This is a genomic window from Paenibacillus jilunlii, assembly GCF_900102965.1.
Lineage (GTDB): Bacteria > Bacillota > Bacilli > Paenibacillales > Paenibacillaceae > Paenibacillus_AQ > Paenibacillus_AQ jilunlii.
Genome location: NZ_FNGM01000002.1, coordinates 110,230 through 166,667, shown reverse-complemented (window position 1 = coordinate 166,667; position 56,438 = coordinate 110,230). Strand labels below are relative to the sequence as shown.

Annotated in this window: 53 protein-coding genes and 1 riboswitch (1 of these 54 running past the window's edge); of the genes, 36 read left to right on the top strand and 17 right to left on the bottom strand. The window is 54.2% G+C overall.

What is annotated here, in order from left to right:
- The first annotated feature begins 49 nt into the window (after window positions 1-49).
- From BLQ82_RS05560 to BLQ82_RS05540, 5 genes are all read left to right on the top strand, one after another.
- Complete coding sequence (locus tag BLQ82_RS05560; protein WP_020427222.1) at window positions 50-250, top strand: copper ion binding protein; 201 nt, start codon at window positions 50-52, stop codon at window positions 248-250.
- 112 nt (window positions 251-362) lie between these two features.
- A complete protein-coding gene (locus BLQ82_RS05555; protein ID WP_074647904.1) occupies window positions 363-2,816 on the top strand; it encodes a heavy metal translocating P-type ATPase in 2,454 nt (817 codons plus the stop codon).
- An 827-nt stretch (window positions 2,817-3,643) separates the two neighbouring features.
- Window positions 3,644-4,237: an RNA polymerase sigma factor gene (locus tag BLQ82_RS05550; RefSeq protein WP_341874825.1), complete on the top strand. Its 594-nt coding sequence runs from the start codon at window positions 3,644-3,646 to the stop codon at window positions 4,235-4,237.
- On the top strand, window positions 4,198-5,373 hold the full coding sequence (locus BLQ82_RS05545) for a hypothetical protein (RefSeq protein ID WP_062525061.1): 1,176 nt from the start codon (window positions 4,198-4,200) through the stop codon (window positions 5,371-5,373). The genes BLQ82_RS05550 and BLQ82_RS05545 overlap by 40 nt, the downstream gene beginning before the upstream one ends.
- Window positions 5,374-5,512: 139 nt before the next feature.
- Window positions 5,513-6,382 (top strand): hypothetical protein, encoded by an 870-nt coding sequence (locus BLQ82_RS05540; RefSeq protein ID WP_062525066.1) that lies wholly within the window; start codon window positions 5,513-5,515, stop codon window positions 6,380-6,382.
- Window positions 6,383-6,560: 178 nt separating this feature from the next.
- Here BLQ82_RS05540 and BLQ82_RS05535 read toward each other — a convergent pair whose 3' ends face one another.
- Window positions 6,561-7,514: a DMT family transporter gene (locus tag BLQ82_RS05535; protein WP_060862960.1), complete on the bottom strand. Its 954-nt coding sequence runs from the start codon at window positions 7,512-7,514 to the stop codon at window positions 6,561-6,563.
- Between the two features lie 200 nt (window positions 7,515-7,714).
- On the opposite strand from BLQ82_RS05535, the gene BLQ82_RS05530 reads away from it, so the two are divergent.
- The 6 genes from BLQ82_RS05530 (at window position 7,715) to BLQ82_RS05505 (ending at window position 13,507) form a co-directional block, all read left to right on the top strand.
- Complete coding sequence (locus BLQ82_RS05530; protein ID WP_062525067.1) at window positions 7,715-9,058, top strand: aminotransferase-like domain-containing protein; 1,344 nt, start codon at window positions 7,715-7,717, stop codon at window positions 9,056-9,058.
- 79 nt (window positions 9,059-9,137) lie between these two features.
- A complete protein-coding gene (nfsA, locus tag BLQ82_RS05525; RefSeq protein WP_062525070.1) occupies window positions 9,138-9,890 on the top strand; it encodes an oxygen-insensitive NADPH nitroreductase in 753 nt (250 codons plus the stop codon).
- Between the two features lie 211 nt (window positions 9,891-10,101).
- Window positions 10,102-11,016 (top strand): ABC transporter ATP-binding protein, encoded by a 915-nt coding sequence (locus tag BLQ82_RS05520; protein WP_062525071.1) that lies wholly within the window; start codon window positions 10,102-10,104, stop codon window positions 11,014-11,016.
- Window positions 11,013-11,750 carry an ABC transporter permease gene (locus BLQ82_RS05515; protein ID WP_062525073.1) on the top strand — a complete coding sequence of 246 codons (738 nt, stop codon included), beginning with the start codon at window positions 11,013-11,015 and terminating at the stop codon, window positions 11,748-11,750. Before BLQ82_RS05520 ends, BLQ82_RS05515 begins: the two co-directional genes overlap by 4 nt.
- Window positions 11,751-11,756: 6 nt before the next feature.
- Entirely contained in the window at window positions 11,757-12,908 is a 1,152-nt protein-coding gene (locus tag BLQ82_RS05510) for a sensor histidine kinase (RefSeq protein WP_062525076.1), read from the top strand.
- Window positions 12,905-13,507, top strand: coding sequence for a response regulator transcription factor (locus tag BLQ82_RS05505; RefSeq protein ID WP_062525079.1), 603 nt, complete (start codon window positions 12,905-12,907; stop codon window positions 13,505-13,507). The genes BLQ82_RS05510 and BLQ82_RS05505 overlap by 4 nt, the downstream gene beginning before the upstream one ends.
- A 500-nt stretch (window positions 13,508-14,007) precedes the next feature.
- On the opposite strand, the gene BLQ82_RS05500 is transcribed toward BLQ82_RS05505, so the two are convergent.
- The 4 genes from BLQ82_RS05500 to BLQ82_RS05485 all read right to left on the bottom strand — a co-directional run bounded on the left by BLQ82_RS05500 (window position 14,008) and on the right by BLQ82_RS05485 (window position 17,202).
- A complete protein-coding gene (locus tag BLQ82_RS05500; RefSeq protein ID WP_074647958.1) occupies window positions 14,008-14,847 on the bottom strand; it encodes an ABC transporter ATP-binding protein in 840 nt (279 codons plus the stop codon).
- A 201-nt stretch (window positions 14,848-15,048) separates the two neighbouring features.
- Window positions 15,049-15,810, bottom strand: a complete 762-nt coding sequence (locus BLQ82_RS05495; RefSeq protein WP_062525080.1) for an ABC transporter permease — start codon at window positions 15,808-15,810, stop codon at window positions 15,049-15,051.
- Window positions 15,807-16,100: a thiamine-binding protein gene (locus BLQ82_RS05490; RefSeq protein ID WP_062525083.1), complete on the bottom strand. Its 294-nt coding sequence runs from the start codon at window positions 16,098-16,100 to the stop codon at window positions 15,807-15,809. The genes BLQ82_RS05495 and BLQ82_RS05490 overlap by 4 nt, the downstream gene beginning before the upstream one ends.
- A 46-nt stretch (window positions 16,101-16,146) precedes the next feature.
- Window positions 16,147-17,202: an ABC transporter substrate-binding protein gene (locus BLQ82_RS05485; protein ID WP_062525085.1), complete on the bottom strand. Its 1,056-nt coding sequence runs from the start codon at window positions 17,200-17,202 to the stop codon at window positions 16,147-16,149.
- 126 nt (window positions 17,203-17,328) lie between these two features.
- Window positions 17,329-17,440, bottom strand: a riboswitch (TPP riboswitch).
- 182 nt (window positions 17,441-17,622) lie between these two features.
- On the opposite strand from BLQ82_RS05485, the gene BLQ82_RS05480 reads away from it, so the two are divergent.
- Together BLQ82_RS05480 and BLQ82_RS05475 are read left to right on the top strand one after the other, a co-directional pair.
- Window positions 17,623-18,687, top strand: a complete 1,065-nt coding sequence (locus BLQ82_RS05480; RefSeq protein ID WP_062525087.1) for a cobalamin-dependent protein — start codon at window positions 17,623-17,625, stop codon at window positions 18,685-18,687.
- 36 nt (window positions 18,688-18,723) lie between these two features.
- On the top strand, window positions 18,724-20,409 hold the full coding sequence (locus tag BLQ82_RS05475) for an ATP-binding protein (protein WP_074647900.1): 1,686 nt from the start codon (window positions 18,724-18,726) through the stop codon (window positions 20,407-20,409).
- 27 nt (window positions 20,410-20,436) lie between these two features.
- Here BLQ82_RS05475 and BLQ82_RS05470 read toward each other — a convergent pair whose 3' ends face one another.
- A complete protein-coding gene (locus BLQ82_RS05470; protein WP_062525091.1) occupies window positions 20,437-21,897 on the bottom strand; it encodes a hypothetical protein in 1,461 nt (486 codons plus the stop codon).
- Between the two features lie 262 nt (window positions 21,898-22,159).
- Between BLQ82_RS05470 and BLQ82_RS05465 the strand changes: the two genes are divergently transcribed.
- From BLQ82_RS05465 to BLQ82_RS05435, 7 genes are all read left to right on the top strand, one after another.
- Complete coding sequence (locus BLQ82_RS05465) at window positions 22,160-22,600, top strand: pyridoxamine 5'-phosphate oxidase family protein (RefSeq protein WP_082722733.1); 441 nt, start codon at window positions 22,160-22,162, stop codon at window positions 22,598-22,600.
- A gap of 972 nt (window positions 22,601-23,572) precedes the next feature.
- Window positions 23,573-24,247 carry a response regulator transcription factor gene (locus tag BLQ82_RS05460; RefSeq protein WP_039838979.1) on the top strand — a complete coding sequence of 225 codons (675 nt, stop codon included), beginning with the start codon at window positions 23,573-23,575 and terminating at the stop codon, window positions 24,245-24,247.
- The gene (locus BLQ82_RS05455; RefSeq protein WP_062525094.1) at window positions 24,244-25,674 is read left to right on the top strand and encodes a sensor histidine kinase; all 1,431 of its coding nucleotides are present in this window, start codon (window positions 24,244-24,246) and stop codon (window positions 25,672-25,674) included. The genes BLQ82_RS05460 and BLQ82_RS05455 overlap by 4 nt, the downstream gene beginning before the upstream one ends.
- A 59-nt stretch (window positions 25,675-25,733) precedes the next feature.
- Window positions 25,734-26,648 (top strand): ABC transporter ATP-binding protein, encoded by a 915-nt coding sequence (locus BLQ82_RS05450; protein WP_062525301.1) that lies wholly within the window; start codon window positions 25,734-25,736, stop codon window positions 26,646-26,648.
- Window positions 26,645-27,361: an ABC transporter permease gene (locus BLQ82_RS05445; RefSeq protein WP_062525096.1), complete on the top strand. Its 717-nt coding sequence runs from the start codon at window positions 26,645-26,647 to the stop codon at window positions 27,359-27,361. The genes BLQ82_RS05450 and BLQ82_RS05445 overlap by 4 nt, the downstream gene beginning before the upstream one ends.
- Before the next feature lie 2 nt (window positions 27,362-27,363).
- Window positions 27,364-28,104: an ABC transporter permease gene (locus tag BLQ82_RS05440; protein WP_062525098.1), complete on the top strand. Its 741-nt coding sequence runs from the start codon at window positions 27,364-27,366 to the stop codon at window positions 28,102-28,104.
- A 139-nt stretch (window positions 28,105-28,243) separates the two neighbouring features.
- Window positions 28,244-28,609: an ArsR/SmtB family transcription factor gene (locus BLQ82_RS05435; RefSeq protein ID WP_025705626.1), complete on the top strand. Its 366-nt coding sequence runs from the start codon at window positions 28,244-28,246 to the stop codon at window positions 28,607-28,609.
- An 89-nt stretch (window positions 28,610-28,698) separates the two neighbouring features.
- On the opposite strand, the gene BLQ82_RS05430 is transcribed toward BLQ82_RS05435, so the two are convergent.
- Window positions 28,699-29,754: a cation diffusion facilitator family transporter gene (locus tag BLQ82_RS05430; protein ID WP_082722734.1), complete on the bottom strand. Its 1,056-nt coding sequence runs from the start codon at window positions 29,752-29,754 to the stop codon at window positions 28,699-28,701.
- Window positions 29,755-30,670: 916 nt separating this feature from the next.
- Here BLQ82_RS05430 and BLQ82_RS05425 point away from each other — a divergent pair.
- Both BLQ82_RS05425 and BLQ82_RS05420 read left to right on the top strand, forming a co-directional pair.
- Window positions 30,671-32,995, top strand: a complete 2,325-nt coding sequence (locus tag BLQ82_RS05425) for a heavy metal translocating P-type ATPase (RefSeq protein ID WP_062525102.1) — start codon at window positions 30,671-30,673, stop codon at window positions 32,993-32,995.
- Window positions 32,996-33,214: 219 nt separating this feature from the next.
- Window positions 33,215-35,209: a methyl-accepting chemotaxis protein gene (locus BLQ82_RS05420; protein WP_244280704.1), complete on the top strand. Its 1,995-nt coding sequence runs from the start codon at window positions 33,215-33,217 to the stop codon at window positions 35,207-35,209.
- Window positions 35,210-35,291: 82 nt separating this feature from the next.
- Here the strand turns inward: BLQ82_RS05420 and BLQ82_RS05415 are convergent, their stop codons facing one another.
- From BLQ82_RS05415 to BLQ82_RS05405, 3 genes are all read right to left on the bottom strand, one after another.
- On the bottom strand, window positions 35,292-36,254 hold the full coding sequence (locus tag BLQ82_RS05415) for an L-lactate dehydrogenase (RefSeq protein WP_062525104.1): 963 nt from the start codon (window positions 36,252-36,254) through the stop codon (window positions 35,292-35,294).
- Window positions 36,255-36,534: 280 nt separating this feature from the next.
- Complete coding sequence (locus tag BLQ82_RS05410; RefSeq protein WP_062525106.1) at window positions 36,535-37,041, bottom strand: CcdC family protein; 507 nt, start codon at window positions 37,039-37,041, stop codon at window positions 36,535-36,537.
- Window positions 37,042-37,250: 209 nt separating this feature from the next.
- The gene (locus BLQ82_RS05405; protein ID WP_020426595.1) at window positions 37,251-37,511 is read right to left on the bottom strand and encodes a GlsB/YeaQ/YmgE family stress response membrane protein; all 261 of its coding nucleotides are present in this window, start codon (window positions 37,509-37,511) and stop codon (window positions 37,251-37,253) included.
- A gap of 273 nt (window positions 37,512-37,784) precedes the next feature.
- On the opposite strand from BLQ82_RS05405, the gene BLQ82_RS05400 reads away from it, so the two are divergent.
- Complete coding sequence (locus BLQ82_RS05400) at window positions 37,785-38,840, top strand: lactonase family protein (protein ID WP_062525108.1); 1,056 nt, start codon at window positions 37,785-37,787, stop codon at window positions 38,838-38,840.
- 528 nt (window positions 38,841-39,368) lie between these two features.
- On the opposite strand, the gene BLQ82_RS05395 is transcribed toward BLQ82_RS05400, so the two are convergent.
- Window positions 39,369-41,699, bottom strand: coding sequence for an alpha/beta hydrolase family protein (locus tag BLQ82_RS05395; RefSeq protein WP_082722735.1), 2,331 nt, complete (start codon window positions 41,697-41,699; stop codon window positions 39,369-39,371).
- A gap of 433 nt (window positions 41,700-42,132) precedes the next feature.
- Between BLQ82_RS05395 and BLQ82_RS05390 the strand changes: the two genes are divergently transcribed.
- The 4 genes from BLQ82_RS05390 (at window position 42,133) to BLQ82_RS05375 (ending at window position 45,625) form a co-directional block, all read left to right on the top strand.
- Complete coding sequence (locus tag BLQ82_RS05390; RefSeq protein ID WP_062525306.1) at window positions 42,133-43,245, top strand: sulfate ABC transporter substrate-binding protein; 1,113 nt, start codon at window positions 42,133-42,135, stop codon at window positions 43,243-43,245.
- Window positions 43,246-43,345: 100 nt separating this feature from the next.
- The gene (cysT, locus tag BLQ82_RS05385) at window positions 43,346-44,197 is read left to right on the top strand and encodes a sulfate ABC transporter permease subunit CysT (RefSeq protein ID WP_425281101.1); all 852 of its coding nucleotides are present in this window, start codon (window positions 43,346-43,348) and stop codon (window positions 44,195-44,197) included.
- A gap of 242 nt (window positions 44,198-44,439) precedes the next feature.
- Window positions 44,440-45,303: a sulfate ABC transporter permease subunit CysW gene (gene cysW / locus BLQ82_RS05380; RefSeq protein ID WP_062525114.1), complete on the top strand. Its 864-nt coding sequence runs from the start codon at window positions 44,440-44,442 to the stop codon at window positions 45,301-45,303.
- Between the two features lie 100 nt (window positions 45,304-45,403).
- On the top strand, window positions 45,404-45,625 hold the full coding sequence (locus BLQ82_RS05375; protein WP_062525116.1) for a YezD family protein: 222 nt from the start codon (window positions 45,404-45,406) through the stop codon (window positions 45,623-45,625).
- A gap of 226 nt (window positions 45,626-45,851) precedes the next feature.
- Here the strand turns inward: BLQ82_RS05375 and BLQ82_RS05370 are convergent, their stop codons facing one another.
- Complete coding sequence (locus tag BLQ82_RS05370) at window positions 45,852-46,160, bottom strand: hypothetical protein (protein ID WP_025707393.1); 309 nt, start codon at window positions 46,158-46,160, stop codon at window positions 45,852-45,854.
- 255 nt (window positions 46,161-46,415) lie between these two features.
- On the opposite strand from BLQ82_RS05370, the gene BLQ82_RS05365 reads away from it, so the two are divergent.
- From BLQ82_RS05365 to BLQ82_RS05355, 3 genes are all read left to right on the top strand, one after another.
- On the top strand, window positions 46,416-46,823 hold the full coding sequence (locus BLQ82_RS05365; RefSeq protein ID WP_062525309.1) for a GNAT family N-acetyltransferase: 408 nt from the start codon (window positions 46,416-46,418) through the stop codon (window positions 46,821-46,823).
- A 70-nt stretch (window positions 46,824-46,893) separates the two neighbouring features.
- A complete protein-coding gene (locus BLQ82_RS05360; RefSeq protein ID WP_062525117.1) occupies window positions 46,894-47,526 on the top strand; it encodes an NAD(P)-dependent oxidoreductase in 633 nt (210 codons plus the stop codon).
- A gap of 354 nt (window positions 47,527-47,880) precedes the next feature.
- On the top strand, window positions 47,881-49,794 hold the full coding sequence (locus BLQ82_RS05355; protein ID WP_074647897.1) for a bifunctional ADP-dependent NAD(P)H-hydrate dehydratase/NAD(P)H-hydrate epimerase: 1,914 nt from the start codon (window positions 47,881-47,883) through the stop codon (window positions 49,792-49,794).
- A 117-nt stretch (window positions 49,795-49,911) separates the two neighbouring features.
- Here BLQ82_RS05355 and BLQ82_RS05350 read toward each other — a convergent pair whose 3' ends face one another.
- Window positions 49,912-50,367, bottom strand: coding sequence for a hypothetical protein (locus BLQ82_RS05350; protein WP_062525121.1), 456 nt, complete (start codon window positions 50,365-50,367; stop codon window positions 49,912-49,914).
- Window positions 50,368-50,405: 38 nt separating this feature from the next.
- Window positions 50,406-51,305 carry an SDR family oxidoreductase gene (locus BLQ82_RS05345; RefSeq protein WP_062525123.1) on the bottom strand — a complete coding sequence of 300 codons (900 nt, stop codon included), beginning with the start codon at window positions 51,303-51,305 and terminating at the stop codon, window positions 50,406-50,408.
- 453 nt (window positions 51,306-51,758) lie between these two features.
- Here BLQ82_RS05345 and BLQ82_RS05340 point away from each other — a divergent pair, with 453 nt between their 5' ends.
- The 4 genes from BLQ82_RS05340 to sdaAA all read left to right on the top strand — a co-directional run bounded on the left by BLQ82_RS05340 (window position 51,759) and on the right by sdaAA (window position 54,458).
- Complete coding sequence (locus BLQ82_RS05340; RefSeq protein ID WP_062525311.1) at window positions 51,759-52,334, top strand: DUF4269 domain-containing protein; 576 nt, start codon at window positions 51,759-51,761, stop codon at window positions 52,332-52,334.
- Between the two features lie 23 nt (window positions 52,335-52,357).
- A complete protein-coding gene (locus BLQ82_RS05335; RefSeq protein WP_062525124.1) occupies window positions 52,358-52,777 on the top strand; it encodes a GNAT family N-acetyltransferase in 420 nt (139 codons plus the stop codon).
- Window positions 52,778-52,872: 95 nt separating this feature from the next.
- Window positions 52,873-53,583 (top strand): L-serine ammonia-lyase, iron-sulfur-dependent subunit beta, encoded by a 711-nt coding sequence (gene sdaAB, locus BLQ82_RS05330; protein WP_062525126.1) that lies wholly within the window; start codon window positions 52,873-52,875, stop codon window positions 53,581-53,583.
- Window positions 53,580-54,458, top strand: a complete 879-nt coding sequence (gene sdaAA / locus BLQ82_RS05325) for an L-serine ammonia-lyase, iron-sulfur-dependent, subunit alpha (RefSeq protein ID WP_062525128.1) — start codon at window positions 53,580-53,582, stop codon at window positions 54,456-54,458. The genes sdaAB and sdaAA overlap by 4 nt, the downstream gene beginning before the upstream one ends.
- Before the next feature lie 51 nt (window positions 54,459-54,509).
- On the opposite strand, the gene BLQ82_RS05320 is transcribed toward sdaAA, so the two are convergent.
- Window positions 54,510-54,812 carry a hypothetical protein gene (locus BLQ82_RS05320; RefSeq protein WP_062525129.1) on the bottom strand — a complete coding sequence of 101 codons (303 nt, stop codon included), beginning with the start codon at window positions 54,810-54,812 and terminating at the stop codon, window positions 54,510-54,512.
- A gap of 69 nt (window positions 54,813-54,881) precedes the next feature.
- Here BLQ82_RS05320 and BLQ82_RS05315 point away from each other — a divergent pair, with 69 nt between their 5' ends.
- On the top strand, window positions 54,882-55,073 hold the full coding sequence (locus BLQ82_RS05315) for a YwbE family protein (RefSeq protein WP_062525131.1): 192 nt from the start codon (window positions 54,882-54,884) through the stop codon (window positions 55,071-55,073).
- A 2-nt stretch (window positions 55,074-55,075) separates the two neighbouring features.
- Here the strand turns inward: BLQ82_RS05315 and BLQ82_RS31250 are convergent, their stop codons facing one another.
- Both BLQ82_RS31250 and BLQ82_RS05310 read right to left on the bottom strand, forming a co-directional pair.
- Entirely contained in the window at window positions 55,076-55,420 is a 345-nt protein-coding gene (locus BLQ82_RS31250; RefSeq protein ID WP_143013347.1) for a hypothetical protein, read from the bottom strand.
- Complete coding sequence (locus tag BLQ82_RS05310; RefSeq protein ID WP_244280703.1) at window positions 55,369-56,082, bottom strand: HNH endonuclease; 714 nt, start codon at window positions 56,080-56,082, stop codon at window positions 55,369-55,371. The genes BLQ82_RS31250 and BLQ82_RS05310 overlap by 52 nt, the downstream gene beginning before the upstream one ends.
- 203 nt (window positions 56,083-56,285) lie before the next feature.
- Here BLQ82_RS05310 and BLQ82_RS05305 point away from each other — a divergent pair, with 203 nt between their 5' ends.
- Window positions 56,286-56,438 carry the start of a hypothetical protein gene (locus tag BLQ82_RS05305; protein WP_074647954.1) on the top strand. 330 nt of this gene lie beyond the right edge of the window, so only the first 153 of its 483 coding nucleotides appear in the window; its start codon is at window positions 56,286-56,288; its stop codon lies off the right edge, out of view.

The following is a 56,438-nucleotide window of genomic DNA, read 5'->3' as shown; positions in this document are numbered from 1 at the left end:
AGACAGTTCAAGCAGTATTGCTTCATAAAACTTTTAGGAGGGTTCATAAATGTCTAATGTAACATTGAATGTAGAAGGAATGTCCTGCGGTCATTGTGTCAGTGCGGTTGAGAAGGCGGTAAGCGGTGTGGGTGCCGCAGCGAAGGTGGACCTGCAGGCCAAGACGGTAGCTGTGGATTATGATGAGAACAAAGTGAGCCTCAGCACGATCAAAGCGGCCATTGAAGATCAGGGCTACGACGTAGTCTAACTGGAACTGCGCATATAAGGGCTTGGAGCGGGGAATCCTTGTGATTTCAGAGGCGCCAATGCCCTTTCTTTTACAAAATATTATACCCCAAGGGGGTATGGAGGTGGAGGGTATGGAAAAGACAGCGGAAACCCCGCTGCAGCAGACTACTCTGCAGATTACAGGGATGACCTGTTCTGCTTGCGCGGCACGGATTGAAAAAGGGCTCTCCCGCATGGAGGGCGTGTCGAAGGCCAATGTAAATCTGGCGCTGGAGCAGGCGACCGTCGGCTATGACCCTGCTGTTGCAGGCGTGCCGCAGATCGAGGAGAAGATCCGTTCGCTGGGCTATGATACCCGCAAGGAATCGGCGGATTTTGATATTTCGGGTATGACCTGTGCGGCTTGTTCTGCAAGGATTGAGAAGGTGCTGGGGCGCACACCCGGCATTGCGGCAGTGAATGTGAATCTGGCGCTGGAAACGGCGCATGTGGAGTACGCGCCAGGGAGCATTGGCGTGTCCGAGATTATGGAGAAGGTCAGCAGTATCGGCTATAAGGCAACGCTGAAGCAGGACCGCAAGGAGCAAGCCGATCAGCGAGGGCAGGAGATCCGGCACAAACGGAACAAATGGATAATTTCAGCGATCCTCTCGTTTCCGCTGCTCTGGGCGATGGCGGGCCATTTCTCCTTTACGGAATGGATCTGGACGCCGGAGCTGCTGATGAACCCGTGGTTTCAGCTGGCACTGGCTACACCGGTGCAGTTCATTATCGGCTGGCAATTCTATGTCGGCGCCTATAAAGCGGTGAGAAACGGCAGCGCCAACATGGACGTCCTGGTGGTGCTTGGCACCTCAGCAGCCTATTTCTACAGTCTGTATCTGACCATAGACTCTTTGAGCATGAGTGGAATGAGTCATACAGTTGACATGTATTATGAGACCAGCGCCGTTCTGATTACACTGATTCTGGTCGGCAAATGGTCCGAAGCCCTAGCGAAAGGCCGTTCCTCCGATGCCATCCGCAGCCTGATGGGCTTGCAGGCCAAGACCGCGCTGGTCGTTCGTGATGGTGCCGAGCTCAGCATCCCGGTAGAGGAAGTCATTCCGGGCGACATCGTGCTGGTGAAGCCGGGAACGAAGGTCCCCGTCGATGGGGAGGTTGTCGAAGGGCTGTCCTCCGTGGATGAATCCATGCTGACCGGAGAGAGCATTCCGGTGGAGAAAAAACCGGGGGACTCTGTAATCGGGGGGACATTGAACAAAAACGGCATGCTGCGGATCAAAGCGCGCAAGGTAGGCCGGGATACCGCGCTTGCACAGATCATTAGAGTCGTTGAGGAGGCCCAGGGCTCCAAAGCGCCGATTCAGCGGATCGCCGATGTGATTTCCGGCATTTTTGTGCCGATTGTTGTGGGGATTGCCGCTGTGACCTTTGTGATCTGGTTCATCTGGGGCGCTCCCGGCCAGTTCGCCGAGGCGCTGGAGAATGCTATTGCCGTGCTGGTTATTGCCTGCCCATGCGCGCTCGGTCTGGCTACGCCGACCTCGATTATGGCCGGATCGGGGCGTGCGGCGGAGTTCGGCATTTTGTTCAAGGGCGGAGAGCATCTGGAAGCGGCGCAGGGGATTCAGGTGGTCGTGCTGGATAAAACAGGTACCGTTACGAGCGGCAAGCCGGTGCTGACGGATATTCTGACGACCACCGGCATTGCAGCGCATGGCAGAGAAACCGCCGAGAACAGCCTGCTGGCCCTTACGGCGGCTGCGGAGAAGCTCTCGGAGCATCCGCTGGCTGATGCGATTGTCGCTGGTGCTGCCGCCAGAGGCCTTGAACTGCCGGAAGCCGGGGAGTTCAAGGCTGTGCCGGGCCGCGGGATTACCGCAGTTGTCGGCGGACAGACCGTAAGCGTAGGCACCCGCAGGATGATGGAGGAAGGCGGCGCGGAGCCTGGACCATGGGCGCCCCTCATGACGAAGCTGGAAAAGGAAGGCAAGACTGCGATGCTTGTGTCCGTGGAAGGCGTGATCGCCGGGGTAGTAGCGGTTGCCGACACCATCAAGGAAACCTCGCGGGCAGCGGTAGCCAAGCTGCATGACATGGGCATTGAAGTGGTGATGATTACTGGAGACAACCAGATCACCGCCCAGGCCATTGCGGAGCAGGCCGGTATCCGTAAAGTGCTGGCCGAGGTGCTGCCGGAAGGCAAGGCTGCGGAGATCCGCAGGCTGCAGAGCAGCGGCGTCAAGGTAGCCATGGTCGGCGACGGCATCAACGATGCGCCTGCCCTGGCGATAGCAGATACCGGGATGGCCATCGGCACCGGTACCGACGTCGCGATGGAAGCGGCGGACATCACGCTGATGCGCGGCGATCTCATGAGCATCCCTGATGCGGTCATGATGAGCCGCAGAACGATGCGGAATATCAAGCAGAATCTGTTCTGGGCGCTTGCCTACAATACGATTGGCATCCCGATCGCCGCTCTGGGTTTCCTGGCCCCATGGCTGGCCGGGGCAGCCATGGCCTTCAGCTCTGTCTCTGTAGTCCTGAACGCGCTGCGGCTGCAGCGGGTGAAGCTGTAATTGGATTATGCACGCCAAGTCTCCTGTTTTACGGAGCTTGGCTTTTTTTATAGATTAGGAAATTATACAGTGTCAAAAAATGCGGATATCTTGGAAGCCTCAGAGGCTATAAGCGATGCTGGAGGATTGGGCTCCACCAGCGGACTGGGGATTCCTTAATTTTCCAAAAACCTTGTTTTTTCAACGGCTATGGACTCAGGAGCCGTTATATCGTTCGATGGAGCCTAGTGCTAGTTGGAAAAAGGGAACTTATTTCTCCCGGAAATCAACAATTATGAGATTTAAGTGGAAAAAAGGAACTTAATTAGGCTATATTACCTGATTAGGGGCGAAATGTGCTAAATTAGTTACCCTTTTTCCACTTAACCTGCGGAGAACAGGGTGTTCGAGCAAGTTAGTTATCTTGCACGGAACACAACAAAGTGTGTCTTAAGCAGGCAGAATGGGTGGACATCTTATACGATATACAACAATCTGTGTCCTAAGTACGCTAAACGGACAAAAATCTTGTAAATTGTACAACAATGTGGGCGCGGCTTCACCAAATGGACGAAAATCCTGCATGTTATACAACAATGCGGATTTCGTAACTTTCAGGACCTTTATTTACCCGCCAGGGTGATTTTGTTCAAATATAATTTATTTTGCTTTACGCTCTAAATACTTCTATTTCTCGCTAAACCGGGTACCAACCTTGTTAGGACAACGTAGCCGTTTTGTTCTGAATATCCATGCACTCCAGAGAATATGAAGGTTAGGCTCTATCCATGTCCCGATTTCAGGAGCTTACGTGTTATATCTGGTGAAGGGGTGGAAGGAGGGAATCCGTGAATTCCATAGAGAGCATTGAATCGAAAATCGCAAGGATACAAGCGGGCGAGGTCTACATATTTGCGGATATTATCGATACTTATCAGAACCGGATTTATAAGTATTGCCTGCGGTTGTTAAGCAACCGGGAAGAAGCCGAGGATGCGGTGCAGGATATCATGCTTAAGGTGTTCGAAAAGGTCAGGTATTATCAGCCCAAGGGAAGCTTCACCTCTTGGCTGTACAAAATTGCCTATAACCATTGTCTGAATCTGCTGCGCAGGCGCAAGCTGCAGCAGCAGGTCAGCCGCCTGTTTGGCCGGGAGGTTGCGGCAGAGAGCGCCGAACGGGCAGCAGAGGACACCATGTTCAGTGAACCGCTCGCCTCGGCACTTGAAATGCTAACGGTGGAAGAGCGGAATTTGCTGATTCTGCGTATTTTTGAGGACAAATCCTTTGAGGAAATCGGTGAGATTCTGGGCAAGAATATGGAAGCGGTCAAGAAAAAGTACGGGCGGATCAGGCACAAGCTGAAAGCATTCATGGAGTTATCAGAAAAGGAGGAAGGAGAATGCACAAAAGCCAGCACACTGCAGAAGAACAAAAACTGAGAAGCTACGATGCATCAAGTGATGTCAAAGCTATTGATGTCCGGCAACGGGTGATGAACATCATCACAGAGAAATATGGAAACGGCGCGGCTGATGCAGTTCCTCCGGACGCCCGGGACTTCCCCGAGATGATGCAGCGCGTGAATGAATCCCCGGCCAGCGCCGCCCACAAAAGACCGGCATCCTACGGGAAAATACTGGCAGCGTCCACCTCGCTGCTGGCCGTACTTATCTTGGGAGTCACATATTACTGGTATGCTGATATTCACAATCAGACGGCAGATATTCCTTATGCCGTGAAGGATTATGAAGAGATTGAAGACCCGGTTACCCAATTTCGCATTCAGCTGAAGGAGACGCCGGTGCAGCCGGGGGTAGTTCAGCCGGAAGAGGATGTGAAAACCCGGAAATATCAGGAGGCCGAAAAGTGGGTGGAACAGCAGCTGTTGCCGGGAGAAATGGGGATTTTTCTGGTCGGTAAGGATTTATCCGCTAATCCTTCAACCGGAAGTGCCGTAAATCCGCTCCATTATGACAGTTACTCTGACTTCAGAGCCAACCAGACGGAATTGGGGGCTCCGTTACTTCCCGAACCCACATATGTACCCAAAGGTTATGCATTCAGCGGTGGAGAGATTTTTCCTGAAACGGATATTGCCCTGCTGCTGGCCAATCCGTCCAAAACTACTTCCGGAGACAAGTCTAAAAGCGGAGTCGAGGCGTATTTCCGGCTAAAAGAAGAAATGTCAGTAATGAAGGCTAAAGAATTGGGAGAGGGCTATAAGCTGGTATGGAAGAGATTCCGTGCGGCCGGGTCGAGCTCGGTCAAAGTGTCATACACCAACACAGAAGGACAGAGCATCAATATCCAGGCCACGGCTCTTCATCGGCTGGGATTGGCCCAATTCAACCCAAATGATTTGGAGAAGTACGAGAATGTTGTGGTAGCAGGAAAAGAAATGATTTATTTGAAGCTGTTGGCGGAGGGCGACCAGGATTATACACAGCAATTGGTCTGGTTAGATTCGGTACAGGGTCAGGGTGCTTATTATTCCCTGTCCGACAGCAAGGACAGCTCTCTGTCCCAGCAGGAATTGATCAATGTGGCAGCCAGCATGCTAAAAAACAAAAAATAATGACGCATGATGTCCCGATTACAAGAGATGAATTGTTGTATATGTATGTAACGGGTACTAAAGAGGTATCTCTCGGCCGAGAAACAACTCGTTATCCTATTTTAGAACGGGCCTTACGCTCGGGAGGAGAGAAAAAACGATGAAATTTCACAAGCCAGTCATTGCCCTGGCCAGCCTAGGGCTGCTGTTAGGCTCCGCTTACGGTTCACACGCTGCAGCCGCCGCCAGCCAGTCCACAACGAAGTCTGCGGCCAAAGGTGCGACCGCTGTCCCTGTGGCAAGCACCAAGGAGACCACTAAGAAGATCCAGGCCCAGGTTGATGCGATTCAGCTTCAGAAGAAGAATCCCGGAGAAATATATTATGTGTATGTGAACGATAAAAAGGTTAATCCTGGCGGATTTTCTTATCGGGCATTCGCGTACGGCCTGCCTTTTAATAATTACCAGGAATATGTACAGAAGGCGCAAGTGCTCAAGACCCCTTTCCTGCAACTGGAGCAGGCGCCTGAAGACTTTCAATTCCAAACTGCGTACCTGGGTGTGTATACACCACAGACCTGGTCAATTGAAGGACAGAAGCTGAGCAAGCAGATTGTAGAGGAGGGCAAAGCTTCCGGCAAAACGGTATTTGTCAAAAAAATGACCGACAAACGCTGGAGTATCAACCTGACATACCAGGGCAGTCCCGGCTCGCAGCAGGCTGGGGCATTTCTGTCCATCACTGCCGAGCCTGCCGGGACACCGGACCCCAGTATAGAATACGTCCCATCCCTGGCCGAGCCGGAAAAGCTGTCGGTGGAGGGGCAGGACCTGACTTACAAGGCCGGAGATGCGCTTAAGTATAAGACAGCCAGCTCTCCGGTGATTAATAACAGCCCGGGCGAGCAGCGTCTGGAATGGATAGACTCGGGAACCAAGATAAGCTATACCATCATTGCCACTGGGGGGGAGATCACCAAGGAAGCTCTGGTATCACTCGCAGAGCAGATCATCACCGGGCAATCGTAACCCGCATTATCGAAAAAGAGTTGTTCCGCAGCCGGGAAGGATGCGGGACAACTCTTTTTTTGGAAACCAACGATTGAAACCCTTGAGCTGTTGAACAGGCATACTTCTGTCCGCCAGTTTCAGGACTTAGGCTTTTCTGCTCTGCATGAGCGTATGCACTCCATGATGGAGCAGCTTCTCACCTGCTTAAAGGCACCGCCTGATCAGCACCGGGTCTGGCTTTTGCCTTTTTCCGGCCCAGCAAGTTCGTGCCAATTACCCCTGCTATAATCAGGAACGATCCGATCCAGTGATACACTGTGATCTCTTCCCCGAGAAAGAGGGCTCCGGCTGCAATGGAGACGATGGTCGAGAGATTGGTGAACACACTCATAAGGGAAGCTTCGATTTTGGACAAGATATAGGTTGAGGTCAGGGTAGTAACAAGGGATGCTATGACCCCCAGGTATACAGCGGACAGGATAAAGGTGCCGCTCTTGAGCGGGCTTAGGAAATCGCCGAGAGTTCCGCTGGCCGTATGTCCGGTGAGCGAAATGATCAGGAAGGTGGCGAAGCCAATCCCCATCATCAGGTAGCTGAGCTCAGCGGGGCTGAAATGCCTGGAGAGCGAACGGGCCAGCACACTGTACCCGGCAAAAGCCAGACAGGTCATGAACAACAGCACAATCCCGGTCATATTGGACAGCTGAATGCTGCTCCCTTTCATAACGAAGATAAACACAACGCCGAATACAGACAGGAAAATACATAGCTTTTGCAGCAGAGTCGTCGTCTCCTTCAAGAAAATAGAGGCGATGATCATCGTCACGACCGGAGTAAACGAATACAGTATCCCTCCCTCGGCAGAGGTAGCGTGCTGGAGTCCAAATACCTGAAGGGTGAAGAACCCGAGCGGGTACATTGCAGCCAGCAGCAGCGCCCGGCCAATCGGCTTGCCGCGGTAGGAGACTTTGACCCAGCCGAGAGCGACCGGGACCGACATCACTGCAAACGAGGCGGCGAAGCGGTAGGTTAGTGTATCGAGCGGTCCGGCATGGCCGAGTGCCACTTTGGTGAACAAGAATGAGAATCCGATAATGAACGCATTGAGCACGGCAAAGGCATAAGCCAGCTTGAGTCCTTGTTGCTGCATAGGTACATCCCCCTTTGTGAACATGACAGGATCGTATAAACGTCTTATCTGTTATTTAAAATTAAAGGGAAATCCGCAGCCCAACAATACCTGTTTCCTGATACTGTACCGGTACAGTTTCGTGATTCCTGTATAATGATTGAACAAGAACAATGATAATATGAACACAATCCTGTGATGAAGGCGAGGGGAGGCGTGCTATGAGAAAGTATCATTCGGTCTTATCCGAGATGGAGAAGCGGATCAAGGAGGGACAGTACAGTCCGGGGCAAAAGCTGCCTTCCGTGCGCAGTGCCGCAGAACTCTACGGTTGCAGTGTCAGCACCATTCTGCGGGCTTACGCAGAGTTGGAGAGAACACACGCGATTTATTCGATTCCGCAGAGCGGCTATTACATGGTGGAAAAGACGGAAGAGCCGGGACCTGCCGGGAGCAGCGTGACGGTTGATTTTGCCTCAGCTTCGCCCGATCTGAACGTATTTCCGTATTTGGACTTCCAGCATTGCCTCAACAAAGCGATTGACCGGTACAAGTACCACCTGTTCACCTATGGTGATGCACTGGGACTGGATACGCTGCGGCATACGCTGGTGTCGCATCTGGCGGAGTACCAGGTGTTTGCCAAGGTGGAGCGGATCATCATCACTTCAGGCATCCAGCAGGCACTGGAGATTCTGGCCAGAATGCCATTTCCTAACGGCCGGACGGAGATCCTGGTTGAACAGCCGGGTTATGATATTTATCTCCGGTATCTGGAGGCGGAGGGACTGCCCGTGAGCGGGATCGCCCGTTCGGCAGCCGGGATTGACCTGCGGGAGCTGGAGACGTGGTTCGCAAGCGGCAGATTTAAATTTTTCTATACCATGCCCAGGTATCATAATCCGCTAGGAACCTCTTACAGCACGGAGGAGCGGAAAGCCATTGCCGGACTGGCCGGCAAATACGATGTGTATATCGTAGAGGATGATTACATGGCCGATCTGGGTGCCGAGCAGCGTTTTGACCCTATAGTTGCGTATGACCAGACTTCACATACCGTTTATCTGAAAAGCTTCTCCAAAATCATTTTTCCAGGTCTCAGGCTGGGTGCGGCCGTGGTGCCGGAACCGCTGCTGGAGACCTTCCGGGCGTATAAAGGATACACAGACACCTCATTGTTATCCCAGGCAGCGCTTGAGGTGTACATCAAGAACGGCATGTACGGGCACCATAGGCACAAAATAAAAGCTATGTACGCAGAAAGAATTCAAGCGGTATATGAGGCGCTTGCGCGGCACAATACGGAAGGCTTGATTGAGGTGTCTGCGGCCAGCTCGGGTGTTTACCTGCAATTCAAGCTGCCGGTAACCGTGAATCTGGAGCGTCTGGTCAAGCGGCTGGCGGAGCGGAAGATCAGCGTCGTGTCCGGCAATGGATTCTATATATCCGGTTACCGGAACCGGGAAAAGTTCATGCGCATCAGCATTTCCCGCGCCCGGCTGGATCAGATTGATGAGGGTGTCAGGGCCATTGTCCAGGAGGCGGCACGGGGAAGCGGGTGGTAGAGCGGGTTGTTCCTGTTGTCTGAACACTTTTTTGTGTTCATAATATGCCTATAACAGAAAAAAGAGAGGCGAACCTATTGTGAAACCGAATAACGAAACCCTTGAGCTGTTGAACCGCCACACCTCTGTCCGCCAGTTTCAGGACAAGCCCGTGAGTGAAGAGCAGCTGGCAGCTATTATCGGGGCAGGCCAGATGGCTTCCACTTCAAGCAATGTCCAGGCATATTCGGTCATTGCCGTGACAGAGCCGGATCTGAAAGCGCGGCTGTCCAAGCTGTCCGGCAATCAGGCCTATATTGAACAGTGCCCGGTGTTCCTGGTCTGGTGTGCCGATCTGTACCGGCTGCGGGAGATCAGCGGCCCGCACCTGCAGGGGGCAGCTTCCTATGAGGGGTCCACAGAAAATCTGATCGTGGCTACCGTCGATGTAGCGCTTGCCGCGCAGAATGCGGCGGTTGCGGCGGAATCGCTGGGTCTTGGCATCGTGTATATTGGCGGGGTGCGCAATAATATCGCGGAGCTGTCGGAGCTGCTGGGCCTGCCGGAGCTGGTCTACCCGGTCTTCGGCATGTGCCTCGGTTATCCCGCCGGAGTGAACGGCATCCGTCCGCGTCTTCCGCTTCAGGCTGTGCTTCATCATAACGGCTATCAGGCGGCTGCCTCGGTAGAGCAGGTTAAGGTCTATGATGAGATCACCCGGGATTACATGCGCCAGCGGACCGGGGGGCAGAAGGATACACCGTGGTCCGAGATGATGGCGGGGCGCCTTGCCCAGCCTTCACGCCTGCAGATGAAGGAGTTTTTGCTGCAAAAGGGATTTATGCAGAAATAAGGCCGGATGGGGTAAGCCTTTCTGTCAGCGCTTGGCGTTGGCAGGAAGGCTTTTTTGATGCGCGTAAAGGGGGATCGGCTGCAAAAGTCCAAAAACGAAATTCAGGTGACAATTGTCACCCGAAAAAAATGACAGTCCATACTGATGTCATCTTCCGTTCTTTAATACCATAGAAGTACAGCAAAAACATACGGTGACGGAGGAATCAGACATGAGCCATGTGATTGAAATGAACAGGGTCAGCAAGATCTTTAATGATAAAAAGGCCGTTGACGGCATCAGCTTTACCATCGGCAAAGGCTCCATTACAGCAGTTCTCGGGCCAAACGGCGCAGGCAAAACAACCATGCTGTCGATGCTGCTGGGGCTGCTTACGCCCACGGAAGGCACGGTGAAGGTATTCGGGCTTGCTCCAAAGGATGTGAAGGTGCGCGAACGCTGCGGGGCCATGCTGCAGGAGGTGAGCGTAATGGACAGGCTGAAGGTCCGCGAGATCATCGCTCTGATCCGCAGCTACTATCCGCAGCCGATGGATATGGAGTTTCTGGTCAGGGCGACAGGGCTCGCTCCGGCCGATCTGAACCGCTATGCCGAGAAGTTATCCGGCGGCCAGAAGCGCAGCCTGGCCTTTGCGCTGGCGCTGGCGGGAAATCCGCAGCTGCTGTTCCTGGACGAACCGACGGTTGGCCTGGATACCACGGCCCGGCGGCGCTTCTGGGACACGGTGCGGGAGCTGGCTGCCGGGGGAACAACCATATTGTTCACGACTCATTATCTACAGGAGGCTGAGGAGGTTGCGGACCGGATTCTATTGTTCAGCCAGGGGACACTCGTAGCGGATGGCAGCCCGGAAGACATCAAAGCGAGAATGGTCAAGCAGTCGCTGTCCTTCCTGCCGTCCGGAGATGCGGCAGCTCTGCGCGGACAGCTGCTTAAGCTGGCGCCCGTTATAGACTGCTATGACAAGGACGGCCGTATCCATGTGGTAACAGAAAATACGGACGAGGCGCTCCGGGCGATTTTTACAGGCGGACTTGCCGTGAGGAATGTGCGTATTCACCAGGGAAGCTTGGATGAGGCGTTCGAACAGTTGACCCACAACCACGAGGAGGATATGAAACGATGAGAATTGTTGCTATGCAGTGCAAAGCAGAAATGCTGCGGATATTCCGCAATCCCTATTATGTATTCTGGTCTTTATTAATGCCGATCCTGTTCTATTTCATCTTCACCAGAGTGGTGAATACAGGGGCGGATGATGTATCAGAGTGGCAGGCGCATTACCTGATGTCCATGGCCGCATTCAGTGTAATGGGGTCCGCTATCATGACGCTGGGCATCCGGCTGGTCCAGGAACGGACACAGGGCTGGAACACATTTATCCGCATTACTCCGCTGCCGTCTCCCGTCTATTTTGCCGGTAAAATGTTCGGCCAGACCCTTATGCATCTATTTTCGGTGATCTGCATTTTTGCCGCGGGATATCTGATTAACGGTGTATCGCTGACTGCCGGACAATGGGTGCTGAGCGGATTGTGGATTCTGGCCGGCTCGCTGCCTTTTCTCGCGCTTGGTACACTGGTGGGCTTCATGAAACGGGTCGATACGGCGAGCGGTGTCAGCAACGTGCTCTATATGGGGCTGGCGGTTGCCGGAGGCATGTGGATGCCGCTGGAGATTCTGCCAAAGGTAATGCAGCAGATCGGCCATTGGCTGCCTTCCTATAATTACGGGGAGGGGGCTTGGGAAATTGTTGGCGGGGGTTATCCGCAATGGAGCAATATCCTGATTTTACTCGGATACTTGGCTGCCTTTATGTTACTATCGGTCTATATCCGAAAAAAACAGGAAGCGGTGTAATCTACTATGGCGCGCAGGCAGTTCCGGTTGTTTCCGCAAAGATTCGGCTTTTTCCCTTATATGTGGCTCCTATACTTATTGTTTCCGGTCATCAATCTGCAAGAGGAGCATGGAATCAAGCTGGTGCTTGGCGCAGCGATGCTGGCCCTGTTCGCCGTGACCTACCGGCAGCTTTATTGGGCCACCGGCAGAGCTTTTACCCTGTGGCTGGCTGTGCAGATGCTGATTATTATAATTCTAAGTGCAGCCTATACGCCTTACGATCTGTTTATGGGCTTCTTTACCTCGAATTTCATCGGCTGGTACACAGGAGAGAAGCATTTTAAAATGGCTTATGCTGTATTCGCGGCCATGGTGCTTGTCCCGCTGATCACGGCTACTTGGGGAATGGCTGTAGGGGATTTGCTGTTCTTGTACCCGTTCATGATTATTATGCTGGTCTCCCCGTTTGGCATACGTTCACTGCACCGCAAAAGAATGCTGGAAAAGGAGCTGGACCAGGCCAACGAAGTCATCAAGGAGCTGGTTAAACGCGAGGAGCGGATGCGGATTGCCCGGGACCTGCACGATACGCTGGGGCACACGCTGTCGCTGATTACCCTCAAGAGCCAGCTGGTGGAAAAGCTTGCGGCCAAGGATACCGGCCGTACGCAGGCCGAAGCCAGGGAGATCCAGCGGATTTCACGTGCGGCGCTGCGCCAGGTCCGTGAGCTGGTGTCGGAGATGCGGGCCGTATCCGTAGCTGAAGAGCTGGCGGAAGTGGGGGAAATGCTGCGTACAGCGGATATAGCCATGGAAATCGAGGGCGATGCCCAGCTTGAGGGCGTATCAGACCTTACTCAGAATATTCTAAGTCTCTGCATCAAGGAGGCTGTGACCAACATTGTGAAGCATAGCGGGGCGGACCGGTGCCGCATTGCCCTTGCGATGACAGAGGGAGAGGTGCAGATTTCCATTGAGGATAACGGAGTTGGACTGCACCCGCAGGAGCAGGAAGGCCATGTGCGGGACGAAGGCAACGGGATGAAAGGGATGGCCGAGCGGCTGTCATTGATTGACGGTTCTTTGAAGCTGAGTTCAGGCGAAAAGAGGGGGACGGTCCTGACTGTTGCCATCCCGAGAGTCGTCAAGGAAAGAAAGGATGGAGTGACCGCATGATACGCATCGTGATTGCCGAGGATCAGCGTCTGCTGCGCGGGGCCATGGCTTCGCTGCTGGATCTGGAGGATGATATTGAAGTGGCAGGAGAGGCCGGAGACGGGGCAGAGGCGCTTGCTGTCATTGAACGGCTTCAACCGGATGTATGCCTGATGGACATAGAAATGCCCTATAAAAGCGGACTGGAGGTAGCGGAAACCTTGAAGGCTAAAGGCAGCCCCACCAAAATCATTATCCTGACCACCTTTGCCCGTCCGGGCTATTTGGAGCGCGGCGTGAAGGCCGGGATTCAAGGGTATCTGCTGAAGGACGAGCCGGTAGACAAGCTGGCGGATGCGATCCGCCGGGTGATGGACGGCCACCGGGAAGTGTCTCCCGAGCTTGTCTTCGGCAGCCTGCGGGAAGAAAACCCGCTGTCTGACCGGGAGCGGGAGATCCTGAAGCTGGCCGGCGGCGGCCAGAGTGCCGGGGAAATCGCAGCTGCACTGCACCTCTCCTATGGTACCGTCCGCAACTACATATCCGAGATTCTGAACAAACTGGAAGTGAAGAGCCGCATTGAAGCCGTGCGGCTGGCGGAGGAGAAGGGCTGGATCTAGGGGAGTGCGCAGTGGAAAGCCGGAAACCCGGAAAGTAAAGAAGCCGGACGCCAGGAAAGTTGGGAGTCAGAAAGTCGGAAAGTGTGGAACTCGGAAGGCAGTAAAGGTGGGAGTCGAAAGTCGGAAGTGTGAAGGCCCGAAATCGGCGGGGGAGTAGGAGAAAAGTGAATGTGGGAGAAGTTAGTTGGAATTTGTACACTTAAATAGCTGGAATTTGCGTGTTTTTAGGATTTAGTGGGATTTTCTCCACCTAATTCAGGCTATTAACCATCGAGTGGGCCTCAAGAGCCGAATTAGTTATACTATTTCCCACTAATGATCAGCTATGCTTGTTATATGCAGATTTAAGTATACTTTTTCCCACTAAATGCTAAACCGGCATAGAAAAACAGGCCCGGCTACCCCGATAATAAAGGGCAAGCGGGCCTGTTTATTGCAGCTGCGCCTAGACAGCTGGAATTTTAAAACTGCTCGAACCGCAAACTGCAATGGCAACAGGCTTACTTGGCAGCCTTGGCCTGCTCCTCGCGCATCCATTGTGACAACTGGCGCTTCAACTGGAGGAATTCGGGGGATTCCGTAATTTCCTCGCGGCGCGGACGCGGGAAGGGAACCTCGACGGTATGCAGGACGGAGCCGGGACGTCCGGAGAAGACGTAGATGCGGCTGGAGAGGAGCAGCGCCTCCTCGATATTGTGGGTAATGAACAGCACGGAGCGGCGGTTTTCCTCCCACAGCTCCAGCAGCCAGCGCTGCATTTCGCTGCGCGTCAGCGCATCCAACGCGCTGAACGGCTCGTCCAGCAGCATCAGCTCCTGCGGTGCAAGCAGCGCCCGCAGAAAGGCGGCCCGCTGCTGCATGCCGCCTGACAGCATATGCGGGTAGGCGCGTTCGAACCCGCCAAGGCCGACCTTGTCCAGCCAGTGGCGGGCGGCCGCCCGCGCTTCAGCCCGCGGCCCGCCCTTCAGCTCACCCGCGAGCAGGACGTTGTCTTCGATGGTCCGCCACGGGAACAGCGCGGGCTGCTGGGGCATATAGCTGATCTCGCCCCTCTGTCCGGTGACCGGCTTGCCGTTCATGCTTATGGTTCCGGCATCGGGCTGCTCCAGGCCGCCGATAATGTGGAACAGGGTGCTTTTGCCGCAGCCGGAGGGGCCGACGATGGAGACGAATTCCTGCGGCTCCACCTTGAGTGAGACATGATCCAGCACCAGGGTTTCACGGCGGCGGTGGAAGAAAGCTTTAGTTACGCTGTTCACTTCCAGCGCGGGCGGCACTCCGGCTATCCGAGCCGCCCCAGCCTGCTCAGCCTCAGTCCGTCCACCGCCGGGTCCGGCCATGCGAGTCGTACCAGCCTGCTCAGCATCGGCCTGCTCAGCCTCAGCCTGCCCCCCGCCGGTCCAGCCACGGCTGCCGTCAGGACTTGAGCCTACGGCTCCTTCGTGCTTGGCATCCGTAATACGAGTCATGATTGTCCACCCCTTTCCAGAGAGCCTAAATCGTTCAATCTTTAGCGTCTGTAACGTAATGCCCAGCCTGTATCAAGAGGTCTTGCGCGGCTTCCAGCGGACCAGCCACTTCTCCAGCAGTGCGATCAGGGCGAACAGCACCAGACTAAGAAGCACAATAATTACAATGGCGACGAACATCCGGTCTGTGCGGTAGGAGGCCTTCTGCAGCAGCATGTAGTAGCCGATGCCCTTGTCGGCGCCGATCCACTCCGCGACCACCGCGCCCATGACCGCGTAGGTTGCGGAGATTTTCAGGCCCGAGAACAGGGAGGGCAGGGAGCCGGGCAGCTCCAGCTTGGTGAAGATCTGCCATTTGTCGGCCCCGGCCATTTTCATATAATTCATCATGATCCGGTCGCTTTGGGCCAGCCCGCCCATGGCGGCGACGGCAACCGGGAAGAAGCAGACGAGTGTAATGAGGACGATTTTGGGCAGCAGCCCGAACCCGAACCAGACGATCAGCAGCGGCCCGAGGGCAATCGAAGGCACATTCTGGCTGAGAATCAGCAGCGGATACAGCGCTCTTTTCAGCCAGGGCACTAAATGCAGCAGCAGAGCTACAATAAGGCCTACCCCTGTGCCGACAGGGAAGCCGATCAGGGTCAGCCGCAGCGTAGCCGCCGTATGCGCCCATATGCCCGAAGCATTGCCCCGGGATTCACGGGCGATATCACCGGGGCTTGGCAGCATCCAGGAAGGCACATGAAACACGGAAACCGCCAATTGCCAGGCCCCCAGAAAAAAGATGACCGCCACAAGGGGCGGCCAGATTTGGTTCCAGTACGATCTCACGGCCGGTATTTTTCCGTCAGCTTGTCCATGCTGATTCCGGTAGGGTTATGGGCGATCTTGATCTGTGAGATGACGCTGGGGCTGCCGGATGCGATCAGTGCCTCATGCATTTGGCGCACCACTTCAAGCAGTTCGTTCAGTTCACCTTCCATTGTGGTTTCGAGCGGGTTCACCTGGTGTTTGACACCGGATTGCTGAATCACCTCAATGGCCTTGTCTACATAAGGAATGGAATCCTCGTTGTCCGGAGTTTTAGGGATGACTTGAATGCTGAGCAGGGTATTGGCCATGTCAATCAGATCCTTTCAGGTTTGGTATCGTAGGGTTTGCACACAATTACTGGCCTTGCGGCAAATAATCATTGGTGAACGCCGAAGCGGCATCCAGCGGTTTGTCCAGCAGCTTCAGGCCGTACATCCAGTCGGCGTAATTTTTCCAGACCTCTGCTTTTTGCTCTCCCCAACGGGCGGCATCGTCCTTATATTTCGGGCTCAGCCATTTCTGGCTGGCGAGGACCAGCTTGGGATCAAGATCCGGCACAGCCTTGGAGAGGATAGCAGCAGCTTCTTCCGGCTTGTCGATCGCATATTGATAGCCTTTGGTTGTAGCCGCAAGGAAAGCCTTCACCAGTTCCGGATGCTCGGCAATTTCCTTTTCGCTGGTGGTCAGAACCGGTGTGTAGTAATCCAGCTGCGGCGCGTAATCCTTCAGATACAGCATGTCAACCGGCTCGCCGCGCAGCTCGGCTTCGATACCGGTCCATGCATAGAAAATCCACGCAAAATCGATGTCGCGTTTCACGGCAGTGAAGAAATCGGCTTCTCCGATATTGACCAGCTTCACCTTTTTGACATCGCCGCCTTCAGGGTCCATGATCGCTTTCATGGCTGCTTCTTCAGCCGGAGAGCCCCAGCCGCCGTAGGTTTTGCCTTCGAAATCTTTGGGCGTCTTGATCTTGCGGTCTTTCGGAGCGGCAAACCCCGAGGTATTATGCTGGATGATTGCAGCGATCGAGACGAGCGGCACATCCTGCAGCCGGGCCAGTGTGAGCGCCTCCTGGGCACTGATGCCAAAAGCGGCTTCACCTGAGGTGACCATCGTGTCGGCTCCGGCTGCACCTGGCTGCACAATTTCTACATCGAGGCCTTCCTCCGCATAATATCCCAGCTCCTTGGCTGCATAGAGACCGGTATGGTTGGTATTCGGCGTCCAGTCCAGAGCGACCTTTATTTTGGTCAGCTCTTTTGGAGCGTCCGTTGCTGAGGCGGCGGTGCTGTCTCCGGATGGAGCAGCGCTATTCCCCCCGGAATTTGCTTTATTGCTGCCGCAGCCAGCCATGACGAGGACCAGCATGCAGCAGATGCAGAACATTAGTGTTTTTTTGACTCCCATTTCTTTCTTCTCTCCTTCCAGCTCTCCCCAGTCTTCCAAATTCTGATGATGTCCATACCAAAAAAAAGCGCCCCGGAGACCGGGACGCTGCAGTTGCGTTAGGTGACCGCTTAGGCCAAATGGGCTGAGTAGCGGGTAATGGATTCCTACGCTGGCATTATCCAGATCAGGTATAAGGGTCAGTATCTTTGCGGGATACACTCTCAGCCGGCCAATTCCAGCCCCCCTGGTACTATGAAGTTATGGGTATTGCTGTGTTCTTACGGTGTATTATAGCTGTCGCCTGCAGGGTTGTCCAGTAGCCATCTGCCAAAATGGCGGCAATCTGCCAACAACGTCCAGGCCCGCCGGGGTAACCTGGCCTTATGTTATAATACGGACAAGGCTCTACAATTCCGTTTCAGAAAAAGGAGTGACCCTATGTTGGCTGACCAGCAAAATGCCGGGGAACGGCTGAAGGTGCTAGCGGAGCAGTTGGCGGAAGAAGTCACTTTACGTCAGTATGAGCGGCAGCCCGAGCTGCGGCAAAGATTCGGCCCTTCGGGAATCGCAAGAACCAGGCAGGATTCTCTCTATCATTTCCGGTATCTGGCCCAAAGTGTGGCGCTGGATAGCCCGCTTTTGTTCATAAATTATATTATCTGGCTGAAGGTGCTGCTCGCCCAGTATAAGATTACGGCTGAGGATCTGCAGATTAATTTGGATCTGATGAAGGATGCTATTAGCTCTCAGGTGGAACCGCCGGAGAAAGAGCTGATTTTAAGCTATCTCGACATGGGGATTTACCACTCGCGCGGAGAGGATAGCCTGCCTACCTTTCTTCAGCCGGAAAAGCCCTATTTCCGCGAGGCAAAGGAGTACCTGGAGCTGCTTCTGGCCGGTGAACGCCGTAAGGCTTCGGAGTTCGTGCTGGGGCTGCATGAGGACGGTGTGCCTATCCGTGATCTTTATCTGCATCTTTTTCAGAACAGCCAGTATGAGATTGGCCGTCTATGGCAGCTTGGCCGCATCACTGTAGCCCAGGAGCATTACTGTACAGCTTGTACCCAGAGTATTATCTCCCAGCTCTACCCGCGTTGGATTCAGGCAGCACAGAAAAGCAAAAAAACGCTGGTAGCGGTCGGTGTGGGCGAGGAGCTGCATGAAATCGGACTGCGGATGCTCGCTGATTTTTTCGAAATGGAGGGCTGGAACACCTGCTATCTGGGCTCCAATATGCCCGCAGAGGGACTGATCCGCTATTTAAAAGAACAGCCTGCCGATCTCCTGGCCGTTTCGATTACCATGACTTATCATGTGTCGGAGGTTCAGCGTTTGATTGCCTCGATCCGCACGCATGCCGGGCTGGACCGCATGAAAATTCTAGTCGGCGGAATGCCGTTTAATATTGACCGAGCATTATGGAAAAAGGTTGGAGCCGACGGCTATGCCCCGGACGCCAATGGGGCGCTGGAAGTGGCGGCACAGCTGATTCCCCGGAACTAGCACCCAGAGAACTTACACAAAAGGCGGGATATAGAAATGGCCGACCACGAGCAGGAAGTCCGGAAACTGAGGGAAACAATTGAGCAGCTCTCGCATCAAGTGATCCAGGGACAGCATAGAGAAGAACAGACCCTCGCGGAATTCTCCGCGATGAATAATGAATTAATTACGATGCACCGGCTGCTTGCCAAGAACAGTGCGGGCCTTAAGGAGATGAAGGAGGAGGCGGAAGAGGCCAACCGCGCGAAAAGCCTGTTTCTGGCTACAATCAGCCATGAAATCCGCACGCCGATGAACGGCATTCTGGGAATGACCGAACTTCTGGAGGCTGAAGGGGCGACGGACGGGCAGCGGGCCCATCTGGAAGTCATCCGGGAATCCGCACAATACCTGCTGCAGATGATCAACAACCTGCTGGATATTTCGAAGATCGAAGCCAGCAGAATGGAACTGGAGAAAACACCGCTCAACCTGCGTGATCTGCTTGAGCATGTGGCCAGGCTGCTCTCCACGGCTGCCGCGAAGCGCGGGAATGTTCTGAAATGGCAGATTGCGGACAGAGTAGACCATACTCTAAGCGGGGATTCGTCGAAAATTCTTCAGGTCCTCATCAATCTGGTGGGAAATGGACTAAAGTTCACACAGAACGGCGAAGTGGAAATGATTGTAAGCCTGCTTCGAGAGGATGCGGCCCGGCAGCACCTGTGCTTCGAGGTCAGGGATGAGGGCATCGGCATCTCACTGCAGGATCAGGCTGCGCTGTTCCGGCCCTATTCACAGATCAGCAGCGAGTTGGCGATGGCAGGGGAAGGCACGGGGCTTGGCTTGTCTATATGCAAGTCCATGGTGGAGCTGATGGGCGGAACGATTACAGTGGACAGCGCCCCCGGCCGGGGCTCTACCTTCCGGTTTGAGATTGCGCTGGATAAAACGCTAAGTCTGAAGGAATCATCTCCCGAGGGTGAAGCGGTATTGCCGGAGCCCCGTTTCAGCACCCAGCCGGTGCTGGTTGCAGAAGACAACGGCCTCAACAGCACCCTCTTGCTGCTGCAGCTGAAGAAGCTGGGCATTATGGATGTGCGGCTGGTCAGCAGCGGCAAGGAGGCTATCGAAGCTTGGCAGCAGGGAGAGTACGGGCTTATTCTGATGGACAGCGGGCTTCCCGGCATGAATGGAGGGGAAGCGGTCCGTAGAATCCGCCAGCTGGAGTCTTCCGGGACAAGGCCCAGAATTCCCATCATCGGGGTGACCGGGGATGGATCGGAGGAGAGCCGGGCACAGTTTTTCCAGGCAGGTCTGGATGACTGGGCGGTTAAGCCATTGAACCTGGAGCGGCTGAGGCAGCTGCTGGACAGATGGTTCAGCCCCGAGGCTTACATCCCGGTGCTGGATGAGGATATGATTTCCGGTATCCGGGAAATGGACGGGGAAGAGGCGCCGCAGCTGCTCCAGGCGCTGGTGGAGATGTTCAAGAATGACACGCCGCTCCGGCTGGCGGCCCTGGAGGCAGCATTTGCTGCAAGGGACCTTCCTGAGATGGCGGCCGCGGCCCACGGACTCAAATCAGGCAGCCTGAGCATTGGAGCGCAGTACTTCGCCCATTTGTGCGCGGCGGTTGAGCGCCATGCCAGAGAGGGTGAATATGAACCGGCTGCACTGGTGCTGCCGAAGCTTGCCCCTGCATATGCGGAAGCGTGCCGGGAACTGGAGAGCCTGCTGTAGTTTTGGCGGGCTCTTTTTTTTGCACGTTTAGTCATGGCCCTGATATCTTTTTCTGCGGCGGCTGCGGATTCCGCTCCACAGCTGCTTCAGGCTCAGCCCGATACTGACGGCAATGCCCGTTAAGGCAACGAACAGCGCCAGATATTCAAATGGGGAGTACTCCAGCATTTTGCTCCATTCAATCTTGCCCTTAAGGTCTTCGATCACCTGGTTCATGCCATAAATACCGCTGACTACCGTGAACACCGTCAGGATCATCAGCAGCGTATCCCTTCGTTTGGCCTGAAATTTATCCTGGTATTGAAACAGGTCATTCAGGGTCATTTTGACCTCTTCGAACAGGGCATCATTGCCGTAAACCTTGCGGAGCTGGAAAAAAATCTCTCTCCCCTGGGACTGTGAGATCAGCTCCAGAAAATAAAATTTGGCCGAGAACTTGTTGATCAGAAAAATCAGCTTCTCAATTTCGTCGTAATCATGGTTAATGCGCAGACGGGAATGCATGTTAGCCAGTTTCAGCAGTACTATTTTGTGAAAAATACTCAGCAGCAGCCCGTAATAGTATTCCCCGTACATCTGGTTCACAAGCTGGGTGGCAAGCCCGGGTTCAGCCCGGCTCAGGCAGCAGAATGTCTGCTCATTCGTCATATAGTAGGTTTCCGGTCCCCAGCGGCTGTAGGAATGCTCACGGCAGTAATCCTCAATATAACCGGGATCGCTGGCGCTGATGTGGGGCTTGCCTTCCGGAGTCAGGCCGTCCAGCTGGGAAGCCCGGTAGCGCAGCGCCTCGCTGATCCCCCCTGTATCCTCCCGCCGGTCAAAACCATAAAAGGCCTGAACCAGCATTCGTTCATCCACAAAAAACGGCAGGGTTTCGAAATACGCCCCGTTGATTTCCGAAGGGTCCAGAAAAGGCTCCAGCCCGCGCGCCAGATGCCTGAACACAAAATCCTCTACTTGCTCAAAAGTTCTGTCATGGCAATGAATGGTGGTCTGTTTGTCCTGGTAGGAGACATCCTCCAGTGTGCGGAAGCGGTCAGCGAATTCCAGGGCAACACTGAAAGGGAGCATCTCTTCCTCTATACGGATTCTGATGGTCAGGAACCCGAGTTCGAAAGGACAGATGAACACATCTGTAGAGAGTACCTGAAAATGAACGGACTGAGCTGGCATATCCAGCCTGCAGGAGAGATTGTTGGCCCGGGAAAAACGGCGGAAGGAATCCCTGTCCTTCTCCCGCGGAAACAGCACATGGGCGGCAAACGGGAGGTAGCTGCGCTCCATTTTTTCATGGGACACGCAGTAGCCTTCGCCGTAATAAGCATCCTCCAACTCTTTGTTGCTAAGAAAAAACCGGGTGAAGCCATCCTGCGTCAATTGCCGGATTAGATTCATGTCCTCCCCCTCTTTAAGGGAGAAGGGGAAAATAAACTGCAGCAGCGCGGTATGTAGTGTTGGTTCGGCATCTGCCGGGTTAAGTTCAGGCATTATGGTTCCACCCTTACACACAGGATAATTACACGTTCTATATTACCCTAATTTCCAGGCTGCCACGCTAAGCAGGAACAGCAGGGCGGCAAAAGCGCCAAGCCCCGGGGTCCCTTTCTGTAATGGGTTTATGGCTGGACGCGGGATTCAATACCCTCAGTACGGGTACACTATTATAAGCAACGTGTTTATCATAAATCCAAACTGCGGGCGTGGATATATAAACTTATATCCGCATGATTAGAAAGGAGCTATGTCGTCAATGGATAACAGAGAGCTGGAGCAGACGATCATCAAGACGCTGGATGACAACAAGTTCGGGTCCTTCGGCACGATAGAAGCCGGCAATAAACCTAAGGTGCGTTATATGGCGGTATTTCATGAAGGACTTCAGATTTATTTGGCTACCAACCGCAAAACGCATAAGGTAGAGGAGCTGCGGGATAACCCGAATGCTTTTCTGCTGCTTGGATATGAACAGGGCGGCGGCAAGGATGTGCTGGAGATTGAAGCGACAGTTGCCGTGACCAAGGATGAAAGCCTCCGTTCCAAAGTATGGAACAAAGAACTGGAGAAGTGGTTCAAGGGTCCCGATGACCCCGACTATGTGATCCTTGAGCTGCAGCCGACACGGATAGAATATATGGGCAAGGACCAGCAGCATGGGGTCTGGCAAGGTTCGGCGGCGGTCTCCGGCAAGTAGGGGAAGCAAGGCAAGCAACCCCGGTTTTATGGCAGACGCCATCTTTGGGATACAGGTATAGCCATCTTTGAACCTAACGGTTCCGGGATGGCTTTTTTATCGTTTGGGAAATTATGAAATGCTAAAATATTAGAAATATTAGTATGATATAGGCAGTTCAAGAGGATTGGGTCCTCATCTGCACAATGAAGCGGACAGACCTGAGCGACCGAGCTAGGTTGCATGGTTTAGCGGGTGTGAACCATCGGATTATCCGGCGCTCCCGTTGATTTTGGAACGGCAGGAATCCCTGCGGTCTTAAGCTTTGAATTGTTATTCTCGCTGAAACGGGTACCTGAAAGCGATACTCTGTATCGCTGCTTCGGAAGCATAGGCTCCTAATAAGGACGGTACCCGTTTCTACTTGCTGGAATGGAATGGAATGGGGCCCCCTTGTCCGGTTGACTTACTTATTGGGCCATGGCTGGCTTACGGGAAATCATGATATACTTGCGCTGCAGTACTGACCACAACATGAGCCGGGGGCGGTCCATGAGCTGCATTGATGGCAGGAAAGCCTGCATCGTAAGCATAAGCTGTCTGGAATCCTACCGTCAGTAGCGGTATTAATTCAAGAAATCTGCAGCAAGGGATTGAAGTGGAATTAGTGAACTTAAATCGGCCCGAAAGCGTCCAAGAGAAGGTATTAGTTGGAATAAGTAGACTTATTTGAAGTGAATTCACCTGAAAGGCCAGGAATGGGCCGGATTAGGTTTACTTTTTCCAACTAGCGCTGGCAGACCGAACAGGTGGGGGGATTTTAAGTTCACTTTTTCCACTTGGGCTGAACCGCCTAGCTTAGAGGAATATGAAATTACTAGGTTAAATTATAAGATACAGATAAGATATCCGGCAGTCGAAAACTGGAGGCTCCCAAAGGACGCCGGAGCCATTTTTTGCTTTTTCCAGAATGAGAGAAAGGATTTGACATGTATGAGTGTTACCTTGCTGTATATTGAAGATGACCGGGAGATCGGAAGCGCCGTCTCCGCCGATCTGCGGGAGCGGGAATATGCTGTCCGCTGGCTGGAGAGCGGGGAGGGTGCTGTAGAGGCTGCGGCGGGCTGCCAGCTGGTCATTCTGGACGTCATGCTGCCCGGTCTCGATGGCTTCACGGTAGGCCAGCGGCTGAAGCGGGCGTATCCGAACCTGCCGGTCCTGATGCTGTCCGCGCGGACATCCATCGATGACAAGCTCCAGGGCCTGGAGTTCGCCGATGATTATCTGACCAAGCCTTTTCATCCGGATGAGCTGGCGGCGCGGATCGAAGTACTGTTAAGACGGACAGGAGCTGTCCTGTCCATCCCGTTGAAGCTGAAGCATCTGATGGTATACGAAGGGGACAACCGGATCATAGAGGCAGCCAGCGGCAAAGAAATTTTGCTTACCGGCAAGCAGTTTCAGATTTTCTCCTATTTGCTGCGCCATCTCGGCCAAATACTGACGAAGGAGCAGATCTATGAGGCGGTCTGGGGAGAAAGCTACATAGAAGGCGATAAGACGCTGATGGTGCATATCCGGTATCTGCGTGAGAAGCTTGAGCTTGATCCGGCTGCTCCGGAGATTATTGAGACGGTCCGGGGAATCGGCTACCGGGTGAGAGCATGAGACAACCGGGTTTTTTTCGCAAGCTGCACGCTTCACTCCTCTCACGTTACCTGCTGATTATTATGACAGCGCTGCTGTTCATTCCCGCTGTGCTGGTGATCATTCCACTGACGCTGAACATGGCGCAGGAAGATGTGCCGAAGGAATATGAGAAGTATCAAGACATTAAGGAACTGGAAAAAATCTGGCATAAGGAAGCGGCAGGTCTGCTTGGCAGCTCCCCTGAGAGAATCAATAACCGGCTAAAGGCGCTAAGCTCCGCCTACAGCCTGGCTGCGATGTTCTGGGTAGATGGAGAGGGGCGAACCCGGCTGTCGCTGGAGTCTGCTGATCCGCGGCTTTGGCAGCAGAACGAACGGCGCCCTATCCCCCCGGTGTGGACTGCTGCACAAGCGATTTCCTTCATGAAAAAGAGCATGGCGTATAATCCAAAGCCAATGAATATTGTCGCTTTTGTGGGAGACCGTGCTGAAGCCGGAGAAGGTTTTATGGTTATGCAAATTCCCGACGCCATCATAGAGCGGCATTATTTCGACGGTATGAGTTTAAGATTTACGCTGGTGATGTTTGTGCTTTTTACAGGCTTCATGGTTGTTTCGCTGCTGTTCTTTATCCAAATCCGCAAAAGACTGCTGCGGCTGGAGACGGCCATGGCCTTCACCGGAGAAGATGGTGTGCCGCAATTGATTGATCCGGGCAAGCCCGATGAGATTGGCCGTCTGGAGACGGCCTTTAATACCATGGTAACCGAGCTTGCCGCCAGCCGTGCGCGTGAAGCGGAGGAAGAGGGGCTGCGCAAGCGTCTGGTCTCCGATTTGTCGCATGATCTGCGGACTCCCCTCACTGTGATCCGCAGTCACTTGCATATTCTTGGCAAGGAGCAGCTGACCGGCCGGGGACAGGAATCCCTGAAACTGATGGATGAACGGATTGAAAGCCTCGGTGTCCTGATCGAAAATCTGCTGTCCTACAATCTGCTCAGCAGCGGACGAATGACCCTGAAGCCGGAGCGCAAAGATGTTCTGCGTCTGCTCAGGGAAAGTGCTGCGGCGTGGTATCCGCTGTGGGAGAAGGAAGGGTTCCAGATTGAGATTGATCTGGAGGGGGAGCCGCTGCATTGGAACGTGGATGAGAGCTGGTTCCGCCGCATCCTGGATAATCTGTTCCAGAATATAGTCCGCCACGCGCGGAGCGGACTATACGTGGGGGTGGCTGTGGAGGACAGGGAGGGCGAACGCGTCATCGTCATCCGCGACCACGGCCAGGGCCTGGGCAGCGGCTCCGAGTCCAAAGGGGCAGGCCTGGGCTTATCGATTGTTGATCTGCTGCTGAAGCGGATGGAGCTGGGATGGAAGGTGGACAGCACCAAGCAAGGCACTACTATAGTAATCCTAAGTTTGCCGCACGGAAATTTAAACAAAATTTAAACTGGGCTGCGCCGTGCTTTTAACCTTGGAACGATATGCTGGTTACCGAGGTGAAGAAAATGACGCAAGCAGTGATTGAAACGACAAATTTATTGAAGGAATACCGTGGCCGGGCTGCGGTGGAGCATTTGAATCTGAATATAGGCAAAGGGGAAATCTACGGCTTCCTTGGGCCCAACGGTGCGGGCAAAACAACCACCATCCGCATGCTGCTGGGGCTGATTAAGCCGACTTCGGGAAGCATTAAGATTTTTGGCCAGGATTTGAAACGGAATAAGCTGCAAATCCTGCGCAAAGTGGGTTCGCTTGTAGAATCGCCCTCCTATTACGGGCATTTGAGCGCCTTGGATAATCTGGAGGCGATCCGCCGCATCCTGAATGTGCCAAAGTCCCGAATCGCTGAAGTGCTGGATATTGTATCCTTAACAGGTGAAGAAAAGCGTCCGGTGAAGGGCTTTTCCCTGGGTATGAAGCAGCGGCTTGGCATAGCCGCCGCACTGCTCGGCAGCCCCGAGCTGCTGATTCTGGACGAGCCTACCAACGGACTGGACCCGTCAGGCATTCAGGAAATCCGCTCGCTGATCAAGCGGCTTCCCGTGGAAGAGGGGATTACGGTCCTGGTATCCAGCCATCTCCTAAGTGAAATTGAGCAGATGGCTGGAACGGTCGGCATTATCCGTTCCGGCAGGATGGTGTATCAGGACACGATCGCCCACCTGCAGCAGCAGGCGGCCGGAGATCTGCGTCTTGCCGTGTCGGAGCCGGAAGAAGCGCTGATTCTGGCCAACCGGAGGGGCTGCGGGGGCACATTGCAGGAAGGGCGCATCACCCTGCCCCGGATGAGCGATGTCCGGGTGGCGCTATTGATCAAGGAGCTGGTTGAGAACGGCCATGCCATCTACCGCGTGGAGGAACACAGACAATCGCTGGAGGAATTCTTCCTTCAGGTCGTCGAAGGAGGCCAATCCGTATGATGTGGCGTTCGCTCTCGGCGGATTGGCTGAAAATCCGCGGCAAAGGCTTATGGTTCCTGGTCTTCCTCGGCCCGGTGGGACTCCTTGCCATGCAGGGGCTGAACTTCGGCATGCGCTATGACTATCTGACTGGCCAGTACCAATCCGACCTGTGGGGCGGACTGCTGTCTAACCTGGCCGACTTCGTGCCCGTGGCGCTGTATCTGGGAGGAACGCTGGTCTGCTCGCTGCTGGCAAATGTGGAGCATCAGATGAGCTCCTGGAAACAGCTGCTGGCCCTGCCTATCTCCCGGACCTCCGTATTCATGGCCAAGCTGCTGATCTGTCTGCTGCTTGTCGCCGTCTCCTGCGCGCTGTTGTCAGCAGGGACTGTAGCCTTGGGACTTCTGCTTGGATTTGGTACACAGCCGGTTCCCTATGCGGATGTGCTGCGGATTGGCTTTGCTTCTTATGCCGCCGCCCTGCCCGTGATCGCTCTGCAGCTATGGCTCTCCCTATCGAGCCGCAACCAGACGCTGCCTGTATCGCTTGGCCTTATCTTGTCCCTGTTGAGCCTCTTCTCGACGTTCCTGTCCGAATGGGTTCCTTTGTCCTGGCCTGCCCTCGCCTGGAGCACTTCCCGGCCTTGGCTGTTCAGCGGGGCGGGACTGCTGTTGGGTCTGCTCGTGCTGCTGCCTGGCGCTGTGCATTTCGCGCGAAAGGATGTGAACTAATCATGGGGATCTTCTGGAGAGTGCTATCCGCTGAAAGGCTCAAGATGTCCAAATCCTTCGTCTGGCTGCTGGTTATAGGGAGTCCGGCGGTGGCGATGCTCATTGGAGCGCTTGCCAATATGGAGGAAGAAGGGCAGATGATTACCTGGGAAGTACTGCTTAGTGTGATGTCGCTGTTTCATGCCATGTTCTTTCTGCCGGTGCTGTCAGGGGTTTTTGCTGCGCTGATCTGCCGGGCAGAGCATGCCGACGGCGGCTGGAAGCAGCTGCTGGCCCTGCCGGTTACGCGAACTTCCGTATATCTTGCCAAATACACTATGATTATGGCGCTGCTGGCTGCTGTGCAGCTGCTGTTTTTTGCTGCGGTGCTTGGTGTAGGCGCGCTGCGTGGTGTAGATGTGCCGATTCCCTGGACGATGTTCCTTGCAAGCATCTTCGGCGGCTGGCTGGCCTGCATGCCGCTGGCTGCGCTGCAGCTGGCGATATCCCAGAGCTGGAGCAGCTTCGGGGCACCGCTCGCGCTGAATGTGACCCTCACCATGCCGAATATGCTGATTGCCAATTCTAGCACCTATGGACCTTATGATCCCTGGCTTCAGCCTATGCTGGCCATGTCTCCCTTTGGGGAGGACCGCTTTGGAGCCTTCAATTTACCGCTGGAGAGCTTGATAACCGTTGTATTGGGCAGTTTGATTTTATTTTTGGCCGTCGGCCTGTTCTCCTTCCGGCGTAAAGCTGTCTAAGCCTGACAACGCTGCTGCTTGCTACTCTTCCCATCCCCGGCTGTTCCATGGACATCAGGTAAAGTTTTGTTATAATTAATCGTAGAAGCTTCGATTAACCATCGGTGAGCCGGGTGAATAGATGGAGGAGGGCGAGAGCATGGAGCCAGCGGCACTGGAAGAATGCGACAATACATGCAACGGTTCGGAGCTGGAACCGGAATCTATGGCGTTGATCCTGCCTGACCGCGGGACCACGGATAAAATGGCGGAGATGTTCAAGGCTTTGGGCGATCCGACAAGAGTACGGATGATTTATGCCCTGTCGCAAAGGGAGCTGTGCGTGCATGATTTGTCATCCATCCTGGATATGGGGCAGTCGGCGGTATCCCACCAGCTTCGCTATTTGCGCAACCTGCGGATTGTGAAACGCCGCAAGGAAGGCAAAACCGTATATTATTCGCTGAACGATGCGCATGTGGAGCAGATTTTCCTGCAGACACATGAGCATATCCGGCATGAATAGATGAAAAAGGCTGCCCCGATTGCTTGAGGGGCAGCCTTTGACAGTCCAGGACAACCGGAGATTGCCGGTTGTCCATCTTTATTTTAACCCTATACCCGCAGCTCCCCGTGTTTCAGGGAAGAATTCTCGATCTGCAGTGTTGTATGCTGTATCGCAAAATTTTCCTCCACTACAATAATTGCCTGCTGGAGTATGCTATGGGGGTCAGCGTGATCCTTGATCAGCAGATGTCCGCTGAGCGCATCAAGTCCGGACGTGATGGTCCAGACATGCAGGTCATGGACATCTTCAACCCCGTCGATCTTCAATAAGGCTTCTTTGATATCATTGGTATTGACGGAAACCGGCGTCCCCTCCATCAGAATATGGAAGGCCTGCTTCAGAACCCCCCAGGCGCCTCTAAGGATGAGCAGAGCTACCAGTACGCTAATGATTGGATCGGCAACATACCAGGAGAACAAATTCATGATTAACCCTGCCAGCAGGGCACCGACGGAGCCGAGGGCGTCACCCATGATATGCAGATAGGCGCTGCGTATGTTGATGTTGTCTTTGGTATCGCTTTTACGCATAAGGGACCAGGCGCTGATCAGATTAGCTAAAAGCCCTACAGCCGCTATGATCATCATAGTGCCGCTTGCCACTGCCGGTGGTTCGAAAAACCGCTGCCAGGCCTCCCAGATAATAAACCCGGCAATTACAAACAGCGTAACCCCGTTGAATAATGCGGCCATAATTTCGAACCGGTAGTAACCGTAGGAATTTTTCAATGAAGGCGGTTTGACGGCAAAAATCATTGCCACAAGACTTAATGCCAATGAGGCAGTGTCGCTCAGCATATGCCCGGAATCCGAGAGCAGAGCCAGACTGCCGGTAACTAATCCGCCGAAGAATTCAAGGAACATAATGCCCCCTGTAATGATCAGGGCGATCAGCAGTCCTTTTTTGTTATTGGGCGCGTGGGAATGGGAATGACCGGAATGGCTGTGTCCAGAATGGCTGTGTCCGTGTCGGTCATTATGTACATGCTTCTGCTTATCATTATGCTCGTGGTGCTCTTGATGCTGGTTATGGTCGTGGTGCTCATAATGCTCTTGATGCTCGTTATGCTCGTGGGTATGCCCTTGATGGCTGTGGTTATTCATAAAATGACCCCTTTCCGCGAAAAACATATGAATGAGTGCTCATATGTTAATATTAAACGGGATGAAAGCAGATTACAAGGGACAAGTTATCTGCAACTGTATGTTATTAGAGCTCCGAGGGGTGTTTTGTCGTATATCTTAATAATTATGAAGTCAAAGTCTTGCAATGTAAAAGCCTTGCGACGTAAATTATCCTTCTCCTTCTCGCGGGAACGTATACCTGTACGAATTGAAGCGGACAAGCCGTGTGTTCATAGATCATTATGGTTATGGGGAAGGTGCTAAGTGGAAAAAGTAAAACTAATTTCCCGAAATTCAGGGCTTCCAAGGGTTTAGTGGGAATTATGGAACTTAATTTAAGACAATTATCTCCATATGGGCAAATCCGTCCAGATTAGTGATCCTTTTTCCACCTAACTCCCATCTAGGGGGCGGGCGAGAGGAATTAGTGATCCTTTTTCCAACTATTTAGAGTGAACGCAAGAATCCAACCCGCAGCATGGACGATCTCCTTGATCCACTAGGATTTTGTCCATAAGCCGGACATCATCCTTAAGTTCAGCTATATACCTACAATTTGGGGAACCGGGGAGAGGAATTATTGATACCTTTACCAGCTAATCTCCGGTGGCGAATAGGGGCTGCCTATGTTCATCATAACTACAGGGTGCTTCAGGAGCCAATGAACATGCACCGGGTGGACATTGATGGTTCCGGTATAGGAGGGCTGCAGCCTGAAGATCTAATAAAGCTTCTAATCCGGTTATGCGGGGCAGGGCGGCTCCTGCTTGTAAGTAAATTGGAAAACTATGCTGTTTTTCGCATTGACACCTTAAGATTGAGGGGCATATAATGTGTGTAAGTAAACATATGAACAAATACTCATATATAGGTTTGAACAAGGGAGATGGGTGTTTTGAATGTGGTTCAAGGAAATGTGAGACGTCAGTGGATGCTCGAAGGACTGGACTGTGCCAATTGCGCTATGAAAATCGAAAATAAGGTCAAGAAGATTGAAGGAGTGACGTCCTGCTCGGTGAATTTCACCATGAAGATGATGACCCTGGAAACTGCGGCGGCCGATGCCGAGGCAGTGTCCGCCGAAGCCCGGCGGACGGTTAATATCCTTGAACCTCACGTGAAGGTCAAGGAAGTGAAGCCGGCAGGCTTGCGCAGGAACCCGCAGCCAGGCGCCAGCCCGCAGCACGGGCACAGCCGCGAAGCCCATGCTCATGCTGATGCGCACGGGCACAGCCGCGAAGCCCATGCTCACGCCGATGCGCACGGGCACAGCCACGAAGCCCATACTCATGCTGATGCGCACGGGCACAGCCGCGAAGCCCATGCCCATGCCGATGCGCACGGGCACAGCCATGAACATGGGGAAGGCGATACCCGCCGCATCCTGCTGCGTCTGGGAGCCGGAGGCATCCTTGCGGCGGCGGGAATGTTCCTGCCGGTCAGCGGAATCCTGGAGCTGCTGGTTTTCCTGGCCGCTTATCTGATTGTCGGCGGCGAGGTCGTCTGGTCTGCTGCCCGGAACATCGTCCGGGGCCAGGTTTTCGACGAGAATTTCCTGATGGCACTCGCAACGATAGGGGCCTTCGCTATTGGGGAATACCCCGAAGGCGTAGCTGTCATGCTGTTTTATCAGATTGGCGAGCTGTTCCAGGGGATGGCGGTCAACCGTTCCCGCCGCTCCATCACGGCGCTGATGGATATCCGCCCCGAGTTCGCTAATTTGAAGGAAGCCGGCAATCTAAGACGTGTTGCGCCGGATGAAGTAGGGATTGGCGATCATATTGTGGTCAAACCGGGGGAGAAGGTGCCGCTGGACGGAACCATTCTTGAAGGCAGTGCAATGATGGATACCTCGGCGCTGACCGGGGAATCGGTGCCGCGTGCAGCTGAACCGGGCAGCAAGGTGCTGAGCGGATTTATTAACCGCAATGGTGTGGTTACGATTGAGGTTACTGAGACATTTGGAGAATCGGCCGTCTCCAAAATCCTGGAGCTGGTGCAGAACGCCTCCAATAATAAGGCAAAAACTGAGAATTTTATCACCAAGTTTGCCAGAGGCTATACGCCTGTAGTGGTTACTACCGCGCTCCTGCTGGCTGTAATCCCTCCACTCGTGCTGAGCGGAGCCACTTTCTCGGACTGGATCTACCGGGCGCTTGTATTTCTAGTCATCTCCTGCCCTTGCGCGCTGGTTGTTTCGATCCCGCTTGGCTTCTTCGGCGGCATTGGCGCAGCCTCCAAAAGCGGCATTCTCGTCAAAGGCAGCAACTTCCTGGAGGCCTTGAACGATGTTAAAGTGGTTGTGTTTGATAAGACAGGAACGCTCACGAAAGGCGAATTCAAGGTAACGGGGACCTACCCTTCGGAGGGCTTTAAGGAGAACGATCTGCTGCGGACAGCTGCCTATGCCGAGAGCCACTCCAGCCATCCGATTGCGGAGTCCATCCGGGCGGCTTACGGCCAAGAAATTCCCGGTGACGTTATAGCGGACTACAACGAAATATCCGGACACGGCATTGCCGTTATGGTGGAGGGCAAGGCGGTACTGGCCGGAAACGCACGGTTGATGGAACGTGAAGGCATTGCCAGCCGGACGCCTGAACAGAACGGAACGGTGGTCCATATCGCCATTGATCAGCAGTATGCGGGTTATCTGGTCATTGCTGATGAAGTAAAAGAGGATTCGCTTCAGGCGGTTCAGGCACTTGGACGGCTGGGCATCCACAGAACCGTCATGCTGACGGGCGATGCCTCCCCGGTTGCGGAAGCCGTTGGGCAGCAGCTGGGAATTGAGGAGGTTCACGCTGAACTGCTGCCGCAGCACAAGGTCGAAGCTATCGAGAAGCTGGAGCGGGAGAAATCACAGCGGGAGAAGATTATTTTTGTCGGCGACGGGATTAATGATACTCCGGTACTCGCCAGGGCGGATGTCGGCATCGCTATGGGTGGACTGGGCTCGGATGCGGCGATTGAAGCGGCAGATATCGTCATTATGACTGACGAACCGTCAAAAATCGCCACAGCGGTCAGCATTGCCAAGCGCACGCGGACCATCGTCTGGCAGAATATTATTTTTGCCCTGGCAGTGAAGGCATTATTCCTGCTGCTGGGAGCTTTCGGGATTGCCACGATGTGGGAAGCCGTCTTCTCGGATGTGGGTGTGACCGTGCTTGCGGTACTGAACAGCGTCCGGGCCCTGCAGGTTCCCAAATCTGTATGACTTGGCAATAGTCATGGGCAGCAAATAAATAATACGAAAAAAATAAGCATTCGGGATCCCATAATGTGGGTCTTGAGGCTTATTTTTTATGTTGAAACTAATGGTCTTTGTCTGTTATTGCCGATATAACACTATAGATTTACAGCATATGGAAGATCATTATCAGTTTTGCTGGGGGGAACTATGGTGGATAAGACAGATGTACCGGAAAAAATGAAAATGAAAGCAAAAGAAAGAAAATCAGCATCCGTTCAAACCAAATGGTCACTTGTGATCCTTGCCATTGCCATTGTGCCTTTACTGGGGACGACCATCTTTTTTATGCAGTATTTTGGCGGTGTGACCCGGTCGAACAGCGAGGAGCTGGCCACTAAAATATTAGAGATGAACACTTCGCGCATCGATGAGTGGTTGAAGAGCCGGACCTCGGCCGTGCAGGAGCTTATTGCGCAGCATCCGGAGTTCGATACCGCGCAGCCGCAGAGTATTTTTCCGGTGGTTAAGATCCTGGAAGAGAGTGATAAGCAATCGGAAGGCTACAGTGTCATTAACAAAGAGGGCTTGCTGACCAATACGATGAACCTGACGGCCGATATGGCGAAATCCGCTTATTTCTTAAAAGCCAAGGAATCCCTTGCGCCGGCAGTGGGAGATATGTCGTACCTGGAGCCGCTCAAAAAATACATCATTCCGCTGATCGTCCCTGTAGTGGATAAGAAGCAGCAATTCAGCGGAGCAATTGCATTTTCGGTTACACCCGATATCTTAAATGAGATGAGTAAAAGTATCCATGTGGCTGAGAGCGGCTACGGCTATGTAGTCTCCGGCAAAGGGGACTATTACGCATATTCCGATATGAGCCGGATCGGGAAAAATATGGCGGATTATGCCAAGGAGCCGGAACTGAAGAAGGCTGTCACCGCCATGCTCAGCCGCGAAAGCGGTTCGGAAACCTATAGAGGTGAAGACGGAAAGACGATTATTACCTATTACAAGACCATTCCCGGTACGGATTGGAAGCTGATGATCAATGTGCCGAAAAGCGAGATTTTTGCCAAAGTGAATGCGGCTCAGCGCTTGGCTACCCTATTAATCATCGGCACCATCCTGCTGGTGACATTGATTTCACTCTATCTTACCCGTATGGCGGTTAAGCCGCTTGTGGCGATCTCCGGTGTCATGAAAAGAGTGGCCGAAGGCTATCTGAGTGAACGGGTGGAAGTCCGTTCGGGGGATGAAATCGGACAGATGAGCAAAAGCATTAATGATACGGTCAGTTCGCTGTCTGGAATTGTCGGTACGATTGATGCTACCGTGCTTCAGGTAGCGGCTGCCGCCGAAGGGCTGCTGGAATACGCCAACCATTCCTCAAATACCTCGGCTGAAATTGCTACCGTCATCCAGGAGGTGGCGCATGGCATGGAGGAGCAGTTCAAGGGATCAGAGCAATCGGCCCGGGCTACCGAAGAAATGGCTGTGGGCCTGCAGCGAATTGCCGAATCCAGCGTAAGTGTGTCCGATCAGGCGGAAGCGGTAAGTACGGAGGTTCAAAACGGCTATCTGGAGATTCAATCCACGCTTGAACAAATGACGGTCATCACTACAACCGCAGGCCAAACTGCTGATCTGATTCAGACCCTTACGCAGCAATCGGAACATATCGGACAAATCATCGATGTCATCTCGGAGATCGCTAATCAGACCGGGCTGCTCTCGCTCAACGCTTCAATAGAAGCGGCCCGCGCAGGTGAGCATGGACGGGGCTTCGGCGTCGTGGCAAATGAAGTGAAGAAGCTGGCTGAACGCACCAATGCCTCGATTGTTGATATTGTCGAGCTGATCAAGCAGATTCAGACTTCCACAACCAATGCTGCGCAGTCCATGGAAAAGAGCATCGCCGAGATTGGCGACGGTATGGGCAAAATGAAAAATGTGGGGAGCTCCTTTGAACATATCCGTTCCTCTATCCGAGAGGTCTCGATGCAGATCCAGGACGTTTCCGCCATCAACGAAGAAATGTCTGCGGGGACCGAGGAAATCACAGCTTCAGTCTCCGATATGCTTACCATTGCCAAGGATTCGGCGGAGAATGCCCAGGCGGTATCCCACGCTTCTTCCGAACAAATGGAGCTTATGAAAAAGGTAGTCAGCTCGGCGCAATCCCTCAATGAGATGATGTCCGCGCTGAAAGGCGAGATTGAGAAATTCCGCTAAGCTTAGTTTATTTAAAAACACACAAACACCCCTCAATGCTGCACACTCCCGTGTGTGTAGTTGAGGGGTGTTTTTTATTATGTCAGACCTTTTCTTCTAGGTGCAGGCTCTCAATGCCCCGGCGGATAATGCTGCAGGAAGCCTCGAGCTTCTTGGATTCCTCTGCACTCAGGTTCAGCTCCAGCAGTTCCTGTATGCCGCCCCTGCCGATGATTGCCGGTGCTCCGGCGCATACACCGCTTTGGCCGTATTCGCCGTCCAATATGGCGGAGACGGCAATGATTTTGTGCTCATCATTCAGGATGGAGCGGGTGATGTAGGCCAGCGCGCTGCCGATGCCAAAATGCGTCGAGCCCTTGCGCGTGAAGATCTCCCAGCCGGCATCCTTGGTTTTGCGGGCGATGTCTTCCAGATCCAGTGTGCTGAACCGTTCCCGGTGCTGCTCTATGATCTGCAGAATCGGTTTGCCGCCGATGGTCACATGGGACCAGGCAACAAACTGGGACTCGCCGTGTTCCCCGAGCGCATAACCGTTGACACTGCGGGGATCGATGGTAAAGACCTCCGATAGCAGCGTCTTCAGCCGCGATGAGTCAATAGATGTTCCGGTGCCGATGACTCTGTGGCGGGGCAGGCCGGAAATTTTCCATACCATATAGGTGACAATATCAACAGGATTGGCGGCGATCACGAAGATGCCATCGAAACCTCCGGCCATAATTTCGGTAACAATATCCTTGGTGATCACTGCCGCAGCATCAAGGACATCCAGTCTGCTCTGTCCCGGCTTGGGATTGGCGCCCGCTGTCAGAATGACAACGTCCATTCCGGCGCAATCGCTGGAGGTGCCGGCATATACCTTGGTGCGTGTTCCGGTGAAATCCATGCAATGCGAGAGATCAAGCGCTTGTGCCATGGCGCGGTCATAAGTACGGTCAATCATCATGATTTCATCGCATATAGCCTGATTGACCATGGAATAGGCACAGCTGGAACCGACCATTCCCGAGCCGACGATCGCCACTTTTCTTGATTTACTTTTCAATTGTCTTGTCCCCACTCTCTAAAAGTATGCTTATATTCTAACTGATCTCATCGTAAGTTACCTGACATCAGAAACAAAAAAAACTGGCTGTTTCGTGCGAATTTAGTCAAAAGTGACATGGGGGGTTAGGAATGGCTGGGCGGATTACTAGTAGTATATGCAAATTAGCGGAAAAAGGGGAATGTAAGATGACAATGAACCGTAGAATGATCCACTAAAAAGGAGCATTCTTGAGGCAGCGAGGCTCCCGAATGCTCTTTTTTATAATTAGATGATGTTGTCAGCCCCGGGGCTCAGGGATAGGGGTCTGCGGTGGAACCATCCGGATGTAACGCTTATACATAAATACTCTCCAGTGCAGAATCATGCCGAAGGCCAATATGAAGAAAAGCCCGCCTGACTGCGGAATGGATACATATTGATTGATAAACTCATGCAGCACCGTGCGGATCAGCAGCAGTCCTAGCAGGATGAAGGCGAAGCTTTTGGAGCGCCGGGCATAAACCAGGCCTTCCCGTGCTTCAAACTTGGTGCTGCGGATCAGCGGGTAGGCAAAAATAAACCAGCCGACCAGAAAAGCGGCAACCGCCCACCACCAGGGAAATCTGACCTCGGGAACAACAAACATGGCAAAACCGGTGGACATGCCCAGCGGTGGAATCCATATTTTGCGGATTGTCACCGGGCGCGCACTAGCCTTCAGGCGGATGAAAATGACCATCAGCGCCATGAATACAGCCCCCAGCGTGGAACCGACATGCAAAAGTGAAGGGTTGATATTGCCCATGATTCACTTTCCTTTCTGTGATTTGTGTCACTTATTTTTTCATTATAGCAGAAAAAAGAAGGCAAAACATTGAACCCGTATCCGCGGGAATTCCGCAGCTGCTTCTCCTGAAGCCATAGCTTCAGCCGCAAGAAACCCGCCAAGGAAGACCTTGGCGGGTGTAGATGCCAGCCCTGCTAGGCAGGTCTGGTTGTATATAAGGTTATTCCTTAAGAACGGCTGCGTCCGCCAACCGAACGGAGGATCAGGCTGACGATAAAGATCAGGACAATCGCACCGATAAGTGACGGGAAGACATAGAAATCGCTGATCTTAGGTCCCCAGCTTCCCAGCAGCATGCCGCCGAGCCAAGAACCGAGAATACCGGCGATAATGTTGCCGATAACACCGCCCGGAATATCTCTGCCCATAATCAGACCGGCCAACCAACCAATGACGCCACCAACAATCAACATCCACAGAAAACTCATTATGCTTCAGCTCCTTTATGTTTTGTTATCTTCGATGGTTACTATTAACCTCATGCCGGACGTTTAAACCAGGTGTCAAATATTGTCGGCAGCCTTATAATTAGTATTCAAGTATGCCCGGAAATATGCTGTTTAAACCTAGGGAGGTAGCGGGTACATAAACATGTTATAGTGAAAAAAGTGCGGAACCCTGAGGTGTATTCCTTTAACTTAAGGGTATATATGAAGTAAGTAAAACTACGCGCCAATATACAATAGAAGGAGCCGCTGCCCATGCACCAGCCTAATGAAGTTTTATTTTATGCAGGAACCTACAACAGTGTTGACCGAGATGCGATTATACTGGGGGCTTTGAATAAGGATACCGGAGAAATGAGAATCCTGAACAGCACGAAGGGGATTGAGAATCCGTCCTATCTGGCAGTGAACAGCGCAGGGACTGTGCTGTATGCCGTAAGTGAGAAGGATAAGGGCGAGGTCTATGCGTACGCCATTGAGCCAGGCAGCAAAGCGCTGCGTCTTCTGGGAAGCAGACCAACAGATGGCGGAGCTCCGTGTTACGTGTCTATTTCCCCGCAAGAGGATTACATATTTGTCTCCAACTACTCGGGAGGCAACGTTAACATTTTTCCGGTGAATGCCGACGGCTCGCTTCAGGAAATGTCCGCCCAGGTAAAGCATGAGGGGTCCGGACTGCGTGAAGACCGGCAGGAAGCGCCGCATCCCCATTCGGTCATTCCTGACCGGTCCGGACAACATGTGCTTGTCTGCGATCTGGGACTGGATCAGATTGTATTCTACCGTGTGGAAGCCGGCAAGCTGGCTACCCGCCGTGAAGTTCTGCTTCCGCCAGGTTCGGGACCCCGCCATCTGGCCGGACATCCGTCGGGACAATGGCTGTACCTGATCAACGAGCTGAACAGCACAATCACTGTGTTCGCGAATGATGAGCAGTCCGCTGATCTGAAAATTCTGCAGAGCATCAGCTCCCTTCCGGATCATTATGCCGCCGGCAGCGATGACACTGCAGCCGACATTCATGTATCGCCGTGCGGCCGTTTTCTGTACGCCTCCAACCGCGGGCATGACAGCATTGCGCTGTTCCATATCGACGCATCCACGGGCCTGCTGGAAGCGCAGGATTGGGTCATTTCCGGAGGCCGGACGCCGCGCAACTTCGCCATTATCGGCGGGATGCTGCTCGCAGCCAACCAGAACAGTGATAATATTGTCTCCTTCAGAATCGACAGTGAGACCGGCAGGCTCATCCCTACCGGCAATGAGCTGGATCTCACATCACCGGTCTGTCTGAAGCCGTTGAATTTATAATCGGACTAGCAGAGAGTGGCCTTGCTGCAATGAAAAGCAGAATTTCGTTGCCTGGGCCGTGTTTTTTGTTGTTTAGGAAATTATGATTTCTTTCACTAATGGATATAATACGCATAAAGTTGGGGGGGAGTGGGCCTGAATTCAACGCATTCAACCAGCAGGGTGGTATTCAGCCTGATTCGATAGCCGTTTTCCAACCCGCGCTGGCGAAGAAGCAGGTGAACAACCGTTAGTTGGAAAAAGGGAACTTATTTCCCCCCTAAATCAACAAATGAGAAATTCAAGTGGAAAAAGGTGACTTAATTGGGTGATTTTACTCCTCTAGGAGCGAACTGAGCTGAATTAGTGGTCCTTTTTCCAACTTAGGCTGCAGAGATCAGTGTGCTGGGACCAATTAGTGGTCCTTTTTCCACTTGGAAGGGCCGCGGATTTATGAAGGAATTGAAATCCACAACAGCTACGTTATCTGGTGAAGGGCGGTTGCCGTTGTTGGAGCGCTGAAGGCCGCTTTTATCCTCTCAAACGAAGTTACTTTTCTGTTCGTTGTATAATAGCGGTTTGCTTGGACCCTTCCATACTGGTGCTTTTAAGGTAGAAGCCGATATCATCCAGCATAATTTTATCGCCCTCTCCCTGCAGATAGAAGGTGATTTCGCTCAGTTTATCCGGGTCAAGCCCGGGCTCTACTTCGATAAAACGTTCAAAAGGCAGCTCGTAGGTCTGAAATACGGCTTCCGAGAGATCGCCGTATTTGCCGTCGCTCATCCGCTCCTCAAGCCAGGGGAGGAGTGTGAACCGGGTCTGCGGCAGAGGCAGAATGTCCATCACTTCATTCAGCGGCAGGCGGGCTGCTGCATGATTGCTGTCCTTCAGCTCGACTTCCACATCGGGGGATGCCGAAGCTTTTGCCGCAACCGGGGTATCCTTGCCGTCGGCATTGCGGTTAGCCATCGAGAAGGTTAGGCCGGCAGCGCCGGACTCAGCAAGCCCACTGACCACGCTATTCTTCAGCTTGATGCTGTAGTAGCTCTCCCCGCCGTCCTTTGCGCTATGCTCCAGCAGCAGCCCGTAGGTAGCTTTGCTCTTGGATTCCCGGTCCTTGGCGGCCTCCTCGCTCCAGGTTAGCCCCGCTGCTTCCACGGTTCCGCCAGTGACGGTATTCTTGTTGCGGTCTTCGTCAAAGGTGGCTACAACGATATCGCCGCCGCTCTGGAACCGGTTATAGTATGCGGTGCCGGGAAGCCACTGCAATCCGCTGCGGTAATCGCGGAACAGATTCTGGTAGACTTCCTTCCCATCCAGGGTAGCCTCCAGAAAGGCGGTGACATAGACCTTGGCGATTTGCCGCTGTGCGTCTCCATCCATAATATCCTTGCGGTCCAGAAACAATCCCGCCGGCAGCGACTGGTCGTACAGCCCCCAGCTGGTATTGAACTGGCTGTGGTTGGCATCGGCGATGTACAGCGAGCTTTTGAATGACGAAGCGGCTCCCGTAAAGGAAGAGCGGATATACTGCCGGTCTCCATAGAAATCATGCACATCGCCATCGCGGGCGCCCTGAAGAGTCAGGTAATTGACATCGACCAGACGGGCCTGCTGGTTATCAATGGCTTTGTCCGTAGGAGCGAGTGCAATAACCGAAGCGATGTGAAACTGTGTGGTTGCGGCAAGAGCAGGGTCATTCTTGAACCAGCGGCCGGCATCCGCAGCCATGGCTACGGCCTGCCCGCCCCGGCTGTGTCCGAGCAGGGCGGTCCGGCTATAATCCACCTTTTGATAGAAAGGGTTGCCGGATTCCTCCGCAAAAATGCCGATCTGCTGCAGATGCTTCAGAATCATCCAGGTGCGCACCTTGAAATCATTATCCGGGATGCCCGACCAGGCGGAATAGTTCAGAAAGTTCTCATCCAGAGACACCGCGATATACCCGCGGCTGGCCAGCTGTTCGCCCAGGTAGGCATAACCCCCTTCGGAATAATCCTCCATCATATGGTTCCCATGCACCATCAGCACAAGCGGGTAAGGTCCATCACCATCAGGCATCCAGACCCGGGCATTTACAGGAAGGGCGCTGTAATCGAAGCCCCAGAATAAGGTGCGCAGCTTGGGCCAGCTTGTAATGTAAGCAGAGGCATCTACCGCAGAAGTGATAAGCCCAGCCTCATCGCCATACTCGGTACGGTGGAGATCCCGGCCGCTGCCATAGGTGAAGCTGTGATAAGTATAGTTCCCTGGAGCTCCCGGATTTTCGGCATTGAGTGGAGCCGGGCTTCCGCCTGATAAGCTCACCTCCGGTGATGTATCGCCATTGCCCCGGGTAGAGAGGGCGAACGGAGAAGCGAGCACGACGGCTGCCAGCAGCAGTCCCATGATGAACCGGCGTCTACGCAGAAGCCCAATGGCTAGACCACCCAGGCCTCCGAGCAGGGCGGCAGTTCCAGCAACAGCGGCGGCAGCCTCCAGCTCCAGATCGGCATAATAGAAGACTAGCAGGACAGCTCCTGAAGCGCTCAATAAAGAGCCCGCATAGAGACGCGGGATGCGCAGTCCGGACAGGGCCAGCAGCACTGCCAGAATATTTCCGGCACAAGCCAGGACCAGGGTTGCGGCACAGGTGGCCAGCATCACATCGGCGGCAGTTCCGAGCCCCGTAGGGATGCCCAGAACAGCTGCTGTAAACACCAAAAAGCATATCAACCAGGGCCCGGCAAGCGCCGTCCGCCATAGTTGTGTATCGTAGCAGTACGTGTCCAGAATGCGCCTTGCCAGCTCCCCAAGAATACGCTTGTGCAGCCGTGGCCGCTGCGGCGCGGGTGAAGGTACTGGTACAGGTGCATACTCCAGATTCATTCCCATCATTGTCTCCCCCGGTACTTACACTAATTTCTCATGTTTTTAATTAATAGTTTTGATCTGTTTTTGACCTATAAGATGTAGCAATAATATTACTTTGGCGCCGCAATAACAAGTGGTTCTTGCAGGAACAGCCGCCACATGCTGCCGCCAGGCCGGCTGAAAAGACTTTTCGCTATTTTGAAAAAAAGGTTTGACAGGGTGCGGAGCTTTCAGTATTATATCTTCATAACCTACTAAATGGGTAGGAATAATCAAATAAGTTCTTACCGTACAGACGGAGGAACGCCCGCCATAGCTCGCAGACACGTGTCCACAGGACCGGTTTGACCTGCCGTAAGTGGGCCTTCCTCCGTCTATTTTTGCTGAAAGGCAGCAACGCCGACTGACGGGAACTTCATGGGGTGTCAAGAGAAAATAAACAGGGGAGTGGCTTATGATGAGAAAAGGGATCAAAAAGGGACTTATCACGGGATTCGCATTATTATTGACGGCAGGCCTTGCAGCTTGCGGCAATAACAATTCAGGCAATGGGGCGGCCGCAGCAACAGATGCACCGGCAGCAAGCAATGCGGCAGGAGCAGCAGAAGCTGCCAAAGCTCCGGCAAAAGATCCGGTAGAGCTGCTGAATGTATCCTACGACCCGACACGCGAGCTGTACGAAAATTATAACAAGGCGTTCTCCGCCTATTGGGAGAAAGAAACGGGCCAGAAGGTTACGGTCAAACAATCGCATGGCGGTTCCGGCGCCCAAAGCCGGGCGGTGCAGGAAGGCCTGGAAGCGGATGTGGTCACTCTTGCCCTAGGCTACGACATTGACGCACTGAAGGACAAGGGGCTGATCAATGAAGGCTGGGAAAGCAAATTCGAGCATAACAGCTCCCCATACACCTCGACAATTGTGTTCCTGGTACGCAAGGGCAATCCCAAAGGCATCAAGGACTGGCCGGATCTGCTGAAAGAAGGGGTGGAAGTCATCACGCCGAACCCGAAAACCTCCGGAGGGGCACGCTGGAACTATCTTGCCGCCTGGGGCTATGCGCTTGACCACAACAACAATGATGAAGCCAAGGCGCAGGAATTTGTCCAGGAGCTGTTCAAGCACGTGCCCGTGCTGGATACCGGAGCGCGCGGGGCAACCACAACCTTTGTAGAGCGTGGAATCGGCGATGTGCTGATTGCCTGGGAGAATGAGGCATACCTCTCAATTAAGGAGCTGGGCCCGGACAAATTCGAGATCGTTAACCCGTCCGAGAGTATCCTGGCCGAACCGCCGGTGGCTGTAGTAGACAAGGTCGTGGACAAAAGAGGCACCCGTGAGGTAGCCGAAGCCTACCTGAAGTATCTGTACACCGAAGAGGGACAAAAAATCGCTGCCGACAACTACTACCGTCCGACCCTGGAAAGCGTGAAAGAGGAATATAAGGACAAATTCCCTGTAATCAAGCTGTTCACACTCGCAGATAAATTCGGAACCTGGAAAGAAACCCAGGAGAAGCATTTCAATGACGGCGGGATTTTCGACAAAATTTACGTGCCTGGCGCCAAATAACAACCCAAGCGGCTGAAATCCAAAGAACAGCAGCAGGAACTGCTGTAACCAAGTTAGTGTATGGAGGCTGATCGGCCCATAAGCCGAAGGCAGGAAAGGGATGAACAGGTCAATGAATGTCACCACTACGGCTGCAGTGCGTCGCAAGGTGCTGCCGGGCTTCGGACTTACGATGGGCTACAGCGTACTCTATCTGAGTCTTGTCGTATTGCTGCCGCTGTCGGCATTGTTATTCAATTCGACGGGACTGAGCTGGGCCAAATTCTGGGATATCGCAACAGACCCTCGCGTTCTGGCCTCGTACCGGGTCAGCTTGAGCACTGCGGCAATGGCAGCCTTGGCCGATGCTTTTCTGGGACTGCTGCTGGCTTGGGTGCTGGTCCGCTATGAGTTTCCGGGTAAAAGGATCTTTGACGCCCTGATCGATCTGCCGTTTGCGCTCCCGACAGCTGTAGCAGGGGTTTCCCTGACGGCACTGTATTCGCAAAATGGCTGGATCGGCTCTATGCTGGAGCCGTTGGGGCTTAAGATCGCCTTTACACCGCTGGGCATTACGCTTGCGCTGATGTTCATCGGTATTCCCTTTGTCGTCCGTACCGTTCAGCCTGTGCTGGAGGACTTGGACCGGGATATGGAGGAAGCTTCGGCAACGCTGGGAGCGGGACGCTGGCGGACCTTCCGCAGCATTGTGCTCCCGGAGCTGATCCCGCCGCTGCTTACCGGCTTTGCGCTGGCATTTGCCCGGGGGATCGGGGAATACGGGTCCGTGGTATTCATCTCCGGCAATATGCCGATGCGCACAGAGATTGCTCCGCTGCTCATCATGTCGAAGCTGGAGCAGTTCGATTATGCCGGGGCAACAGCAGTAGCGCTGCTGCTGCTGTTGATCTCCTTCCTGATGCTGCTCGTCATTAATACGCTGCAGCGCTGGGCCCGCAAAACTTCGCGATAAGCAAGTTTCTGCCGTGGGCTTAGTACGTGCATTCGAAAAGGATTGTTTCACAGACCGGCTAAGTGTACTTGCCGCAGTTAAAAAGGAGCGGTAAACCGTTGATAGCCTTTTAGTTGCATGAAATACAGTTATGAACTGGGCAGTTTATGCTCCATAGGACTTTCAGCGTATGCTTTCGAAGCGAGTTTTGTCGAAGTAACTCTGTGAAGCTTATGCTAACAAAACTTTTAGGAGGTAAAATCATGGCTGGTACCGTCCCTATGGCTGCCCCCCGTCCGCACCGGAGTGCAGCTTCCCCTGCAACTACGGAAGCTTCTGCCGTGAAGTGGGTGCTGGTCGCAGCGGCTGGTCTTGTGCTGTTCTGGCTGATTGCGCTGCCGCTGATCGTGGTGCTGACAGAGGCGCTGAAGCGGGGCTGGGATGTATTTCTGGCGGCGCTGACCGATCCCGATGCTGCTTCCGCCCTGCGGCTGACACTGCTGGTTGCTGCAATCACCGTGCCGCTGAATACCCTGTTCGGGGTGATGGCGGCTTGGGCGGTGACCAAGTTCCGTTTTCGCGGTAAAGGGTTTCTAATTACGCTGATTGACCTGCCTTTTGCCGTATCTCCTGTGATCGGCGGGCTGATCTTTGTGCTTGTCTTCGGCTCGAACGGCTGGTTCGGTTCCTGGCTCAGCGCCCATGATGTTAAGATTGTCTTTGCCCTTCCAGGCATCGTGCTCGCCACACTGTTTGTGACTTTTCCCTTTGTGGCCCGCGAGCTGATTCCGCTGATGGAAGATCAGGGCACGCAGGAGGAGGAAGCGGCTATTACACTCGGGGCTCATGGCTGGCAGATATTCTGGCGCGTCACGCTGCCGAATATCAAATGGGGCCTGCTGTACGGAATCATCCTCTGCAATGCGCGGGCGATGGGAGAATTCGGTGCGGTGTCTGTTGTCTCCGGGCATATTCGCGGGGAGACGAACACGCTGCCGCTGCATGTTGAAATTTTGTATAACGAATATCAGTTCTCGGCTTCCTTCGCCGTTGCTTCCCTGCTATTGCTGCTCGCTTTGGTAACGATGATCGTAAAAAGCTGGCTTACACGCAAAAATGCGCATTGACAGCCCTTTTGATTCCATGCTAAGTTAAAACATAGTATACGGGTTGGTTATTACGGGATTGGCGGAAAATCCCCCTGTCCGGGGAAAGGGAGGCTGGAGAATGGCTAAGCCACTGAAAGTGGATGAGGTATGGCTTGCGCGGATTGTGGAGCTTTTGGACAATATGGAATTCGGTTCCTTGCACATCGTGGTGCATGAAGGACAAATTGTGCAGATGGAGCGGACGGAGCGCAAGCGTTTTGAGAACAGCACTGCAAATGCACGTTACAGTGGAGAGGCCGGAAGCCGGCGGACCGATTCCCGTTCTGCGGGACGGGGGTAGCTGCTTAAGGATAGACCTTCGTCCGGGTGTAACCGCAAACCCATAATCCCGAACGGCTGCACTGTCCAGTGAAGGACGGCGCAGCCGTTTGGTTGTGAAAGAATAGATTGCAGCTATACGAGTGAATGCTCAGAGATCCTCATAAGCGGCCTGATAGGAGGTATGCCAATCTTTTGATCCTAGCTGGTGAGGGTACTCCTTCTTCTGTAATTTTTGAGCTTCCCCGTTAGTAGCGTGGTGTGCGCCGCGAGGCGGATATTCCCTCAATGAGCAGAATGATTGCAGTCACAGCGTGCATAATCCAACCGACAAAAGGAATTAAAGCAACAACCGAGGTGACAATCCCCACCACGTTGCCGACAATAGGTCCACGTTCTCTCAACAGCAGTACTACGGCTACGGCGTGCAGGAGGAACGCAACACCCAGCGGCGCCCAGGCATTCGCAACAACAAAAGCTCCCCCGATGAACGGCAGCGCCAGAAAAGCCTCATAAGCAAAGGTCCCCCATTTGAACAACTTTCCTATTGGAGTCATGATGACTTCACCCAACCTTTCGGCATAATATTATGATCCTATTCCACAGTTTACCCAAGAATACGGGCATAGAATATTCCGGCTGTAAAAGAACAGCGGCTTTGAGTCATTGTACGTTCAACAGTAGATAATGTTTCAAGATGCTGTGTATCTGTCGGACTATTCTTGCTTGCCGGCAGTACGGTCATATATATTGGTAGCAGCTGCAGGTTTCACAGCAGTACAGTGGAGTTAGAGAAAGGAGCAGGCGTGATGATGGAGGACAAGCTGGAACTCCGCCATGAGCGGCCTTCGGTAGAACAATATCTGGCGCTGCGGATGGAAGCAGGATTGAGCGCAATGAGTGCCGAGGGAGCGGAAATCGGGCTGCCCCGGTCCATTTTTGCAGTGACTCTGTATGAAGAGGGCTCGCTTGTCGGGATGGGGCGCGTGGTCGGGGACGGAGGCTGCTTTTTTCAAGTGACCGATATTGCGGTGAAGCCATCCTGTCAGGGACGCGGCCTGGGGAAGATCATTATGCGGGAAATCCGCAGTTTTTTGGATACGGTGCCGGACAGATCCTATATCAGCCTGATTGCCGATGGAGAGGCTGCAAGGCTGTATGTGCAGTATGGCTTTGAGCCGGTTATGCCTGCTTCGCAGGGAATGTTCCTGCGGCGCTGAGGAATGTACCACGGCAAAATTGAAATGAATGTAAAGTAGACTACAACTGGAGAAGATGGGGGTTACTGGTATGGATGTTGTGGTTTTTGGAGCAACGGGAACGATTGGCAGAGCCATTGTGCAGGAAGCGTTAAAAAGAAAACATGAGGTCACTGCAGTGGTCCGCAATCCGGCTTCACTGGAGCTGGAAGATGAGCGTCTGCAGGTTACTACTGCAGATATTCTGGACCCGGCGGCGGTAGCAGAGGCTGTACGCGGGCATCACGAAGTGATCAGTGCATTTGGTCCCGCAGCCGGGCGGGAGAACGACCTGCTGCGTGCGGCGGAGAGCCTGCTGGAGGGCCTGCAGGCTGCAGGTCTGAAGCGCCTGCTGGTCATTGGCGGAGCAGGCACCCTGAAGACGGAGTCGGGCGAGTGGCTGATGGATACGCCGGGGTTCCCCGAGAAGTTCCGGCCGCTGGCGGAGGCGCATGGACATGCCTATGAAATCTATAGCGCTTCTTCATTGGACTACACGTATCTCAGCCCGCCTGCCGTGATCCGCCCCGGCCGCCGGACCGGGCAGTTCCGCATCGGCCTCGACCGGCTGGTGGTGGATGAGAACGGAGACAGCAGCATCAGCGTGGAGGATTTTGCCGTAGCTGTCATTGACGAGCTGGAGGAAGGAAACTTCAGCCGGACCCGGTTTACGGTGGGATACTGAGCGGCGGACAAACCTGTCCTGAGCGTATGCCGAACAAAGATAAAGTAAGGCCTTCCGTTTTCGGGAGGTCTTTTTTGAAATATTGGATTTATATGTTTCACACCACAAACCATCCGTATATTTCCCGCTGAAACGATACCGTCCCTGTAAAAGACGGCGAAGCCGCTTCTGCTGGGTAATAGGGCAGTAGATCCCTTGGAATATTCGGAGTTTTATATTCGGTGTGAGGAGTTTCGGACAATCGGGTAAATGAGTGGCAGGGGTGCCGTTGTGATAGTGCAGATTCGGAGGATACAGGATTTGCTTGAGCCCCCTGTACCAAGTACAATCGAATCAACTAAGGGGGCTGGGCTAATGTATATAGTGACTGCGCAGGATATGCGGGAGCTGGACCGCCAGACGATTGAGCGGCTGGGCATCCCGGCGGTAGCGCTGATGGAAAATGCAGGCAGGGCCATTGCGGAGGAGATCATTAAGCTGTGCCGCCGCAGATTTGGCGGAGCTGATACCTCTGCTGCATGGACACTTGGAACAAGCAGAACAGTCCAAGACGGGGGTGCGCGTCAGCCGGGGCGCACTGAGGCTGGCGCACTGGACAGAAGCCCGGACGGCGGAGCGTACAGTCCAGGCGGAACGCGGGGCGACGGAGTGTACGGACCAGATGGAACGTGGGTCGGCAGGGTGTACGGACCAGATGGAGCGTGGGCCGGCAGGGTGTACGGACCAGATGGAGCGTGGGGCGACGGAGTGTACGGACCAGATGGAGCGTGGGCCGGCAGGGTGTACGGACCAGATGGAACGCAGGGCACAGGCGGCGGCCCGGGGATCAAGCCGCCCGGCTTCACGGTCAGCGGCGATGCTGCGCTGACCTTGGGGCGTGCCGGCGCCGAGCATTGGCTCGTCCTCGTCGGCAAAGGCAATAACGGCGGCGACGGCATCGCCGCCGCCAGGCATCTGCGTGAGGCGGGCATCGCCGTCACGCTGGTGTACGCGGCCGCGCCGGAGTCGCTGGCCGGCGAAGCCGCCCTGCAGCGCGATGCCGCTGCAGCTATGGGCCTGCCCGCCGTAGTCTACGGCCGGGACCGGGTGGACTTTGCCGCATGCAGCGGCATCCTGGATGCGCTGCTCGGCACCGGCAGCGCGGGCGCCCCGCGCGGTGCCTATGCGGAGCTGATTGCCGCTGCGAATGGCAGCGGCAAACCCGTTGTGTCCGCAGACATCCCCAGCAGGCTGGATGCGGACACGGGCCAGACGCATAAGCCGTGCATTCATGCGGCGGTGACGGTCTGCCTCGCGTTCCTCAAACGCGGGCTGCTGCAATATCCCGGCGCGGGCAACGCCGGGCAGGTGGTGGTCCGCTCCATCGGCATCCCCGCTGCTTTGGCCCGGGAGGGCGGCGTCCCGGCGAGCCTGCTGACGCCGGAGGTGCTGCGGACACGTCTGCAGGTCGACGTGTCGCGCCGCCGTTCGCCCGAGGGCCACAAGGGCACCTACGGGCATGTCCTGCTGGCGGCGGGAAGCCTTAGCATGAGCGGGGCGGGCCTGCTCGCAGCCCGCGCCGCCCTCCGCGCAGGCTGCGGCCTGGTGACCTGGGCGCTGCCTTCGATGCTGCTGCCCTATGTCATCGGCGCAGCTCCGGAGCTGATGCTGGCAGCCGCCGGTGGTGAGAATGGCACTTGGAGCGCCGGGACTGCCGCAGAAGTGCTGCGGCTAAGCACTGGCAGAGATGTCACTGCTGTGGGACCCGGGCTTGGACGGTTTCCGGGCGATCAGGAGTGGCTGCGCGCGCTGTGGGAAGGCATCGATGCTCCAATGGTTATCGATGCCGATGCGCTGAATATGCTGGCCGACAGTGATTACAGCTCCTGGACAAGCCGCCGCCATCCGGTGATCCTGACGCCCCATCCGGGGGAAATGGCCCGGCTGGCCGGAATATCTACGGCTGAGGTGCAGAGAGACCGGATCGGTCTGGCGCTGGCTTATGCCCGGGAGCACGGGGTAACCCTTGTGCTGAAGGGGGCTCATACGGTGGTCGCAACTCCTGAAGGAGAGGCTTATGTGAATATCACGGGCCATCCGGGCATGGGAACGGGCGGTGCGGGCGATGTGCTGACCGGCATCATTGCGGGATTGCTTGCGCAAGGGCTCAATGCCGCACAGGCAGCGGCCTTTGGCGTCTATCTGCACGGCCTGGCCGGGGAACGGGCTGCCCGCCAGCGCCATGATCCGTCGGCATTGATCGCCGGGGATATTATCGAGGCGCTGTGATTCCGGAGGCGCAGGGCGCAGTTATACTTATGAAGTGCAAACGTTGTATCCTACCTCACCTTTAGTCCGTAACACACAACGCAGCCAAGCGGCAGTTTCCTGCACCATAAGCACTGGTCAGAACAATACCAGGCAGATCAGCGGGACAAACAGGGCGAATACCGGAAGCAGGAGCGGCTGCCGTTCTCCGGCCAGCTGCGCAAGCCGGAACAGGAGCAATGCAAAAATCCCGGCGATACCGCAGGTCACAGCGTCCCCGCCCTGCTCCGCGGCCAGCCATACGCCAGCGCCATAGCCGCAGGCTGCGTACAGCACAAGGGCCGGGGTGAGCGAAGCGAAGCGGAACACGCGCAGCAGGGCATCCGATACCAGGGCGGCCGGCAGCCCGTAGGCATAGATGGCATAAGGCACCGAGGCCGGCCAGCCCTCCGGTACACCATCGGTATGCGGGAATGCGAGCATGGCCAGGGAAACGAGCATAAATGTCAGACCGGCAGCAGACAGCTTTGTCAGTGCATACATTCCTGCACTAAGCCTCACGGATGGAAGATCATAATCCTTCAATTTGTTCATGAATAACATCCTTTCAGGGAAGTGAACACGGCGGCCGGTCAGCTGGTCACCATGTCCCCTCCGTTAACATGAATGCAGGTTCCGGTAACGTAGGTGGAATCGGGTCCGGCCAAATAGACATAGGCTCCAGCCAGCTCATAGGGCTGGGCGGCCCGCTTGAAGGGGGTATCGGTACCGAACACACTGACTTCCTCGGCGGAGAAGCTGGACGGAATCAGCGGGGTCCACACCGGACCGGGAGCCACGCTGTTGACCCGGATTCCGCTGTCGGCAAGCGACAGGGAGAGGGAGCGGGTGAACGTGACAATAGCGCCTTTGGTGGATGAATAATCAATGAGCTCCTTATGGCCTTGGTATGCGGTTATGGATGCGGTGTTAATGATGGAAGCCCCTGCGCACAAATGCGGGAGTGCGGCCTGTGTCAGGAAAAAGAACGGAAAAATATTCGTGCGGTACGTCTCGTACAACTGCTCCTCCGAGATATCCAGAAGGCTCTGCTGCGGATACTGTACCCCGTGATTGTTGACCAGGATATCCAGTTTGCCAAAGGTCCGTACGGTATGCTCCACCGCCTGGAAACAGTTCGCTTTATACCGTAAGTCGGTCTGAATCCGCAGGCAGCGCTGTCCCAGCTCTTCAATACGCCGCTGTGTGGCTTCGGCATCGGACACCTCGTAGAGGTAGGCAATGGCGACATCCGCACCTTCTTTGGCAAAAGCAATCGCAGCGGCTTTCCCGATCCCGCTGTCTCCGCCGGTAATGAGCGCAACCTTGCCGTCCAGCTTTCCGCTGCCGCGGCTGTCCGGGTTTTCGCTGATTGGCCGGGGCTGCATCAGACTCTCCAGTCCCGGCTGGCGGTCCTGATGCTGTGGGGGAAAGGCTATAGGCTGCACGCGGCAGACCGTACGATCTCCGTAATAGGGATATACAGGATTCATTAGCGACACTCCTCAGGTGCATTCTGTGATTCTGTATATTTTTATGCATGAGCCCAGAAAAGCGTGCGCCCCCTCCTATCCCCGCTATACAGCCTGTGTCTGCCGGACATGCATATCTAAAGTTGCTGGATATGGAGAAAATTAAATGTATATGAGTTGAATTGGGGAACTTGAAACTTGGGGAGCGCAAGGAGGCTCAACAGGAGCTAGAGCTAAGTGAAAAAAGTAAAACTAATTCACTGAAACCCTGGCTGCAGAAGGTTTTAGTTGGATTTTGGGCACCTAATTCGTGCATATTCATCCCTTACGGTCACTTTCAGCCGAATTAGTGGTACTTTTTCCAACATAGGCTGGCCCATAAGCCGAGTTAGTCCGATTAGTGAACCTTTTTCCCACTAAGGATGACTAGCTCTGTTCATAAAATTAGCAGACAGGAGGTGAAGCGTGCTGGAAATGAACAGCGGATTGGGTCATGATGAGGATGAAACGGGAAATGCAGTGTTGAGAGAGGTCTGGCAATTATTGCGGGAGCTGCGCATCATGGAGCTGCTGGCAGAATATCATCCGCGGCTTGCAGGAACAGTACCCTTGGGGATTCAGGTGGAAGGCAGCGACCTGGATATTATTTGTGAAGTGCAGGACCCCAAGCGTTTTATCGAAGCGGCCCGATATCATTTCGGCCAGCTGGAGGGATTTTATGCGGTAACCCGTACAGTAAGGGATATGGTCCGCACCAAAATTAATTTCCGGACTGGCGGCTGGCCGATTGAGTTGTTTGGACAGCCCTTGGCCACGGAGAAACAAAATGCCTGGCTGCATATGCAGGTAGAGAGGCGAGTATTAAAGCTGCTCGGACCCGGCTTCGCAGAGAATATCCGCTCCCTGAAGTCCGGCGGCATGAAGACAGAGCCCGCATTTGCCAAGCTGCTGAAGCTCGAAGGTGATCCCTATGAGGAAATGCTGTCACTTGGCAGGCTTAATTCGGAGGAATTCCATGCTGTGTGCAGACGGGCTCAACGATACATATAAACAACGGAATTGGAGAGGAAACTATGAATTACAGACCGATGACTGCCGATGATTACGAAGCCGCCTATCAGTTATGGGAGAATACCGAAGGGATGAACCTCAGCGGGGCGGACTCCCGGGAAGAAATACTCCGCTATCTGGAGCGCAATCCGGGAATGAGCCAGGTAGCGCTGAACGGGGACAACACGCTTGCCGGCACAGCAATGTGCGGGCATGACGGGCGCAGAGGGTATATTTATCATGTTGCTGTCAGCGAAGACGGCCGTGGCAAGGGCGTTGGCCGTGAGCTGGTATCACGCTGCTTGGCCAGTCTGCTCCAGGAAGGGATTGAAAAATGTCATTTGATGGTCATTGAGAGCAATGCCCCCGGCCGTAGCTTCTGGACACGCATCGGCTGGGAGGAACGTGACGGTATTGTCCTGTTCTCCAGTAATACCTTTTAAGTAACAGACAATGTTATGGTGTAGCTTTTACGCAGCTGCAGTATAATATAATGGAAAAGTATATTGTCGAATTTTGATAGGTGGAGATCTGAACAATGCGGTTCAAAGATGTATTCTCAATTATTGGCCCGGCCATGGTTGGACCTTCCAGCTCGCATACAGCAGGCGCAGCAAGGATCGGAAGGGCTGCCCGGCAGGTGCTGGGTGAGCCTGCGCGTGAGGCCGAGGTGACTTTCTTCGGTTCTTTTGCCGCTACGTATCAAGGGCACGGCACGGACCGGGCAATTGCCGGGGGCCTGCTGGACTTCGCTACGGATGATTCCCGGCTGCCTGATTCCATAGAACTGGCCGCCGAGGCCGGGATGGAGATTTCCTTCGGTCAAGGAACAGGCCTGTTCCCTCATCCCAATACGGTACGCTTGCGTCTGGTTGGAGCGCAGACAGGGACGGAACTGACACTTACAGGAATATCTATCGGCGGCGGGAATATTGAAATTGTGGATATTGACGGCTTTGGAGTGAAGCTTACAGGAATGTACCCGACGGTGCTGATTCAGCATATGGACTACCTTGGGGTGCTGGCCAGTGTTACAGATGTGATGCGCAAAGGCCAGTTCAATATTGGACACATGTCGCTTGACCGAAAAAATCGCAGTGGTGCGGCTCTTACAGTGCTGGAGCTGGATGAGGCGGCGACGCCGGAGCTGCTGTATGAGCTGAAGGCTCTGTCCGCCGTCAAATCCGTCAAAGTGGTGGATCTGAATGAATCCGCGCAAGAACTAAAAGGGAAGGACAACACACCATGAATTTTCAAACCTTAAGCCAGCTGGCTGTATTATGTGAGGAGCGGGGAATGGGCATCGGCGCGTTGATGCTGGAGGAGCAGAGCGGGGAATCCGGTCGTTCCAAAGAACAGGAATTCGCCACCATGAGCCAGTATTACGGGGTAATGAAGGAAGCTGTACACCGCGGCATGACAGAGGATACGACCTCGCGCAGTGGTCTGACAGGCCTGGATGCCCAGCGGGTTGCGTCTTATAATGCCGCAGATGAGCCTTGTCTGGGCGGACCTGCCGGCCAGGCCATGGCTTATGCGCTGGCTGTATCGGAGGTCAATGCGTCCATGGGCCGCATTATTGCCACGCCGACAGCAGGCTCCTGCGGAATTATTCCCGGCGTGTTTTTGAGCTGCCAGGAGCGTTTCGGCTGGGAGGATGACTACATGGTATCCGGCCTCTTCGCCGCAGGAGCGATAGGGTATGTTATTGCCAATAATTCATTTGTTTCCGGAGCGGAGGGAGGCTGCCAGGCTGAGGTGGGTTCGGCCATCGGGATGGCGGCGGGAGCACTCACCGAGCTGCGCGGCGGTACGCCGGCACAGGCCGTTCATGCCGTTGGCCTCGCGCTCAAAAATACACTTGGACTGATCTGTGATCCTGTAGGCGGACTTGTGGAAATTCCCTGCATCGTGCGCAACGGCTTCGGTGCCGTTACGGCGCTGGCCGCCGCCGATATGGCGCTGGCCGGGGTGCGCAGCGTGATTCCATCCGACGAGGTTATCAAAGTCATGCTGGAGGTTGGCTCGGCCATGCCCGAGAAGCACCGGGAGACAGCCGGGGGCGGACTGGCCCAGACCCCGACCGGACGGAAGATTATGAAGGATCTGCGCAGCAAGAAATAGCCTGCGGTCTTTATGTTTTCTGGCATCGGCGTAATTTTGCTGATCCGCGGGTTAGAGCATATGGAACCTTTCAAGCTGCTCCCATTGCCCCTCCTGCCGGAGAATTTCCGGTTGCTTCGGTCCCATGAGATCAAAATGGGGAAAGGGCTCGCGGTTATGAATGTACTGGGCCGGCAGCCCATTCTGCTCGCACCAGCTTCTCAGCCGGGAGAGATCGCTGCAGCCGACTTTGGTTACTGTGGTCATCCCCGGGAAACGCGAGTCCAGCCAATAATGTGTCAGGAAAGCAATCTCGCCTGCGGAAACTGCCTGCTTCCAGCGGGTTAATTCTTCTCTGTTAATTCCGAAGGCCATTGTTGTCTCATCCTTATCCTTAATCCGTGATAGTAACTCCATTATAACTTAAGAAAGGGGGAGTGCATCATGAACGGGCAAGTCAGAGCGGATATCCGCCCCGGACTTGAGGTGGATATTGTGCTGAAGCAGGACCAGTCTACAGGCAAACTTACGCATGGCGTGGTCAAAGACATTCTCACCAACTCGCCCCGCCATCCGCACGGGATCAAGGTGCGGCTGGCTGACGGTCAAGTCGGAAGGGTCAAGCATATTACGTAATTTCAAAAACGCTCCCGGTTCAGGGTGCTGGTCTCCAGAACAGCACCCTGAACCGGGAGCGCTTTTTTTACGGGTTGGGCTTCGACAACGGCAGAAATGCCGTTGTTGGAGAGCCGCCGAGTGAATTGGGCAGGAACAACGGCAGAAATGCCGTTGTTGGAGAGCTGCCGGGTGAATTGAGCAGAAACAACGGCAGAAATGCTGTTGTTGGAGGGCCGCCGACTGATTTGAGCTGGAACAACGGCAGAAATGCCGTTGTTGATAGAGCCGCCGGCAGATTCGCTCTTCCCGCGGGTTACCGCCCCATAAATTCCTCCACATACTGGTCGGCCTTGGTCTGGTTGCATAGATTACAAGCGCAGACGCAATTGTCCGGCGTGGTGTGGCCGCCTTTGGCGCGCGGCAGCAGATGGTCAATGGTGTCGCCGTACAAGCCGCAGAAATGGCAGGTATAATTGTCCCTCGTTAGAATGTAGGCCCGGAAATCCTTGTTGCTGTACAGGCGGCGGATCGTACGGCGGTTCACAACCAGGGCGGCATGCTCTTTGACGAGCGTCACTGCAAGCTCAAGATCAATTTCCTGATGCCAGCGGCGGCCCTTGTCGCTGTGGCCGCGCATCAGAATCATACCTTTGGCGGACGGAACCAGGGCCGAGGCATCCTGCGGATCAGGCTTCGGACCCCGCAGCTGCGGAGCCTTCCGCCGGGGATCGGCTGCGCGCGGGCACGTCTTCCCCTTGCTTCCGGTTGAGGTATGGGGCGTCTTGGCTTCCTTGAAGGCCGGGGCCCCTTTTACTTGCAGCTGCATCTGGGCATTCCCGGCCTCGCGCAGCTTGCGGCATTCCCGGCAGGCGCCCCGGCGCGACTGGCCCTTGGAGCGCTTGCCCGTGCGTCTGCGGAATTCGGTGAGCGGTTTATATTGCTTGCAGTAAGCACATTGTTTGGATAATGGCAGATTGGTATCGGTCATAAGCGTATTTGGAAGGACGCATGCAGCACGCCAGTCCATTCCCTTCTTTTTTTATGGTAACTTTAGTATAGCGCAAAGCGCAGGGGTTCACACAGCGGCCGGAATAAGCAGATTGTCTCCTGATTTGTGACATCTGTCTTGGCAGGCAGGCGGGAAAACCTGTAAGCTTTACTTATGAGGCTTACGGATGCCGGATCATGGGACGCTCCAAGCTATCTTTTTTTGAGAATGGGGGAGCAGGAATGGAGAAACATAAGAAGAGGCCGGGGGCCGTCATTTGTTTGTATATTCTTCAGGCTTTTTTGGGGTTTGGAGCGATAGCGGGAGGGCTGACGCTGCTGGCCGATCCCAGCGGAGAAATGATCGGAATGCCAGCTTCTATACTGGAAAGATCT

Coding starts and splice junctions, on each gene's coding strand:
- BLQ82_RS05560 (WP_020427222.1), top strand. CDS start 50: ATGTCTAATGTAACATTGAATGTAGAAGGAATGTCCTGCGGTCATTGT.
- BLQ82_RS05555 (WP_074647904.1), top strand. CDS start 363: ATGGAAAAGACAGCGGAAACCCCGCTGCAGCAGACTACTCTGCAGATT.
- BLQ82_RS05545 (WP_062525061.1), top strand. CDS start 4,198: ATGCACAAAAGCCAGCACACTGCAGAAGAACAAAAACTGAGAAGCTAC.
- BLQ82_RS05540 (WP_062525066.1), top strand. CDS start 5,513: ATGAAATTTCACAAGCCAGTCATTGCCCTGGCCAGCCTAGGGCTGCTG.
- BLQ82_RS05535 (WP_060862960.1), bottom strand. CDS start 7,514: ATGCAGCAACAAGGACTCAAGCTGGCTTATGCCTTTGCCGTGCTCAAT.
- BLQ82_RS05530 (WP_062525067.1), top strand. CDS start 7,715: ATGAGAAAGTATCATTCGGTCTTATCCGAGATGGAGAAGCGGATCAAG.
- BLQ82_RS05520 (WP_062525071.1), top strand. CDS start 10,102: ATGAGCCATGTGATTGAAATGAACAGGGTCAGCAAGATCTTTAATGAT.
- BLQ82_RS05515 (WP_062525073.1), top strand. CDS start 11,013: ATGAGAATTGTTGCTATGCAGTGCAAAGCAGAAATGCTGCGGATATTC.
- BLQ82_RS05510 (WP_062525076.1), top strand. CDS start 11,757: ATGGCGCGCAGGCAGTTCCGGTTGTTTCCGCAAAGATTCGGCTTTTTC.
- BLQ82_RS05505 (WP_062525079.1), top strand. CDS start 12,905: ATGATACGCATCGTGATTGCCGAGGATCAGCGTCTGCTGCGCGGGGCC.
- BLQ82_RS05500 (WP_074647958.1), bottom strand. CDS start 14,847: ATGGCCGGACCCGGCGGTGGACGGACTGAGGCTGAGCAGGCTGGGGCG.
- BLQ82_RS05490 (WP_062525083.1), bottom strand. CDS start 16,100: ATGGCCAATACCCTGCTCAGCATTCAAGTCATCCCTAAAACTCCGGAC.
- BLQ82_RS05485 (WP_062525085.1), bottom strand. CDS start 17,202: ATGGGAGTCAAAAAAACACTAATGTTCTGCATCTGCTGCATGCTGGTC.
- BLQ82_RS05480 (WP_062525087.1), top strand. CDS start 17,623: ATGTTGGCTGACCAGCAAAATGCCGGGGAACGGCTGAAGGTGCTAGCG.
- BLQ82_RS05475 (WP_074647900.1), top strand. CDS start 18,724: ATGGCCGACCACGAGCAGGAAGTCCGGAAACTGAGGGAAACAATTGAG.
- BLQ82_RS05470 (WP_062525091.1), bottom strand. CDS start 21,897: ATGCCTGAACTTAACCCGGCAGATGCCGAACCAACACTACATACCGCG.
- BLQ82_RS05465 (WP_082722733.1), top strand. CDS start 22,160: ATGGATAACAGAGAGCTGGAGCAGACGATCATCAAGACGCTGGATGAC.
- BLQ82_RS05460 (WP_039838979.1), top strand. CDS start 23,573: ATGAGTGTTACCTTGCTGTATATTGAAGATGACCGGGAGATCGGAAGC.
- BLQ82_RS05455 (WP_062525094.1), top strand. CDS start 24,244: ATGAGACAACCGGGTTTTTTTCGCAAGCTGCACGCTTCACTCCTCTCA.
- BLQ82_RS05450 (WP_062525301.1), top strand. CDS start 25,734: ATGACGCAAGCAGTGATTGAAACGACAAATTTATTGAAGGAATACCGT.
- BLQ82_RS05445 (WP_062525096.1), top strand. CDS start 26,645: ATGATGTGGCGTTCGCTCTCGGCGGATTGGCTGAAAATCCGCGGCAAA.
- BLQ82_RS05440 (WP_062525098.1), top strand. CDS start 27,364: ATGGGGATCTTCTGGAGAGTGCTATCCGCTGAAAGGCTCAAGATGTCC.
- BLQ82_RS05435 (WP_025705626.1), top strand. CDS start 28,244: ATGGAGCCAGCGGCACTGGAAGAATGCGACAATACATGCAACGGTTCG.
- BLQ82_RS05430 (WP_082722734.1), bottom strand. CDS start 29,754: ATGAATAACCACAGCCATCAAGGGCATACCCACGAGCATAACGAGCAT.
- BLQ82_RS05420 (WP_244280704.1), top strand. CDS start 33,215: ATGAAAGCAAAAGAAAGAAAATCAGCATCCGTTCAAACCAAATGGTCA.
- BLQ82_RS05410 (WP_062525106.1), bottom strand. CDS start 37,041: ATGGGCAATATCAACCCTTCACTTTTGCATGTCGGTTCCACGCTGGGG.
- BLQ82_RS05405 (WP_020426595.1), bottom strand. CDS start 37,511: ATGAGTTTTCTGTGGATGTTGATTGTTGGTGGCGTCATTGGTTGGTTG.
- BLQ82_RS05400 (WP_062525108.1), top strand. CDS start 37,785: ATGCACCAGCCTAATGAAGTTTTATTTTATGCAGGAACCTACAACAGT.
- BLQ82_RS05395 (WP_082722735.1), bottom strand. CDS start 41,699: ATGATGGGAATGAATCTGGAGTATGCACCTGTACCAGTACCTTCACCC.
- BLQ82_RS05390 (WP_062525306.1), top strand. CDS start 42,133: ATGAGAAAAGGGATCAAAAAGGGACTTATCACGGGATTCGCATTATTA.
- cysT (WP_425281101.1), top strand. CDS start 43,346: ATGAACAGGTCAATGAATGTCACCACTACGGCTGCAGTGCGTCGCAAG.
- cysW (WP_062525114.1), top strand. CDS start 44,440: ATGGCTGGTACCGTCCCTATGGCTGCCCCCCGTCCGCACCGGAGTGCA.
- BLQ82_RS05375 (WP_062525116.1), top strand. CDS start 45,404: ATGGCTAAGCCACTGAAAGTGGATGAGGTATGGCTTGCGCGGATTGTG.
- BLQ82_RS05370 (WP_025707393.1), bottom strand. CDS start 46,160: ATGACTCCAATAGGAAAGTTGTTCAAATGGGGGACCTTTGCTTATGAG.
- BLQ82_RS05365 (WP_062525309.1), top strand. CDS start 46,416: ATGGAGGACAAGCTGGAACTCCGCCATGAGCGGCCTTCGGTAGAACAA.
- BLQ82_RS05360 (WP_062525117.1), top strand. CDS start 46,894: ATGGATGTTGTGGTTTTTGGAGCAACGGGAACGATTGGCAGAGCCATT.
- BLQ82_RS05355 (WP_074647897.1), top strand. CDS start 47,881: ATGTATATAGTGACTGCGCAGGATATGCGGGAGCTGGACCGCCAGACG.
- BLQ82_RS05350 (WP_062525121.1), bottom strand. CDS start 50,367: ATGAACAAATTGAAGGATTATGATCTTCCATCCGTGAGGCTTAGTGCA.
- BLQ82_RS05345 (WP_062525123.1), bottom strand. CDS start 51,305: ATGAATCCTGTATATCCCTATTACGGAGATCGTACGGTCTGCCGCGTG.
- BLQ82_RS05340 (WP_062525311.1), top strand. CDS start 51,759: ATGAACAGCGGATTGGGTCATGATGAGGATGAAACGGGAAATGCAGTG.
- BLQ82_RS05335 (WP_062525124.1), top strand. CDS start 52,358: ATGAATTACAGACCGATGACTGCCGATGATTACGAAGCCGCCTATCAG.
- sdaAB (WP_062525126.1), top strand. CDS start 52,873: ATGCGGTTCAAAGATGTATTCTCAATTATTGGCCCGGCCATGGTTGGA.
- sdaAA (WP_062525128.1), top strand. CDS start 53,580: ATGAATTTTCAAACCTTAAGCCAGCTGGCTGTATTATGTGAGGAGCGG.
- BLQ82_RS05320 (WP_062525129.1), bottom strand. CDS start 54,812: ATGGCCTTCGGAATTAACAGAGAAGAATTAACCCGCTGGAAGCAGGCA.
- BLQ82_RS05315 (WP_062525131.1), top strand. CDS start 54,882: ATGAACGGGCAAGTCAGAGCGGATATCCGCCCCGGACTTGAGGTGGAT.
- BLQ82_RS31250 (WP_143013347.1), bottom strand. CDS start 55,420: ATGCAACCAGACCAAGGCCGACCAGTATGTGGAGGAATTTATGGGGCG.
- BLQ82_RS05310 (WP_244280703.1), bottom strand. CDS start 56,082: ATGGACTGGCGTGCTGCATGCGTCCTTCCAAATACGCTTATGACCGAT.